Consider the following 52,132-nt stretch of genomic DNA (forward strand, 5'->3'; position numbering starts at 1 on the left):
AAAACTGCATTATCGCAGGAATTTTCCCGTTTTGGTTATTTTATCCCTGAAAAAGTTGCACTTTTGCAGCTTTGTTCTTTTATTGGGTTTCTATCTTCCGGATGCTGGCCGCTGCGGTGCCGGAGTAAAGCAATTTCGAGACAGGTGGCAGTTCACAGCGGGGCGAGGGCGAATTGAGCCCTGGCCGCCATGTCGTCTTTTGTTCATATAAGCATTTATCGCGAAACAGTATCGTCCTCAGACAGAGACGCCGTCAGGCGTTTTTCTTATTTTATAGTGCTTGTATCTTTCAGATTCCAGCAGCCGCGGAGCCGGAGTAAAGCAATTTCGGGATTGGTGGCAATGGCGCGAGCGAATAAGGCCCTCGAGGCTCGCAATCGGACGCACAGCGAGGATAGATCGAGCGAATAAGGCCTTGGAGGTCACAATCAGTCGTACGGAGGGGGTGACGCTGGCGAATAGGGCCCTCGAGGTTCGCAATCGGACGCACAGCGGGAGCCTGATCGCCATCCTGTTGTCTTTGCCGAACATGCGATGGGCGTGAAACAAAAGACAACCACCATTACCGTCCAAAGCGGTGATGGTGGTTGTCTGGTGTTCGATAGTGATTCCGATTTAAAAATCGGTAAACGGGATTCCCGCATAAAAGCGGCGGTCCGGTTATGGATGTCCCGAAACAAGCCGATGAGGGACGGCGGTCCGATTAATGGATGTCCCGGAACAAGCCGATGACTTTCCCGAGAATGGTGACGTTTTTCAGCAATATCGGTTCCATCGTCGAGTTTTCCGGCTGCAGCCGGATATGATCGCGTTCCTTATAGAACGTTTTGACGGTCGCTTCGTCATCTTCGTTCATCGCCACGACGATGTCGCCGTTGTTGGCCGTCGATTGCTGCCTGACGATGACGTAATCGCCGTCGTGAATGCCGGCTTCGATCATGCTGTCACCGACGACATTAAGTATGAATACTTCATGATCCCCTACGAAATGGGCGGGGAGCGGAAAATAGTCCTCAATGTTCTCCGTAGCCGTAATCGGTACGCCCGCCGTTACTTTCCCGACAACGGGGACTTTGGCCACGGCGACCGGAAACGGAATTTCGTTCTCGTCCTGATCGAGAATTTCGATGGCGCGCGGTTTGGTCGGGTCCCGGCGGATGAGCCCTTTCTTCTCCAACCGGTCCAGATGACCGTGTACGGTTGAGCTGGAGGCTAGTCCCACCGCTTCGCCAATTTCACGGACGGAAGGCGGATAGCCTTTCTCCCGTACTTCGTTCTTGATGAACTCAAGAATTGCCTGCTGGCGGTTGGAAATCTTCGACACCGTCATCACTCCATTAGTTGATTTGGTTACTATTCTAACATAGAACCCGAGTTCGTACAAACATAAGTTCGAGAAACACGGGTTCGCATTTTTATAAAAAATCGGGAACAAATGTTCTGAAAACCGATTGACCTCAAACATATGTTCGTGATATATTCTGATTACAGAACAAATGTTTGGGGTGTTGAACGATGACGATTCATACGACAACGTACCGCAGCATATATGACAGAGATCGGAAAAAGAATTGCGTAGCGCTTTCCCGGACAGGTACGGCAACCGTTGGCAAGGGCTTCGTCCGGCTTCTCGCCGCGCTGGCGCTGCTGGCGTTTTTGTCCATTGCTTTTTCATTCTGGGTATCGGACGCTTCCGGCGTATCCCCGAAGCCTGCCGGTGCGGGAGAGAAGACGATTATCGTCGCTCCAGGCGACACGCTTTGGAGCATCGCGCTGGCCCATCCGGACGGGAACGGCGACATTCAAAGGCGCATTTATGAACTGAAGAAGCGCAACGGTTTGGATTCGTCCAACATCGTGCCGGGAATGTCGCTGATCGTGCCCGATCTGCGATGAGCCGCAGGCTTGGGACAGACGGTTCCCTGACCCCGGACCTGCGGAATATTCGGCCGGTGTGAAGACCGGTCGTTTTTATTTGCCCTTGCTTTCCCGCTGCCTTGACAATGGATATAAGAAGATGTCAAAGTAATAGATAGTTCCGGCGAAGCAGGAGAGGAGTGAGTGCAGGTGGAGAAACTGATCGCCCGGATCAACGAGCTGTCCCGCAAACAGAAAAGCGTCGGGTTGAGCGAAGAGGAAATAGTGGAACGGGACAAGCTCAGGCAGCAATATCTTGCGAACTTCAGACGCAATTTCCGCAATCAGCTCGATTCGATCAAGTGGGCGGACGAAGAGGACCGGCCTTCGGTCAAGCATTAGCACGCCGAAACCGCTTCATCCATAACAGGGAGGAAATGATTCGTGTCGCGAACGTGGGAGCGCAAGGTGCGCAAAAATTCCGCGCAATTGAACAAAGCGAGAAAAAACAGGGGCTTAAAGCAATGACGCCCGCAGCCGATCAGGCCGAACGTTTTGTCGGACGCAATTATATCGGGCCGGCGCTGATCGTCATGCTGACCGTGTTCTATGCGATTCTCGGCCAGGCGAATACGGCAATGCAGGAGGACGGGACGTTCTACTGGCTCGTCATCGTTATGTATTTGCTGCTTGCGGTGCTGTTCTTTTTCCGGCGGCCGTACCTGGCGGTGGGCAAAGATTATGTCCAAACGCGCAAATGGACCGGCGACAAACGACTGCAAGCGTCCGATATCCGAAGCATCCGGGTGCAGCCGGGCTATGTCGTGATCGAACACAAAAAAGGAAACTGGGTGTTCTCGCGGGTAATGAACCGTTATCCGACCGATGAGATGGCAGCCAGGCTGACTACGTTTGCGCAGCAGCATAAGATCGAAATGAAACAACTGTAGGTGACGATTTGGGGGAGTAAGGGAAATGGCGAAACAAGCGGTTTTATTTGACCTTGACGATACGCTGCTGTGGGACGAGCGGAGCGTGGCGGAAGCGTTTCAGGCGACATGCCGTGTAGCGGCGGAGAAGCGCGGTGTCGATCCGGATGCGCTGGAGGAGGCGGTCAGGCGCGAGGCGCGAGCGCTGTACGAATCGTATGAGACGTTCCCGTTTACGAAAATGATCGGCATTAACCCGTTCGAAGGGTTGTGGGCCCGTTTCAGTGAAGGAGAACAGGACGAATTTCGCAAGCTGGAACGGATCGCTCCGACATATCGAAAGCAGGCGTGGACGCGCGGGCTGAAAGCGCTCGGCGTGGACGACGAGCAGCTCGGCGCCGAACTGGCGGAACGGTTCCCGGCTGAGCGGCGTGCTCGTCCGCTCGTATACGATGAAACGTTCCGGGTACTGGACATGTTGAAAGGCTCCTATAGACTGCTGCTGCTGACGAACGGTTCGCCGGATTTGCAGAAAGAGAAGCTGGCTGGCGTACCGGAGTTGGCACCGTATTTCGACCACATTGTCATTTCTGGCGAATTCGGGGAAGGCAAACCCGCCGTCAGCATCTTTCGCCATGCGTTGGCGCTTCTTGGCCACGAGCCTGAAGATTGCGTCATGGTAGGGGACAAGCTGACGACCGATATTAAAGGAGCCAACGCCGCAGGCATTACGAGCGTCTGGATTAACCGCGACAACAAGGCGCGCGCAGACGATATTGTGCCGGATTACGAAATCCGCAATCTGGAAGAGCTGCTGCCGTTGTTAAAGGCGTAAACGGTTGGCCAGAATAGAGAAGCGCACCCGCTCCGGTTTGCCGGAAGCGGGTGCGCCTGCCTGTTGCGTCATTGCGGGACGCTTTTTAAGCTTCTTTGCTGAACGCGGGATCGTCGTACGGTTCGGCGATCCAGCCGGCCGGTTCGATGAAAAGACGGACGGCGACGATTTGACGATTTTCCATCAGCGTGAAAAAGTGCGGTTTTTTCTCCGGTACGGAAATGACGTCGCCAGCTTCCAGCTCGACATCGAAATATCCGACATCCTCGGTACCCTTAATAACAAAGATGCCTTTGCCGGCCGTAATCGCGCGAACTTCGTCCTCGGTATGCGTGTGAACCTGTTCGAACTTCTTGAGCAGCTCGTCCAGATTCGGCGTAGCATCTGACAATGCGACGATGTCCCACGTTTTATAGCCGCGGCGCTCGGCCAAATCGCGAATTTCTTCGTCGTATGCCGACAAAATCTGATTTTTTTCCTCATCGGTCAAAACGAACTTTTCTTTCAGCTCGTCCGGCAGCTTTTCCGTATTCCAATGCTCGTACAATACTTCCTGCTTTTCCAGAAAGGCGCGCACGTTCTCTTCGCCCGAAATGCGTTCGCCCGTGTTGCGGATTCGAATCTCTGCCATGTTCATTCCCTCTTTTCCTATATGAAATTAACCTTATACTTCATCATTATAGTTCAAAAAGGCGCGGTTGTCGACAGAATGACCTTTTCACCTTATCATTAATCTGGTACACTAATGGTTAACGATTTTCGGGAAGGATGTTATGCAATTTTGTCGAAACTGACTTTACAACAATTGATGTGGCAGCGCATTCTCATCCTTGATGGCGCGATGGGGACGATGATCCAGCAGGCGAATCTGACTGCTGACGATTTTGGCGGAGAAGCGCTTGACGGCTGCAACGAAATGCTCGTACTGACGCGGCCGGATGTCATCCGCTCGATACATGAGCAATATTTGGAAGCCGGTGCCGACATTGTGGAGACGAATACGTTCGGGGCTACGGCTATCGTTCTCAGCGAATACGATATTCCCGAGAAAGCGCGGGAAATCAATCTGGCGGCGGCAGCGATTGCGCGCGAAGCCGCGGACAAATATTCGACGCCCGACAAGCCGCGTTTTGTGGCCGGCGCGATGGGGCCGACGACGAAGACGCTGTCCGTTACCGGAGGCGTCACGTTCGACGAATTGGTGGATAGTTATTACGAGCAGGCGCTGGCTCTCATCGACGGCGGAGTCGATGCGCTGCTGCTCGAGACGAGCCAGGACACGCTGAACGTGAAAGCGGGAAGCATCGGCATCCGCAAGGCGTTCGCCGCGGCCGGGCGCGAGCTGCCGGTGATGATTTCGGGGACGATCGAGCCGATGGGAACGACGCTGGCGGGACAAAATATCGAGTCGTTCTATATTTCGCTCGAGCATCTGAATCCGATATCGATTGGGCTGAATTGCGCGACCGGCCCCGAATTTATGCGCGACCATATCCGGACGCTCAGCGAAATCGCCAAATCGGCGGTCAGCTGCTATCCGAATGCCGGTTTGCCGGACGAGAACGGCCATTATCACGAATCGCCGGCTTCGCTTGCGACCAAGATGGCCGCATTCGCGGAACAAGGCTGGCTGAATATCGCCGGCGGCTGCTGCGGCACGACACCGGCGCATATCCGGGCGCTGGCCGAAACGCTCGCAAAGTACGAGCCGCGCAAGCGCCGCGGCGAGCATCCGCCGGCTGTCTCGGGCATTGAGACGGTATATATTGAAAAGGACAACCGACCCTATATGGTCGGCGAACGCACCAACGTGCTCGGCTCCCGCAAATTCAAGCGGCTGATCGCGGAAGGGAAATATGAAGAAGCGGCCGAAATCGCACGGGCGCAGGTGAAGAACGGAGCGCATGTTATCGACGTCTGCCTGCAGGACCCGGATCGCGACGAAATGACCGATATGAAGCGGTTTTTGGAACTGGTTGTCAAAAAAGTGAAAGTGCCGCTCGTTATCGATACGACAGATCCCAAAGTGATCGATGTGGCGCTTACCTATTCGCAAGGCAAAGCGATCATCAATTCGATCAATCTGGAAGACGGCGAAGAAAAATTCGAGAAAGTGGTGCCGCTGATTCACAAATACGGCGCTGCCGCCGTCGTCGGCACGATCGATGAGCGCGGACAGGCGATTACCCGCGAAGACAAGCTGGCGGTTGCGAAGCGCTCTTACGAGCTGCTGACCGGAAAATACGGTATGAAGCCGGAAGATATTATTTTCGATCCGCTTGTCTTTCCGGTCGGCACGGGGGACGAGCAATATATCGGTTCGGCCAAGGAGACGATCGAAGGCATTCGTCTTATCAAGGAGGCGATGCCGGAGTGCCAGACGATTCTCGGCATCAGCAACGTTTCGTTCGGCCTGCCGGAGGCGGGCAGAGAGGTGCTGAATTCCGTCTTTCTGTACGAATGTACGAAGGCGGGACTCGATTACGCTATCGTCAACACGGAGAAGCTGGAGCGTTACGCCTCTATTCCCGAGGAGGAGCGTCGGCTGGCGGAGGCGCTCATCTACGATACGAACGACGAAACGCTGGCAGCGTTCGTCGCCGCGTTCCGCGACAAAAAAGTGGCGAAGAAAGAAAAGGCGGCCAACCTGCCGCTGGAGGAGCGGCTCGCTTCGTACGTGGTCGAAGGAACGAAGGAAGGGCTGATTCCGGATCTGGACGAAGCGCTGACCAAATATAGTCCGCTAGAAATTATTAACGGCCCGCTGATGAAAGGGATGGAAGAAGTCGGCCGACTGTTCAACAATAACGAATTGATCGTCGCCGAGGTGCTGCAGAGCGCGGAAGTAATGAAAGCGTCCGTCGCCTATCTGGAGCCATTCATGGAGAAAAACGAAACGTCCGTCAAAGGGAAAATCATTCTTGCGACGGTAAAAGGCGACGTCCATGACATCGGCAAAAACCTGGTTGAAATTATTTTATCCAACAACGGCTATCAGATTATCAACCTGGGCATCAAGGTTCCGCCGGAGCAACTGATCGAGGCGTATCGTGCCGAGAAGGCCGACGCGATCGGGCTCTCGGGACTGCTCGTCAAATCCGCGCAGCAGATGGTCGTTACCGCGCAGGATTTGCGCAATGCGGGAATCGACGTACCGATTCTTGTCGGCGGCGCGGCCTTGACGCGGAAGTTTACGAAAACGAGAATCGCGCCCGAATACGACGGGCTCGTCTTGTACGCGAAGGATGCGATGGACGGACTCGATATCGCCAACAAGCTGATGGATCGCGAGCAGCGAAGCTTGCTGGAGCGGGAACATGCCGAAGCCATGGCGGCGATTGCAAGCGGAGCGGAGGAGAAAACGGCGCTGCCGAAGCAGACGCGGGCCGTCCGCTCCAACATTTCGCAGGACGCTCCGGTGTTCGTGCCGCCGGATTTCGAACGCCATGTGCTGCGCGACGTGCCGATTTCGCACATCGTACCGTATGTCAATATGCAGATGCTGCTCGGTCACCATCTCGGCGTGCGCGGGAAGGTCGAGCAGCTGCTGCAGGAAGGCGATCCGAAAACGGTGGAATTGAAGGAAACGGTTGACGAAATTCTCCGGGAAGCGAACGCGAACGGCATTATCCGCGCCCACGCCATGTACCGGTTTTCCCGGCGCAATCGTCGGGCAACGACATTCTCGTGTATGATCCGGCCGATCATTCGAAGGTGTTGAAGCGATTCGCGTTCCCGCGCCAGCAGACGGAGCCTTATCTCTGTCTGGCCGATTTTCTGAAATCGACGGACAGCGGCGTGATGGACTATGTCGGCTTCCTCGTCGTTACCGCCGGACAAGGGATTCGCGAGCTGTCTTCGGAATGGAAAGATAAAGGCGAATATTTGCGTTCCCATGCGCTGCAGGCTGTGGCGCTGGAAGTGGCCGAAGGGTTGGCCGAACGCGTTCATCACATGATGCGGGACGTATGGGGATTCCCCGATCCGCCGGACATGACGATGAAGCAGCGGTTCGGCGCCCGGTATCAGGGCATCCGCGTCTCATTCGGATACCCTGCATGTCCGAATCTGGAAGATCAGGCGCTGTTGTTCGATTTGATGAAGCCGGAAGATATCGGCGTCCGTCTGACCGACGGCTTCATGATGGAGCCGGAGGCGTCGGTATCGGCCATGGTATTCGCCCATCCGGAAGCGCAATATTTCAACGTAGAGAAAGTGTAACGGGATGAAGACCGTCCGGCCGGCGAAGCTGCGGGCCGGCGGCGAGAGCGGCGGAAAGCGGGAAGAAGGATCGGGCTCCTCTTCCCGCTTTCGTTTTATTGTCCGGGCAGAGATGGTAAAATAACAAAAGTCCATTTGGCAAAAGCTAGAGCGAGGGGGTAACGGCTGATGGAACTGCTGTTTTGGGTACGGGGGCAGGGCGCCCCTCGAAAGACCGCAACGTCAGCGCCGCAGCTCTCGTGTTCCCCGAACGGGGCGGCGCGTTCTGGCTGTTCGACGCCGGCGAAGGCACGCAGCATCAGCTGATGCGCACGCCGCTCAAGCTGAACAAGCTGGAGGCGGTCTTCATCACGCATCTGCATGGCGACCATCTGTTCGGCTTGCCCGGCTTGCTCAGCAGCCGGTCGTACCATGAAGGAGCCGGCGATCTCCCGCTGTTCGGCCCGCCCGGCATCAAGTCGTTTCTGGACGCGGTATTCGCCATTACAGGCACGCATCTCGAATACCGCCTGGACATACGCGAGGCCGTTGCGGGGCCTATATGGGACGACGGCACATGGTCGGTGCGATGCGCGCCGCTGGATCATCGTATTCCGTGTCTCGGCTATCGGATCGAAGAAAGGGATCGGCCCGGACGGCTCGACTCGGAGCGGGCGAGACAACTGGGCGTGCCCTTCGGGCCGTTGTTCGGCGCTCTGAAGCGGGGCGAAGACGTCGAACTGCCTGACGGCACGATCGTCCGGTCGCGCGATGTCGTCGGCCCGCCTATCAAAGGCCGGGTCGTGACGCTGCTTGGCGATACGAAGCCGTGTCCGGAAGCGGTTCTTCTAGCAGAAGGGGCGGACTTGCTCGTTCACGAAGCGACCTTTGCCGCCGGCATGGAGGAGAAAGCGGCGAAGTACGGTCATTCCACGACAGGGCAAGCGGCGGAGACGGCAAAGAAGGCGGGGGCGAAGCGGCTTGTCATGACCCATTTCAGTCACCGGTACCGGATGGAGGATCTGGCGTCTCTCGAAAACGAGGCGCGAAAGGTGTTTCCCGAAACGGTAGCTGCCTGCGATCTGAAGGCGATCGATATTCCGTTCCGATCCGAATGATTCGAAATGGACGCTAGCAACAACAATCGAGCCTGAAGCTTCCGGTAATCCGGCCTTCAGGCTCGATTGTCGTTGCTGAACTTGGCGTTCGGCTTGAGAAATCAATCGTTCGCTTCGTCGCGAATTTCGTTTTTCATGCTCTGCATGCTGTTTTTGCGTCGTTCGTTTTTCGCTTGTATCGCGTCGCGCTCTCCGGAAGATATTTCGTCCGCAAACTCGTTCAAGTAGTCTTCCGCTTCGTGCAAATTTTCCTCGGTATTTTGGACCGCCTGCTGCAAGCGCTCGACGTTGTCCTCCCGATTGTCAGGTTTCGGCGTCATTTTCAGCATCCTCCTGTCCGTCGCGTTTTCGGGCCGCCGCCCGGCGGCAGCCGGACGGCAGTTCCCCGCATTAGGATGCTGCCGTGATAACCCGATTATACGGAAGGCGTCAAGGAGCCGCAGACCAGATCAGTTCGTCCACAGTGAGGCGCGAAGTCGGCTTCTCGCGTTCCTGCAGTTGTTCGGGAAGGTCGGCCGGATTGCCTTTGTGGCCGAGCGCGACCACGATCCGCGGCTCCAGATCGTCCGGCAAGCCGAGCGTTTCGCGCGCTTTGGCGGCATCGAAGCCGCCCATTGCACGGGTAATAAGCCCTCTGCGCGCCGCCTCCAGCGCGAGGTAACCCCAGGCTGCGCCCGTGTCGAAGACGTGGGCGCGGTTCGGCTGGCCATCCGCTCTTGTCGTCTTGGACATAACGAGCAACAGCACCGGCGCCTTCGTGCACCAGGTCAGGTTGCCCGGCGCGATAAACGAGTAGAATTTCTCCAGCTGCTCTTTCGTCTCCGCGATTAAAAATCTCCACGGCTGATCGTTCAAGCTGGAAGGAGCCCAGCGGGCCGCCTCGAGCACGGCCAGCAGGTCTTCGCGGTCGACCGGACGGCTGTCGAACGCGCGGGACGACCAGCGATTGACGAAAAGCGGGCTGATGGGCTGTTCCGGATGACGATATTGGGCTACAATCGGAGCGATGGATTGTTCAGCGGTCTGGCTCATGGATGTCCACCTTTCATTCAAAATCTTGATTGTTTTGCGGTTTTGCCGCTTTTCCCGGGAAAGCGCACGATGCGACAGATTGCGCGCCGATATGACGGGTGTGCCGGAAAAAGGGAATTGCAACGCGAACATGCATTCTGTAAAATGGAAAGAAACATAGGTTGCAACTTACAATTATAGCATGTACGGACAGTACTTGAAACCAGCGCTTACTTTCTAGGTATAAGGGAGAGGACGGTTATGAACCGTTGGACGGGGAAAGCGGCCAGCCTTGAAGAGTGGCTGAACGAATTGCGCCAAGACCCCGAGATTATGAGCAATGTGACGCATTGGCAGACGATACCGGCCCGCGAGGCCCGAACAGTGCCGCTGCCGGAAGGTCTCGACGCCAGACTGGCCGGGGCGCTAAGATCGAAAGGCATCGAGTCGCTGTTCACCCATCAGGGGGAAGCGTTCGATGCGGTTCGCAGGGGCGAGCACGTCGTGACGGTGACGCCGACCGCTTCGGGCAAAACGCTATGCTACAATTTGCCTGTCCTGCAGTCGCTTCTGGAACGGCCGGACGGAAGAGCGCTGTATATGTTTCCGACGAAGGCGCTCGCGCAGGACCAGGTATCGGAGCTGCAGCAGCTCGCGGATTTGATGGGCGCCGATATCAAGACGCATACGTACGACGGCGATACGCCGCCGACAGTCAGGCAGGCGATCCGCAACGCCGGGCATATCGTCGTAACCAATCCGGACATGCTGCATTCCGCCATTCTGCCGCATCATACGAAATGGGTCAAGCTGTTTGAAAATATCCGTTACGTCATTATCGACGAGCTGCACGCTTACAGAGGCATTTTCGGCAGCCATGTAGCCAACGTAATCCGCAGGTTGAAGCGGATTTGCCGGTTTTACGGTTCAAATCCGCAATTTATTTGCGCATCGGCCACGATCGACAACCCGCGGGAACATGCGGAGCGGCTGATCGGCGAACCGGTGACGCTGATCGACAATAACGGCGCGCGATGGGAGAGAAGCATTTTATTTTCTACAATCCGCCCGTTGTGAACCGTCAGCTCGGCATCCGCCGCAGCAGTGTGCTCGAAACGCGCAAGCTGGCGGCGCGGCTGCTGAAACAGGGGGTACAGACGATCGTCTTTGCCCGAAGCCGGGTACGCGTCGAGCTGCTGCTCACCTACTTGCAGGAGCTGGTGAAGGACAAGCTGGGCGACAAAACGATTCGCGGCTATCGCGGCGGCTACTTGCCGAAGCTCCGCCGGGAAATCGAACGCGGGCTGCGTAGCGGGGAAATTCGCGGCGTCGTCAGTACGAATGCGCTCGAGCTCGGCATCGATATCGGCCAGCTTCAAGCCTGCGTGCTCAACGGCTACCCCGGCACGGTGGCGAGCACCTGGCAGCAGTCCGGCCGGGCGGGGAGGCGGCGCGGCTGCTCGGTTACGTTTCTTGTCGCCAGCAGCAATCCGCTCGATCAGTACGTCATTCAGAATCCGGACTTTTTCTTCAACCGTCCGCCCGAACGGGCGCTGATCCATCCGGACAATTTGCTCGTGCTGATCGACCATGTCAAGTGCGCGGCTTACGAGCTGCCGTTTGCGAAAGGGGAACAGTTCGGCGGGGAACCGCTTGAAGATATGCTCGAATTTTTGGCGGAGGAGAAAGTGCTGCACCGGGTGAACGACCGCTGGTTCTGGATGGAGCAGTCGTTTCCCGCTCACAACATATCGCTGCGCTCGGCGGCCCAGGAAAATTTTATCATTATCGATACGACGCATGGCAGCCGCGTGCTCGGCGAAGTGGACCGGTTCAGCGCGCCGACGCTTATCCACGAGGAAGCGATCTACATTCACGAAGGCGTCCAGTACCAGGTCGAAAAACTCGATTACCCGGAGAAGAAAGCCTACGTTCGCGAAGTGAGCGTCGATTATTTCACGGACGCGAATTTGGCGGTTGAGCTCAAGGTGCTGCATGTGGACAAGGAGCGCTCGTCTGGAGGGCTGTTCCGCCAATATGGCGAAGTGACCGTCAACGCCAAACCGACGATTTTCAAAAAAATCCGCTTGCGAACGCACGAAAATATCGGCTCCGGGCCGATCCATCTGCCGGAAGAGGAGCTGCATACGAGCGGCTACTGGTTCTGGTTCGGCGAAGAGGCGGCCGCGGGACGGAGCGCGAACGATATGCAGTGCGCGCTGCTCGGCATCGCGAACGTGCTCGTGCATATCGCGCCGCTCTATCTGATGTGCGATCCGCAGGATATCCGCGTCGTGCCGCAGGTGAAATCGGTACATACGCAGCGGCCGACGATTTATTTTTACGACCGTTATCCGGGCGGCATCGGGCTGAGCGAGCGGCTGTTCGAAGTACATGACGAGCTGCTGGAGAAGGCGAAATCGCTCATTCGAAACTGTACTTGCCTGAGCGGCTGCCCGGCATGCGTCGGGCCGATCGAAGAGGTCGGGCTGCTCGGCAAGTCGCATGCGCTCGAGCTGCTGCAGGCGGTGGAGGCTGCCGTATGAGCGGGCTCAGAGAGCGGATGAACCGGTTGCGGGGACTCGCGCCGCGGCCAGGGAAGCGGGAGCGGACGATACCGATGCGGATCGGAAAGCAGCGACGGCCCCGGACGGAACCGGTATGCGGGTTGCGGACATTTCCGAGGCCGGAAGGAACGAAGCCGGCGGGGGACCCGGCAGGCCCGGAACCGGCGCCGCAGCGGCGGCCGATGCCGTCCCACCGGTTTCGGATGCGGCCGGTGACGCTGACGGTCCGGATGCCGAAGACGAGCCGCTGCATCCCGCCTGGACGGAGCTCGGCGTCAAGCTGGTGACGAATGAGTGGGGCGGCTTTCTGCTGCGCGAAACCCGCTATCCGCAAACGCATTATCACGGAACGCACCGGCTGGGCGAATGGGAGACGTCCGTACGCGGGCTTGCCGCCTTTCATCCGGGCGTATCGGATGAAGGCATCGGGGCGGAGGAAGTGCTGTTTCTCGATCTGGAGACGACGGGACTCGGGGCTGGTGCGGGCAATGTGCCGTTCATGATCGGTCTCGGCTATTGGGACAACGGAAGCTATGTCGTCGAGCAATCGCTCATCCGCCATCCGGCGGAAGAGCGGGCGATGCTGGCCCGGTTGATCGGGCTATTGCCAAGATTCCGCTTTTTGGCCACCTACAACGGACGGACGTTCGATTGGCCGGTGCTGGAAAGCCGCTTTATTCTGAACGGCTTCGGGCGAACGGTGTGGACGCCGCTTCATCTCGATTTTCTTCACCCGTCCCGCAGCGTCTGGCGAAATACGCTGGCCTCGTGCAGATTGAGCCACGTGGAAGAGGAGCGGCTCGGCATCGTCCGCCGGGATGACGTTCCGGGCTCGCTAGCGCCGTCGATTTATTTTCAGTTTTTGGCGGACGGCGACCCGCGCCCGCTTGCGGGCGTGTTTCACCATAACGAAACGGATATGCTTTCCCTTGCCTGTCTGGCGATCCGTTTTGGACATTTGCTGAGCGGCGGACTGGGGACGGCCGTTCCGTTTCCTGACGAACCGGAGGAGATGGTGCGGACGGGACTGTGGCTGGAACGGATGGGCCATGCCGCGGCGGCGGCAGCGCTGTTCGAGAGGGCGAGCGGAAACGAGGACATCGGATATTCGACGCTGATCGCGCTGGCGGCAAGGGATAAGAAGGCTGGAAATTGGCGGCGGGCTGTGTTATTGTGGCAGAGGGCCGCACTAGCAGCCGCGAGCGGCGCGACGTTCTCATGCGAGGCGCATATCGAGCTTGCGATGTTTTACGAGCATAAGATGAAAGACTATGAATCGGCGCTCGCCTACGCGGAGGGCGCCTTTGAACTGATACAGCGCCATCCGCTGCTGCACCGCGGCGGCCGGCAGCGGGCCGAGCTGGAGGCGCTGCGCAAACGCAGAGACCGGCTGCGGCGCAAACTGGAGGCCGCAAAGCCGACGGCGCAGTGACAAGAAAGTTAGCGAATGGTTGCGGTGCGGCTGGTACGGCAGGTGCGGCATTTGATCGAAAGTTTTGCCTTATACTTACAAAAGCGACTTTTCTGCGAAAAGTTTTAGGAGGAATCCGTTTGAAATCCATTCATTTTGCTGTGTTAGGCTTCGGAAACATCGCGAAGACGCATATTACGGCGCTGCGCGCTCTTCCTGTCGTCAAACGTTTGCCGGCGCTTCCGGTACTGGATACGCTTGTTACCCGGAACCCCGACCGGCACCGGCTGCAGGCGGAGGCGATAGGCTTCCGCCGTACGGTATCGTCCGCCGCGGAAGCGGCCGGCGACGAGCGGGTAGACGTATTCGATATTTGCACGCCGAACGCCGTCCATTACGACGATGTGATGTCCGCCCTTGGCGGGGGAAAAAGCATCTATTGCGAAAAGCCGGTGACCGATCGCTACGACCGTTCCCGCCGGCTGCTGGAGGAAATCGAGAAGGCGAATCCGACCGAACAGCTTGCCTTTACGTTTCGTTACCATCCGGCGGTCATGCGCATCCGGGAATGGGTGCGGGCCGGCGTGATCGGCGAGCCGCTGCAGTGCAACATATCGTATCGCCGTTCGGGCTACCTCGATCCCGAGCGTCCCGTCAGTTGGCGGCTGCAAAGCGGTTTGTCCGGGGGCGGCGCGATCAGCGATCTCGGCGTTCATGTGCTTGATCTCATCCGTCACTGGTTCGGCGAGCTGTCGGACGTTTCCGGCATCGCCCGAACGTATGTCAAGGAGCGGGCGGCAGAGGCCGGCTCCGACCGGCGCGTCGCCGTCGATGTGGATGACTGGGCGATGATGCATTACGAAACGGCATCGGGAGTGAGCGGCGCGCTTGAAGTGTCGCGCATTGCTCTCGGCTCCGACGCTTATGAAATCCGGGTTGTCGGGACGAGGGGAAGCCTGACATGCGATCTGGAGCGGCAGACGGTTCCGGACATCCATCTGTTGAAGGGCGGAAGCGCCGCGCCGCCGCAGCCCGATGCGCTCGAGCTGCTGCCCGGCGAGAAGGCGACGATGGGCATTGCGGTCGACGCCCATTTTGCCGCCCTGCATCACTTCCTGCTGCGGCTTGCCGGAGAGGACCGCTGGCCTGATCTGGCGCCGCATATTCGCGACGGGGTGACGGTCGAATACTGGATCGAGCGAATATTGGCCGCCTCGAAGCGGAGCGACGTGGCGGAAACCGGAGGAGACCGGACGTGAAGAAGCCGGACGCAGCGCCGAAAGGGCTGCTGATCGATCTGGACGGCACGCTTTACCACGGAGCACGGCGGATCGACGGCGCGGATGCGTTCATCGCCGATCTGCGGAAGGCGGAACTGCCGTTCCGTTTCGTGACGAACAATTCGTCAGCATCGCCCGACGTCGTCGCCCACCGGCTCGAGGCGATGGGAATTGCGGCGCAGGCGCGGGACGTATGCACGTCCGCTCAGGCCGCCGCCCGGTATATTGCGGAAGAGCGCCCCGGCGCGCGGGTGTTCGTCATCGGCGAGGACGGGTTGCGGGAAGCGGCCGAAGAAGCGGGTCTGGTCCTGACGGAACGGGACCCCGACTATGTGCTGCAGGGCATCGACCGCAAGCTGACATACGATCGAATCGCCGCTGCCGTTCGCCATATTTTGCGGGAGCGCGGTATATATTGACCAACCCCGATTTGCTGCTGCCTTCCGATGACGGCTTGCTGCCGGGAGCCGGCTCGATCGGCGCGATGCTGCGCGCGGCAAGCGGGCAGGAGCCGGTGCTGATCGGCAAGCCGTCGGCGATCCTGATGGATTACGCGCTGCGTGACCTCGGACTGGCGGCTGAAGACGCATGGGTCATCGGCGACAACCTGGCGACGGATATCGCCGCAGGCAAGGCTGCCGGCTGCGGAACCGTGCTCGTGTTGACGGGGCTGACGACGGCAGACAACTTCGAAGCGTACGCCGAGCAGGCAGGCTGCAGGCCCGACGCCGTCTGCGGCGATTTGCACGAGCTTCGCTCGTATATTTCAGCTTTTATTCGGAGATAAGAGAAGCAAGCGGATATGACAGGAAGGAAGAGGAAGCAATGCCGGAACTGCCCGAAATGGAAACTTACCGAAAGCTGCTAGGAGAAAAATCGCCGGAAAGCGGATTGCCGGTGCGGAAGTCACGAGAGAAAAGTCCATCAACGTTCCGGCCCACCTGTTCGACCGGGAACTGACCGGACGGACGATCTGGTATATCGAACGAAGGGGCAAACATTTGCTGTTTCATCTTGACAACGGCAAAAGGCTTTTGCTCCATTTGATGCTCGGCGGATGGATGCATTACGGTACGGAAGCGGACCGTCCGGATCGGACGGTTCAGGTCACGCTCCGTTTCGCGGACGGCAGCGAGCTGTATTTCATCGGTTTGCGGCTCGGTTATTTGCATTTGCTGACGGCCAAAGAAGCGGATGAGCGGCTGGCGAATCTCGGACCCGATCCGTTCGACAAGCGGCTTGCCGAGGAGCGGTTCCGCGAACGGTTCAAAGGCAGACGCGGAACGCTCAAGGCGGCGCTGGTCGATCAAACCGTACTGTCGGGAATCGGCAACTGCTATGCCGATGAAATTGCCTTTGCCGCTTCCGTAAGACCCGACGCGCGCATCCCGGAGCTTGCGCCCGACTCCTGGAACCGGCTGTACGCCGCGATGCGCAGCGTGCTGCGCGAGGCGGTGGAAGCCGGCGGCTATATGGAGCAGCCGTTGTTTGCCGGCGACAGTCTGACGGGCGGATTCAACGACCGCTGCAAGGTTTACGACCGTCCCGGCGAGCCTTGCTTCCGCTGCGGCGGAACGATCGTGCAGGAGCAGCTGTCGTCGCGAAAAGTATTTTACTGCCCGTCCTGCCAGAAGGACAGGTAAGCGGCCATGCGATTCGGCTGTCATCTGAGCATTCGCGGCGGCTATGCGGCCGCGCGCGCGCCGCTGCCGCTCTGGGGACGAAAGCGTTTCAGTATTTCCCGAAAAATCCCCGCAGCCTGGCGATCAAGACGTTCGATCGGCAGGACGCCCGCCGCTGCGCGGAGTTATGCATGGAGAGCGGTACCGTATCCGTCGCCCATACGCCGTATCCGACCAATTTGGCGGCTGATGACGAGAGACAGCGCGAACGCACCGTACTGTCGCTGCTGAACGATCTGGATATTGCGGACAGCTGCGGCTCCGTCGGCATTGTCGTCCATTTCGGCATTTACAAAGGAGCCGATCCGCTGCAAGGGTACCGGAACATTATCGAATGCATCGATCGCGTCACATCCCGGTGGACGGGGCGGGCGAAGCTGCTGCTGGAAAATCAGGCGGGGGACCACGCGTTTATGGGCACGACGTTCGAGGAACTGGCGCGCATCCGCGAGCTGTGCCGGAACCCGGAGCAAATCGGCTATTGCCTTGACAGCTGCCATCTGTTCGCCAGCGGCATGTGGAACGGGGAGCCGGACGGCGAATGGGCGGAAAAGGCGGACAAGCTCGGGATATGGCGTCTGATCGAGGCGGTTCACATGAACGACTCGGCTTATCCGGGCGGTTCCCGCCGGGACCGGCATGCGCCGCTTGGGAAAGGCCATATCGGCGAAGCCGGACTACGCTGGCTGTTCACGTTGCCGGTACTCCGCGGCGTCCCGTTTATTTTGGAGACGCCGCCGGATGCGGACGGCACACACCGCAGCCAGCTCGCCCTGCTCGCCCAATGGGGAGGAGAACGATGATTCACGTTTTTCTGGACGATTATCGAAGCTGTCCGAAAGGGTTCGTATTGGCGAGAAGCGCCGAAGAATGCATCATGCTGATCGACGACGGACCGATCGGCATTTTGTCGCTCGATTACGATCTCGGCTGGGGGCGTCCCACCGGGCTCGACGTCGCGCGCCATATGGTGGAAACCGGGCGTTATCCCCGGGAAATTTACCTGCATACGTCGAGCGAATCGGGACGCCGGCAAATGTATCATCTGCTCGCCGGGCACGTTCCCGACACGACCCGGCTTCATTACGGTCCGATGCCGCCGTCTCTTGCGGCCGGCCTACACGGACGAGATGGCAATATGACAATGGAATCGAGGGATGAATGAATGATCAGGATGAGCGGTCTGACGCTCCGGCGCGAAAACCGCGTCATATTGAACGGCGTCGATCTGCATATCGGAAAGGACGAGCACTGGGTCATTCTCGGACGCAACGGATCGGGAAAGACGACGCTGCTCGAAATGATGACCGGATATATGTTTCCGACTTCCGGCACGGTCGAGGTGCTCGGATACCGGTACGGCCAATGCGACGTCCGGGAAGTGCGCAAGCGGATCGGTTATATCAGCCAATCGCTTATCGAGAAGTTGACGCTGGCCGACCCGGTATGGGAAGTGGTCGCGACCGGCGAATACGCGTTTCTCCGGTTTTATCAGGACATTCCGTCCGAATTGAAGGACAAGGCCTGCTCCCTGCTCGGGGAGGTCGGATTGGGAGAGATGGCGGAACAGCCGTTCGGAACGCTGTCGCAGGGCGAGCGCAAAAAAGCGCTTCTGGCGCGCGCGCTGATGGCCGACCCGGCTTTGCTCATTATGGACGAACCGTGCGCCGGTCTCGACCTGTTCGAGCGCGAGAAGCTGCTCGCGCAGCTGGACCGTCTCGGCAGCCGGAACATGACGCTCGTATACGTCACGCATCATATGGAAGAGATCGTGCCGGTATTCACCCATGTCGCACTTATTCATAACGGATCATTGATCGCTGCCGGCCCGAAGCAAGACGTATTGACTCCCGAGCGGCTTGCCGCCGCATACGAGCTGCCGGTCGAGGTGGAATGGGCGTATGGCCGGCCGTGGCTGAAAGTGCCGTCCGGGGAGGAAGTGCGGAGGTGACGCGCTGGATCGGTACGGCCAACCAGGGCTACTCGCCTTACGCGATGGAAGAGCTGCGGCGTATGTTTCCCGGCGCTTCGTTCGAGCCGCTGGCGCCGGGCGAGACGTTTCTGGCCGAGCTGCCCCGGAAGCGGGAAGAGGTGACGCGGGAGCTTGAAGAACAGCCGCCCATTTTCCTCCGCCATATGCAGCCTGTCGAATTCACGCTTCCGGTTCGCGGGAATGCCGAAGATCTGACCGCGCTCGGGGAGCTCGTCAGAGCCGAAGCCCCGAGGCTTGCCGGCCGCACTGTCGCGGCGCATATCCGCAAAATGCCGGGGACGCCGTACCCGTACGCCGCGATCGATTCCAAAGAAGCGATCGACGCGGCGCTCGAAGAGGCCGGCGCCATCCCGCAGGTGCGGAATGCGGATTTGCTGTTCGCGGTCTACGCCGGCACGGCGGGGCTGTACGCCGGCATCGGCACCGCGCGCGAAATGCTTTCCGACTGGCCGGGCGGCGCCATCCGCTTTCAGCGCGAAGAGGGACAAATCTCCCGCGCGAAGTTCAAGCTGCTCGAAGCGGAACGCGTCTTCGGACTCGACTATGCTTCGTTCCGGCGGGCGCTCGACATCGGCGCCGCTCCGGGCGGATGGACGTCGCTGCTGCTGGAGCGCGGCCTTTCGGTGACGGCCGTCGATCCGGCCGAACTTCATCCGTCGCTCTTGAAGCACGAACGTCTCGTCTACGAACGCAAAACGCTTCAGAGGTCCGTTACGCGCCGGGCACCTTCGATTTGCTTGTCTGCGACATGAGCTGGAGTCCCGCGCTCATGAGCAAGCTGGTGCTCAATCTCGCCGATGCGCTGGCGGAAGGGGCGACGGCGATCGTGACGGTGAAGCTGATGCACCGCAAGCCGTTCCAGACGATTCGCGAAACGACGGCTAGACTGTCGCAGGCCTATCGGGTGCTGCGGGCCAAGCAGTTGTTTCACAACCGCGACGAAGTGACGCTGCATCTGGCCAGAAAGCTCTGACAAGCATGAGCGGGGAGGAGAGCGCGTTTGCCCGTCTTCAAATCGGTTTTGCCGAACATGCGGATCAAGCACAAAATGTTTTTGCTCGTGTCGTCCGTCGTCACGGCCGTCGGCATGCTTTCGCTGCTGCTTTTGCAGTACGCCCTTCGGGTGTACGAGGATGAAATCTATCAGCAGTCCGCAAAGGCGCTCAGCCTGACGTCGTTCGGCATCGAGAACGAGCTGAAGCGGATCGAGGAAATGTCGTACAACGTCGTCGTCGATCCGCTCATCCAGAAAAATCTGTCCGCGATCCGGGACGGCGCGGCCGAATACGAGCGATACGTCATCACGACGATGACGACGGAGCGGCTCGTGACGCTCGGCGCCCTGGAGAAGTATGTGCTGTCGCTCCATCTGTACGATGTGAACGGTCAGGAATATGCCGTCGGCTCCAAACGGGAAGCTTTGACGGATGCAAGAATGCGCGAAATTCGCGAAAAAGCGGTGATGCAGCAGGGCGGGGTGGCCTGGGTTCCGCCCGATCCGTCCGATTTCGCCCTGGCGGCCGGACGCGAAGTGCGCTCTGCCGTCAATTTGAGCCTGGATTTGCTCGGTTACCTCGCGGTTCGCGTTGATATGAAAGCGCTTTTTCGAAATTATGCCCAAGGAATGGATACCCGCCAATCGCAGTTTATGATATGGGGCGACGACGGCCGTCTCGTTTATCCCGAAGAGCCGCTGCACGATCCGTCCGAACTCGGCCCCGCTCCCGGCAACGGTCGGGGCTACCGGATAACCGACGTCGACGGCCGGCGTTATTTTGTAACCTATGTCAAATCGGCGCATATGGACTGGCATTATATGACGCTCATTCCGTACGACCATATATTTAAGCGCATTATGGACTTGCGCAAGCTGGTCGTCTTTGTGTTCGTTCTCGTCTTCATCGTGACGGCGTTCATCGCCATGCGGTTCGTCCGGTCGATTACCGGGCCGATCGAACGGCTGAACGCAAAGATGAAGCGGGTTCAGCTCGCCGGCTTCGAGGCGCAGGATATGGACGATGGCGACGAGATGATCGCGATGGACGAGGCGGGACAGATGCACCGGAATTTCCGGATGATGGTGGAGCGGATTCGTGAGCTGGTGAACGAAAACTACGTCAAGCAGCTGATGATCCGGGAGACGCAATTCAAGGCGCTGCAGGCGCAGATCAATCCGCATTTTCTGTACAACACGCTCGATTCGATCAACTGGTCGGCCAAAATGAACGGCCAGCGCCAAATTTCGCAAATGGTGGAATCGCTCGGCTTTTTGCTGCGCAGCTCGATCAGCCTGAAGGAGCCGCTCATTTCGCTGCGGCATGAGCTGGACATCGTCTCCCATTACGTTACGATCCAGCAAATCCGGTTCGAGGAACGGCTGGATTTTCGGCTGGACGTGCCGGAAGCGCTGACCGACGCGCAAATTCCGAAGCTGTCGATCCAGCCGCTCGTCGAAAACGCGGTGCATTACGGCGTCGAGCAAATGATCGGCACTTGCGTCATTCGGGTCTCCGCCCGGCTGGACGGAAGCGATTTGCTTGTATCGGTGGAAGATGACGGTCCCGGCATGGACGGCTCGTACCTTGCCCGGCTGAAGGCCGGCGAAGTGAAACCGAAAGGATCGGGACTCGGCATTGCGAATATCGACGAGCGGATCAGGCTGCTCTTTGGCGAACGGTACGGATTAACGGTGGAGAGCGAGCGGGGAAGCGGCACGCGGGTCCATCTCCGTTTCCCGTACAAGAAGGAGGGATCGTGACATGTACAACGTTTTGCTCGTCGACGACGAACGCATCATTTTGGACGGCATTTCCCATATCGTCGATTGGCGGTTGCACGGGACGGCGCTTGCGGGCACGGCGCGCAACGGCGTGGAAGCGCTGCTCATGATCGAGGCGGACAAACCCGACATCGTCATTACGGATATCCGCATGCCCGGGATGGACGGCCTGCAGCTGGTGGAGAAAGCGGCGGAGCAATATCCCGATATCGCTTTCATCATGCTGTCGGGCTTCGATGAGTTCGATTACGCGAGACGCGCGATGAGCTATGGGGTGAAGCATTATTTGCTGAAGCCGTGCAACGAGGCGGTGATCGGGCAGGCGCTCGACGAAGTGAGGGAAGAGCTGGACAGACGCCGGAGCCGCGAACAATTTTTGCGCAATATGGAGACGGAATTGATGAAAGTGCTGCCGCACGCGAAGGAGCAGTTTCTGAAGGAGCTCGTCACGAACAAAACGTACCGGCGAAGCGATTGGGACGATTACGGTCAGCTGTTCGGCATGCCGATCGAAATCCAGCAGGTGCGTCTTCTGCTCATTCAACTGGAAGGGATGTACGACTACGAGCATCTCTTCGCTTTCAAAAACATTGCGGAATATGAGCTCGGGCACGACGTGCTGCTGCTTAGCACGACGATCGGCAAGCATGTCCTGCTGCTGGTGAAGGAACCGCCCGTACCGGAAAAGCTGTTTGCGCAAATCGTTTCGGTGAAGCGCAAATTTGTCGAGCTGTACAAAATCGACGCGACGATCGCGATCAGCGAGGCGGGCGACATTACCGGCGTCCGCCATATGTACCGGGAAACGCAGGAATGCCTGAACTACCGCTTCTATCTCGGCGAAGGCAGCATTATCACGAAGCGGGATATCGCCCGCGACGACGCGGGAACCCGGGCGAACTTCACGATCGACGAGGAACGGCTGTGCATGATGATACGCTCCGGCGACTGGGCCGACGTCGAGGCCGAGCTCGATGCCGTGTTTGATTCGCTGGCGGATATGCGGATGGATATGGCGATGGCCAAGTCTTATCTGATTCCGCTGTTCGTCGCCATTGCGCGGCAGAGCGGCGACGCCGGCGAGATGAACCGTTACCTGCAATCGATCGCCAGGATGGACTCGCTCCAGACGCTGCAGTCGCTCCGCTCGTTCATAACGGAGACGGCGCGGAATATTACGTCGGACAACTACAAGGCGCTGCGCAACAGGCATTCCACCATTATCGGCAAAATGATCGGCGTTATCGAAGAAAATCTCGGAAATCCGGAACTGTCGCTCAACTGGGTAGCCAACGAAATTTTGTACATGAATGCGGATTACCTGGGGAAGTTGTTTAAAAAAAGAAACGGGAGAAAAGTTTTCCCATTATGTGATGAAAGCGCGAATCCGCAAAGCGACCGACATATTGGAACGAACGGACGATGTGAAAGTGTTCGAGCTCGCCGAAATGCTCGGATTCGGGGACAACCCCCAATACTTCAGTCAAGTGTTCAAAAAATATACCGGCTGCACGCCTTCCGAATACAAGAGATCGCCATGACGCGATCTCTGTTTTTTAAACAAAGAAAGCGGTTATTTGGATTCCGGTCACAATTGGGCTCCTTCTATAATCGACTTGTAAGCGGTTATCTTTTTATAGCAGAAAGGGGACTGGAAATTGTGAGACGTACGACAAAAGCGCTTGCGGCGCTCGCCGCGTCCGCGCTTCTCCTTAGCGCCTGCGGACAGCCGTCCGAACAGGAAGGCGTGACCGGAGACGGCGGGGGCGCGGGAGGGCCGAAGGATGTGACGCTTCGCGTCCCTGGTGGGGCGGGCAGCCGCGTCACGATTACACGCTCAAAGTCATTGAAAAGTATGAGGAGCTGAATCCGCATGTGACGATCGAGCCGGAATACGCGGCGTTCGACGATTACTGGAAGAAGCTGTCGCCGCAAGCGGCCGCCAACCGGCTGCCCGACGTATTTCAGATGGATATTTCGTATATCAGCCAATATGGCAGCAAGGGCCAGCTGGAAGATTTGACCCCTTACCTGGACGTGCAAATCAAGGTCGACGATATCGACGAAAATGTGCTGAATTCGGGTAAAATCGGCGACAGCCTGTACGGCATCACAGCCGGCGTCAATGCGCTCGGCTTCCATTACGATCCCGCGCTGCTGAAGAAAGCCGGCATCGACTCGTTCCCCGAGCAATATGACTGGGACGACTATGTCGAGATGGCGATGAAGGCGAAGGACGCCGGGCTGTATTTCGACACCGGCATGCGGGCGGAAATTTTCTTCGGCTACTTCCTGCGTCAGCACGGCGAAACGCTTTACAATGCGGAGGGCAATGCGCTCGGCTACGAGGACGACGCACTCTTTGTCGAATATTTCGGACGTTTGGCCGAGCTTGTAAAAGCGAAAGCGGTTCCGACTCCCGACATGCTGGCGCAAGTGAAAGGTCCGGAAGACGATCCGGTCGTGAAAGAGCAGGCGGTCGGCATCTGGCAATGGTCGAACCAATTCGTCGCCCTGCAGCAAATTGCGAACCGGCCGCTTGAAATCGGCCGCATGATGGGGCCGGACATGGAGAAAGGGCTGTACCTCCAGCCGAGCATGTTCTGGTCGATCAGCAAAAACTCGAAAGTAAAGGAAGAAGCGGCAAAGTTTATCGACTTTTTGACGAACAGCCTCGACGCGCACAAGCTGATTCTCGGAGAGCGCGGCGTTCCGATTTCGGCCGCTGTCAAGGAAGGCATCAAAGCCGATCTGACGCCCGCCCAACAGCAAGTATTCGAGTATGTCGCCTGGGCCGAGAAGAACAGCTCGCCGATCGATCCGCCGGCGCCGTCGGGGCGGCCGAAGTGATGGCCGCATTGAAAAATTACAACGAGCAGCTCCAGTTCGGCCAAATTACGGCCGAAGAGGCAGCCAAGAGATTCAGAGAGGAAGCGAGCGCCGTACTTGGGAAGAACAAGTAGCGATTCGGGATGGCGGCGGGGCCGGCCACCGGCCGCCGTCCGCCTCCCGGCGCGCCCGGCCCTTTCCGACAGGAGTGGATGGATAGATGAAATCCGGCGTATGGAAACAAACGTTGACCGGTTATACGTTTATCGGACCGTTTATTATCGGCTTTCTTGCCTTTACTTTGATCCCGGTATTCACGTCGCTTTATTTGTCTTTTACGGACTATGATCTTTTTCCGCTCCTTCGTGGATCGGATTCGACAATTACCGGCATATGTTTCTGGAAGATCCGAAGTTCTGGACTTCGCTCCGGGTCACTTTTCTGTACGTATTCATCGGCGTCCCGCTGCGGCTTGCGTTCGCCTTGTTCGTCGCGATGATTCTCAACACCGCGTCGAAGGCGGTCGGGGTTTACCGTACCGTCTATTATTTGCCTTCCATCATCGGCGGAAGCGTGGCCGTATCGATTATGTGGCGCAACATTTTCGGTGACGAGGGCATCATCAACCGGCTGTTGAACGCGCTCGGCTTCGACAGCATCCGCTGGTTCGGCGATCCCGACGCGGCGCTCGCCATGCTGATCTCGCTTTCGGTCTGGCAGTTCGGTTCTTCGATGCTCATTTTTCTGGCCGGTCTCAAGAACATCCCCGGCGAAATGTACGAGGCGAGCAGCGTCGACGGTGCGGGCCCGGTTATCCGCTTCTTCAAGATTACGCTGCCGCTGCTCAGTCCGATCATTTTGTTCAATACGATTATGCAGACGATCGGGGCTTTCATGACGTTCGTGCCGGCTTATATTATTTCCAAAGGCGAAGGCGGTCCGCTTGACGGCACGCTGATGTACTCGCTGTATCTGTTCAGGCAGGCGTTCATCTACAACAACATGGGATACGCTTCGGCGATGGCGTGGATTATGCTGATTATCGTCGCCGTGCTGACGGCCCTCGTCTTCAAAACGTCGAAATTCTGGGTCCATTATGAATCGGGAGGGCGCTGACGGATGAAGGGGAAATCGCTGAAATGGCCTGTCTATCACCTCGTTGTCGGCGGTTTGGCGCTGCTGCTGCTGTACCCGGTCATTTGGCTCTTGATGAGCTCGTTCAAAGTGAGCAATACGATTTTTACGACGGCGCACCGGCTGCTGCCGGACCCGTGGACATGGGAAAACTACAAAATCGGCTGGCAAGGCATCGGAGGTCAAACGTTCGCCGACTTCATGATGAACTCGCTGGAAATCGTCGTGCTGTCGACGATCGGCGCCGTGTTCTCGTCGGCGTTCATCGCCTTCGGCTTCGCCCGGCTGAAATTCGCGGGCCGCTCGTTCTGGTTCGGCGTGATGCTGGTGACGCTTATGCTGCCGCATGACGTCGTGCTCGTGCCGCAATACGTCATTTTCTCGAAGCTCGATTGGCTGAATTCGATCAAACCGATCGTCGTGCCGCAATATTTCGGCATCCCGTTCTTTATTTTGCTCGTCCAGTTTATCCGCACGATTCCGTCGGAGCTGGACGAGGCGGCGACGATCGACGGCTGCGGGAAGTTCCGCCTCTTCTTCCGGATCATTCTCCCGCTCGTTGCGCCCGCGCTCGCTACGGCGTCGATCTTCTCCTTCTATTGGCGATGGGAGGATTTGCTCGGACCGGTGCTCTATCTGAACAGTCCGAGCCTGTATCCGGTGTCGATGGGGCTGAAAATGTTCCTCGACAGCGAAACGATCTCGAACTGGGGCGCGATGTTCGCGATGTCGATCGTGACGCTGCTGCCGGTATTGGCCGTATTCTTCATGTTTCAGAAATATATTGTAGAAGGGATCAGCACAAGCGGATTGAAGTGATCCGCCGATGAACAGGAGGAGGGACAGGAGATGCCGCAACTTGTCTATGACGAAAATGAAATTCGCGAAACGATCGACCGGATCGTGGACCGCACGTTCCGGATGGATTTCGGTTGGGACTGGCCGGGAGGTGTCGCCTTTTACGGCGTTTGCGAAGCGTTCGAGGCGACCGGCAACGGCCAATATATGGAGCTGCTGCAGCAGTGGGTGGACGAGAAGCTGGAAGACGGGCTGCCGAAGCTGTCCGTCAACGGCGTGTCGATCGGCCATTCCTTGATTACGCTGTACAAATCGACCGGGGACAGCAAGTATCTGGACATCGCCGTCCGGATGGCCGACTATTTGCTCCATGACGCCGAGCGGTTCGGCGATGATGTGCTGCAGCATACGGTCAACTCGGAGAAAGATGTGTTTCCGGAGCAGGCGTGGGTCGATACGATGATGATGGCCGGCTATTTTCTGCTTCGGATGGGCCGTCTGCTCGACCGGTCCGATTATCGGGATTTCGGCCTCAAGCAATATCACGGCCACGAAGAGCTGCTGCAGGACCCGGTGACGAATCTGTACTATCACGGCTGGGACAACGTCGCGAAAAATCATATGTCGGCCGTCTATTGGGCGAGAGGCAATGCGTGGGCGGCGCTCACGATGGCCAGGGCGCTGCGGGAAATCGAAGTGCAGCATCCGTCCTATATGATCATCGAAGGGTCGCTGCGCGACCAGCTGAGCGCGCTCGTCCGTCTGCAGTCGGACGAAGGGCTGTGGCATACGGTGCTGAACGATAAGGAGTCGTATTTGGAGACGTCGGCGTCGGCCGGCATCGCGGCAAGTCTGTTCGCGTTCGGCACGCTGTACAACAAGTACATTCAGAAATCGATCGGCGGGCTGCTGAAGCAAGTGACCGCTGACGGCGCGGTGCTGAACGTATCGGCCGGCACCGCCGTCATGCACGATACGGAAGGCTACAAGAACGTATCCCGCAAGCGGATTCAGGGATGGGGGCAAGGGTTGGCGCTCGCCTTCTTCGCGGAATTGCTGAAATCGAAAAACCGCGTATATCATTGAACGAGAACATCTAAACGCAGGCTCCATGCCTGTCGCCGGTCCGGCGGCAGGCATGGAGCTTTTTTGTACAGGCGTAACGCCCATAATCATGATCTCACAACGCGGGCGGGCGCCGCTGCGATCCGGTCTGCCAAGGACGGGTGATGAGCTGCGGATTATATACGTAACGGCACGGGGCGGCTTACGATGGGAGAGAAAACCATTCCCAAGCGATAAGGAGGTCCCATGAAACGATGAGAAAGATGTGGAAAAAAACGGCCGTATGGCTTTGTACCGTGTTCGTTCTCGGCGCTCTGCTCGCCGCATGCGGTTCGGATGACGGGAGAACGCCTTCGAACGGAGACACGGCAAGCCGGGGCGAAGCGGGAGAAAGCGGTGAAGGGACGGCAAAGCCAGAACCGTTCCAGCTCAAGATTATGACCAACCTGCATACGCCGGAGGTGCCGCACGACGAAATCGAGAAATTGCTGGAAGAGAAGACGAACACGCAGCTCGACATTCAATGGGTGCCGGACGGAAGCTACGAAGAGAAGCTGAATGCTTCGTTTGCCACCGGATCGCTGCCCCAGGCCGTTTACATGAAAAACCAGGCGACCTATATCATATTCCGCGACGCGATACGCAACGGGCAGTTTTGGGAAATCGGCCCCTATCTGAACGAATATCCGAATCTGTCCCGGCTCGATGAGAACGTGCTGAAGAACACGGCCGTCGACGGGAAAATTTACGGTCTGTATCAGGAGCGGCCGCTTTCCCGGCAGGGTGTCATCTACCGCAAGGACTGGGCGGACAAGCTCGGCATACCGGAGCCTGAGACGATCGACGATCTGTACAACATGATGAAGAAATTTACCGAAGAAGATCCGGACGGAAACAACAAGCGCGACACGATCGGCTTGACCGACCGGAGCGATCTCATATACGGCGCCTTCAAGACGGTCGCGTCCTATTTCGGCACCCCGAACAACTGGAGCTTGAACGGCGATCGATTGGAACCGGAATTTATGCATCCCGGTTATATGGAAACGATGAAATTTTTCAAACGGCTGTACGACGAAGGGCTGATCAACAAAGATTTTCCGGTTACAAGCAAGGACGATCAGCAGAACCTGATCATTACGGGCAGGGCGGGGGTCTATATCGGTTCCATGCCGGATGTGCAGAGCCTGCATGCGAAGACGGCGGAGATCGATCCGGACGCGGAATACGACGTCGTAAACCGGATTGCGGGACCGGACGGCGCCGCCGGGGTCTGGTCGATTCCCGGCTACGGCAATATCGTGCTGTTCCCGAAGTCCGCCGTCAAAAGCGAAGAGGAGCTGAAGCAGATTCTGTCCTTCTTCGATCAGCTGATGTCTCCCGAGCTGGCCAATCTGGTGAAATGGGGCATCGAAGGCAAGCATTATACGCTGGAGAACGGGCTGGTCGTCAAAAACAGCGACACGAAAATGACCGACCGCGAGCAGAAGCCTTACGAAATTTTGCAAATTGGCGGTGAAAGCACCATCGACATGCTGAAGGCGTACCATCCGCTGCCTGTAAAGGCGAAGGCCGAGGAGCTGGTGCTCGACAATAACGAAATCTTGATCCACGATCCCGCCGCCGCTCTCGATTCCGCGACGATGGGCGAGAAAGGCATAGAGCTGCAGCAAATGATAACCGACGCCACCTATAATTTCATTCTCGGCCAGCTGGATGAAGCGGGCTTTGCCAAGGAGATCGAACGGTGGAAAAAGCAGGGCGGCGAGCAGATGATGACGGAGCTGGCGGAATCGTATCAGCAGTCCCAAAAGTAGCCGGTTATAGCCCCGCGAAAGGAAGTTGCACGCTATGAATGACGAGTTGATTCGCCGCATCGTTCGCAACAGGGCCGTCTATTTGATGATATTGCCGGGATTTCTGTATTTTATCATCTTCAAATATGTACCGATGTGGGGACTGGTTATTTCCTTTCAGGACTACCGGCCCTATGAAGGCATATTCGGCAGCGAATGGGTCGGCTTCAAGCATTACGAGCGGCTGTTCACCGATCCTCTGTTCTGGCGCATATTCCGCAATACGATCATGCTGTTCGGATTGAATCTGCTATTTTACTTTCCGCTGCCGATTATCCTTGCCGTCATGCTGAACGAAGTCCGCCTGGCGGCCTTCAAGCGGTTCGTTCAGACGGCGGTATACATCCCCCATTTTATGTCATGGGTGATCATCGTCTCGATCTCCTTCGTCATGCTGACGATGGACGGCGGCATCGTGAACGAAGGACTCGCCTCGCTCGGCCTGGAGAAGCAAAATTTCCTGCTGAACAAAAATTGGCTGCGTCCGATGTATATTTTGCAGGTCATATGGCGGGAGGCCGGCTGGGGCACGATCGTTTATCTGGCCGCGATTGCGGCGATCGACCCGCAGCTGTATGAGGCGGCGCGGATGGACGGCGCCGGACGGTTCCGGCAAATCTGGCATATTACGCTTCCGTCGATCCGCAGCGTCATCGTCGTTCTGCTTATTCTGAAGATCGGCGATGTGCTGGAGCTCGGCTTCGAGCATGTGTACCTGCTGCTCAATTCGATGAACCGCGAGGTGGGCGAAATCTTCGACACCTTCGTCTACACGGCCGGCCTGAGACAGGGCCAGTTCAGCTTCAGCACGGCGGTCGGCTTTTTCAAGTCGTTCGTCGGCCTGCTTCTCGTCATCATAGCCAACTGGCTCGCGAAGAAATTCGGCGAAGAAGGCGTATATTAGGGGAAACGGAGGGAACGGACTTGGTGCAAGACCGAACATTCGGCAGCCGGCTGTTCGATACAGTCAATTACGCTTTGCTGCTCCTGATCGCGCTGATGGCGGTGCTACCGTTCGTTCACGTCATCGCCGGATCGTTCACCACGGTCGGCGAGCTGGCCCGGAAGCGGTTTGTCCTGTTTCCGACCGAGTTTTCGCTCGACGCTTACCGGTACATTTTTCGACGAACGTCATTTTCCGCAGTCTCGGCGTTTCGGTCGGCGTGACGGCGTTCGGAACGCTGTTCAGCATGCTGCTGTCCTGTCTGATGGCATACGGGCTGTCGCGCAAGGACGTGCCCGGCCGGCGGATCATCATGTTCATGGTCGTCTTCACGATGCTGTTCAGCGGCGGCATGATCCCGACATTTATCGTCGTGAAGGCGCTCGGATTGATCGATTCCTATCTGGCGCTTGTCGTGCCGTCGGCCATTAACGCATTCAATCTCATCATTTTGCGCAGCTTCTTCCTTAATCTCCCGGACGGTCTGGAGGAATCGGCGAAGATCGACGGATGCAGCGATTGGGGCATTCTGTTTCGCATCGTCATCCCCTTGTCGATGCCGGCCATCGCGACGGTCTCGCTGTTCTACGCGGTCACCTGCTGGAATACGTATTTGCCGGCCATTCTATATCTGGACAGCGCGGAGAAGTGGCCGGTTCAGGTGCTGCTCCGGCAGATCGTCATCCTGGCCAGCGGGATATCGGCGGATACCTCCGGCTTCGCAGACGACTTCATCACGCCGCCCGATCAGACGATCAAGATGGCTGTCATAGTCGTGGCGACCGTTCCGGTGCTGCTGGTATATCCGTTTTTGCAAAATATTTTGACAAAGGCGCGCTTCTCGGGTCGATCAAAGGATAGCGGCATCCGTTATGACGAAGCGGGCAAGCAAGCTCTGGGAGAGGAGACGAAGCAAGACATGAAAAAACAGTCTGCCGATACGAAGCATGTGAACGCGGCGGCGGAATCCGTATGCCCGCCTCTCAAATGGGCTGCGGCCGCATGCGATTCCTTGATGAACCGGTATCAGCCGCTGGAGCTGCCGCCAGCGAACCGGTGGCATTATCACCAGGGGGTATTTCTTGCAGGCATGCTCGAGGTGTGGAAGGAGACCGGCGACGACCGGTATGTGGAATATGTCCGGGAATATGCGGACGGCCTGATCGATCCGCACGGCAATCTGTACATGCGGCGGGACGAGCTGGACGCCATCCAGGCGGGACTGCTGCTGCTGGAGATGGACGAGCGGTACGGCGCCGAAGACGGGCGCTACCGCATCGCGGCCGCCAAGCTGCGGGGGCTGTTCGATACGCTGAACCGGACGAGCGAGGGCGGCTTCTGGCACAAGGATAAATATCCATACCAGATGTGGTTGGACGGCCTGTACATGGGCGGCGTATTTGCGGTCCGCTACGGTATGCGGTACGGCGAACCCGGCCTGGCGGATATGGCGGTTCGCCAGGAGCGCCTTATGCGCTCCCATATGAAGGACGAACGGACCGGACTGTATTTTCATGCCTGGGACGAGAAACGGCAGATGCCGTGGGCGGATCCGGCAACCGGCTGTTCGCCCGAGCTGTGGGGCCGCTCGCTAGGCTGGTACGGGCTGGCGCTGACTGACTTCCTGGAAGCGCTGCCGGACGATCATCCGTCACGGGAAGAGCTCTCCCGGGTGCTGGGCGAATTCGTTCACGCGCTCGTCCGCTTCCAGCACCGGGAAAGCGGTCTGTGGTTTCAGGTGGTCGACAGGGGCGACCGGCCCGACAATTGGCTGGAGACATCCTGTTCGAGTCTGTTCGTCTGCGCGATGGCCCGGGCGGTACGGTTCGGCTGCGCCGGCGCGCCCGTATGGGAAGCGGCGCAGGCCGGCTACGAAGGCTTGCTGCGCATCCTGAAGGCCGACGAGCATGGACTGGTCGTGCCGGCGATCTGCATCGGCACGTCGGCCGGCGACTATGGCCACTACGTATCGCGGCCGGCCGTCGATAATGATCTGCACGGCGTCGGCGCCTTTGTGCTGGCGTGCAAGGCGGTGCATGATGCGATGAAGCCGTAGCCGCCGCGCAGCCGGAAACGGGAGAAAGGGCGCTTTCAGGCGCCGTACGTCTCCCGGTACTTTCCGGGCGTAACGCCTTCCATCTTGCGGAAGGAACGGATAAAGTTCTGGGCATTGTTGTACCGCAGCTTCTCCGAAATTTCCTTGACCGACATTTCCGTTTCGGTGAGCCACCTGACGGCGATGCGGTGCCGGTGCCTGGCCAAATATTCGCTGAAGGAGATGCCGGTTTCCTTCCGGAAGACGCCGCTGATGTAATTCGGATTGTAATGCAGCCTTGCGGCAATCCCTTCGAGCGTAATGTCCCGGTCGAATTCCTCGTGAATGATGCGGATAATCCGTTCGGATATGTTCCGGTATTGGGAGGCGGTCCTTTCCTCGATCGCGCAGATCAGCGGTTCGATGATCGCCTCCCTGAACCAGCTCCGGATCTCCTTCGGCGACCGCAGGCGGAACAGGTGATCGAACAACGAAGGATTGTCGGCGAACTCCACATAATGGATGCCCAAAGAATGCGACAGATGAATCAGGTCGATCAGCATGCGCGCCGTCCACAGCTCGAAGTCATGCGGTCCGAGACGTTGACGGAACAGATGCCCGAACAGTTCGTTCAGCACTTCGTCGGTCTTGCGCCTGTCCGCCAGCTTGATCGCGTCGTTCAGCTCGCTCTGCAGATGAGCGGGAAAGTAAGTGGCAAGCGCATATTTTTGCGGCAGATCGCGATAGAAGACGATCGCGCTGTCGCCAAGCCGGATTCGGTGCTTCAAGGCTTCCAACGCCTCCAGCAGCGCATTGTTCGCATTGGCGGGCTCCGTATGCACGCCGCTGATGCCGAAGCTGACCGACAGCTGGAGCACCTGGCGGATGGCTGCCTGCACGGTCGCGGCCTTCTTGTTCAGCGCTTCGAGAAACGTATCGCGGTCCGTCTCCTGCCGGTTGACGACGAGCGTAACCTGAGACTGATCGAGAATAACAGGGGTGAAGCGTTCATCCGCCGGTATGATCTCCTCCACAATATTGTTCACGGCGAACAGCAGCAGATCGACGTCTTTTGGTTCATAAGGGGTGCCGTCCAGCGTATCGATGCGCAAGGCGGCGACGGCATAACCGCCTGACGGGACCGGGTAGCCGAGCGAGACGATCCGTTCGCGGAGCGCGTGCCGGCCAAGCGCATGACCGCCCTGAACGAGCTTCATCGTGAACAGCGCCTTCACCTGCTCCGCCTGAGCTTCTATCCGCTCCTTCAGCTCGGTCTTCTCTTGCACGACACGCCGGATCTGTTCGGCCAGATAGGTGAAGTCGTCCGTTTCCCTCTTCTCCCGGGAAGGGAAAACTGGGACGCCAGCTGAAGCAGCCGGCCGACCGGACGATACAGCCGGTGCGAGCCGATCCAGGTAGCGAGCAGCGCGAGCAGCAGCAACGCCAGGCAGATCAGGCCGGTGAACCAGCCGATGGAACGGGAATCTTTCGTCAACTCCTTCACGGATATGATGGATACGTAGGTCCATCCGTTGTAATCGGACTTGCGGAAGGTAACCGAATATTCGCCTTCTTTCAATACCGTTCTGAACTGGTCATGAACGGATGCCGAGCGGCCGATCTCCCGGTACAGAATGGGGTAGGCCGTCTCCGGGAGCAGGCCGGCATTCTCGTGAAGGACGGTCCTGCCCCGATCGTCGAGAATGAGCACCGTCTCGCTGCTCTTGTCGTACGAGATGAGCTCGGTTATGGTGCACGAAGGGATGCTTGCCATAGCCAGCCCGTGCTTGCCGGCCGATGTGAGCGGCAGCTTCTTGACCAAATTGAACTGGACGCCGCACCGCTTTGCGGAAGGGACCGGTACGGCCGCCTCCTCCGGCGTCTCGGCAAGCCAAAGCGAGTCGGCGGTGTTCGCGAAATAATCGAGCAGCTTGTCCCGATCGGCAATCTCATGCAATCGGTAGAGGCCGGAGTTGTCGATATACCAGTCTTTCGCCGTACTGAGCAATATGAAGTTTTCGATCCCGGTGTCAAAAGTCTGCAGATGATTGACTTCTTTCCGGATTTGATTAAATAATTGAAATTGATCGACCGTAAGCGGTTCCAACATGGTTGACTTCAATAAAGCGGAGTTGACAAAGTACGTCATGGAATGATCGACAGTCTTCATCAACTGCTCGACATTCGTCTGAATCTGCCGCAGCTGCTGCAGCTTGCTGTCATGGGCTTGCCGCTGGATCGTATCGGACGTCTTCATATAAGAGAATAAGCCGACGATGACGACCGGCAGCGCGCTGATCAGCAGACCGAACAGCAGCATGCGTATGAAGTACGAATTCGACTTTTTGCTCATGCGAACCTCCCGCATCTTCTGCATCGCGACATCGACCGGCGGCCGGAAGGGCCAGCCGGATTCGAAAACGCTTTCTTTATATGCAGTATACCAAAAGTTCCCCGATGCAGGGGAGAAGGACGGTGATCTGAAATGACGAATTGGGGGAAAATGCTGATCTGGTCAACCGCTATTCTGGCTGCTGCCGCCGTTGTCGCGGCGATGGCCGCTATCTACCCGGGCAGGTTGCCGGATTCCGCCGCGAATGATGCCGCCGGCGTCGGATCGGAGCCGGTCTTGTCATGGACCGCCATTCTGTACACGGACGCTCCGCCTGATGACACCGTCCTCCGCGAGATCGAACGCAGGACGAACACCCGCCTTGCCATTACATGGGTGCCGGATAATGTGAAGGAGGAAAAAATCGACATCGCGCTTGCCACCAACCGCCTGACGGACATTTTTACCGTTCAAAATTTGCGCAGCACGGCCTTTCTTAAAGCGGTCAGAGCGGGAAGCTTCTGGGAGATCGGCCCCTATCTGCAGGACTATCCCAATCTGTCGCGGATGTCGCCCGACATTCTCCGCAATATCGCGATCGACGGCAAAATATACGGCATATACAGGGAGCGCGACTTATCGCGTCAAGGGGTCATCTACCGCGAGGACTGGCTGGCAGCGCTGGGGCTGGCCGCTCCGTCAACGACCGGGGAGCTGTACGAGGTGATGAGAGCTTTCACCGAGGACGATCCGGACGGCAACGGCAAGCGGGACACCTACGGGCTGGCCGACCGCAACGACCTGAAATACGGAGCGTTCAAGACGCTGTCCTCCTATTTCAATACGCCCAATGAATGGGGGGAGCGGAACGGGAAGCTGCTGCCCGAATTTATGTTCGACGGCTATCTCGAAACGATGCGCTTTATGCGCAGCCTGTACGAGAACGGACTGATGAACGCGGAGTTCGCCATTACGAGCAAGCAGCGGCAATGGGCGGAATTTACGGAAGGCCGGGCAGGCATCTATATCGGCAATCTCGACGACGCCCGCAATCTGTATGCAGCCGCGGCGAAGCTCAATCCCGGCGTAAAGGTGAATATGACAAACCGGATCGCCGGACCCGACGGACGCCATCATGTCTGGTCGCATGCCGGCCATAACGGCATGTTCGTGTTTCCCAAATCGGCCGTGCGGACGGAAACGGAGCTCAAGGAGATTCTCGCTTTCTTCGACCGGCTGTCCGAGCCGGACATGTACAATTTGCTCAATTACGGCATCGAAGGCGTTCATTACCGGGTCGTTGACGGCCAATACGTCGAATTTCTGAAAGGCGCTTCGGAGCTGAAAGAGCGGGAGGTGAGGCCGCTTGTATCGCTGATGGGAATGGGGAAGCCTTCCCTGAAGCCCTATGGGGATCCGCTCAAGGCGCGAAGCGATGCGCTGAACGAGGACAACCTGTCGATTGCCGTTCGTAACCCCGCTGCGGCGCTTGAATCCGAAACGCTGAGCAATCAGGGCGAGGAACTGCGAAGCTTGATCGAGGAGGCAACGTATCTGTTTATTCTTGGCAAGCTTGATGAAGACGGCTTTCGGGAAGCGGTCGACCGCTGGCGCTCTGCCGGAGGGGATCGGGCGATCCGCGAAATCAACGAGGCGCATGCCGCTGCCCGAGGTTACGAAACGAACGGGTTCGGGCTTTTCCATTAGGAGAATCTGTTATATAATACATAAATAAGAACCGGGCAAGCACGCATTTTACGCGAGCGTAGCCCCGATATCGGTTAACGGGAAAGCATCCCGCCTGCATCAGCGCCATTCGGCGCAGCCGGCGGGGTGCTTGTTTTTTGCGTAAATCCGGATTAACGGAAAAGGAGCGGATGATCGTGACGGTATGGCGGAAGGACAACCCGGAAACAGCGTATCTGACGGAAGGGGCGTGGAGCGAAGAAGCGAAGGCGTGGACCGTCGGTTCGGTCATTGGCGGCCGTTACCGGATCGTCGCCCCGATCGGCAAGGGCGGGATGGGGACGGTCTACGCGGCGGAGGACTTGCGCCTGAACGGCAAGCTCCGCGCGCTCAAGGTAACGGTTGCGCCCCCGGAGGAGCGCGACAGATTCGCCGAGGAAGCTTGGATGCTGATGCGGCTCAGCCATCCGAATTTGCCGGCGATTACCGATTATTATCCGCCTGACGAGCAGGGGCGGGAAGCGATCGTCATGGATTTCATAGAAGGCGAGACGCTGGCGGAACGCCACCGGGCGAACGGAAACCGGATGCCGTTCGCGGAATCGGTCGCCATCGCGCTCCAGCTGTGCAGCGCGCTCTCCTATATGCACGGGCAGTCGCCGCCCATCATCCATCGCGATCTGAAGCCGTCCAACGTCATGATCGACCGCTCCGGCCATGTCCGGCTGATCGACTTCGGCATCGCCCGGCTGTTCAAGCAAGGCAGCCGTCAGGATACGTTCCTGCTTGGGACGCCGGGCTTCGCGGCGCCGGAACAGGAGGGCGACGGGCAGAGCGATGCGCGTACGGATATTTACGGTCTGGGCGCACTGCTTCATTATTTGCTGTACGGTACCGCCGTTCGCCGCCAGGACCGTTCGTCCGCGGCATTGCCGCCGCTTCAGCCGGATGCGCCCGATCAATTCCGGGACGTGCTCCGGAAGCTGCTCGAGCCCCGACCGGAGCGCCGGTATCCGACGATGGCCGCCGCCGGCGAGGCGATCCGGGCGGCAGCGGGTGCGGCTGTGCCGCCCGCCTGGGGCAAGGCGGAGCCGTATTCGCCGGCACGCACACGGGGACCGCTGGTCGCGATCGCTTCGCTCACACCGGGCGCAGGCGCTTCCTTCCTTGCCGTTACGCTTGTCCGTCTCCTTGCCGCGGCGGGAATCGTTTGCGATGCAGTGGAATCGCCGGACGCCGTACCGGAATGGGATGCGCTGCTTGGCAGCGATGCGGCGTCAGGAGACGATCTGCCGGTGCCTGACCCGCGCTACCGGCTGCGCCGCCGCTGGGGAATCCGCTGGTTCACGCGGCTGCCGCAGCCTCCTGCCGAGATCGCCAATGCCGAGCTGCGTTTCCGGATTATGCTGGAGCGGCACCGCGGCGCGGCGGTCGTACTCGATCTGTCGAGCCGCTGGACGGAGCCCGCCGTGCGCGAATGGATGCGCCGCGCCGACCTCGTCCTGTTCGTGGCCGACCCGTACGTTTCCCGCTGGACGGACGCGGCGCTGCGCGATGCGCGTACGCTGGCCGCGGAGCGGAAGGAAGGAAGGCTTCCGACCGCCTGGATCGCGAACAAGGATGCCGACTTTCGCTGTCGGGCCGACTGGCTGCGGATGTTTCCGGACAAGCCGGCTGCGGTCGTTCCCCGTTTCGGCGAGCGCGATATGCTGAATGCGCTGTGGGCGGGAGAATGGGTGACGGATCGGAAGGCCGCCGCGAAAACCGCCGCGAAGTCGCTCGCGCCGATTACGGAGAAAATCCGCGCCCTGGCCGAACAGTCCGCTGACGCAAAACCGCATCAGGTATGGTACAATAGATCGAACGAAAGACGCGACCTGATTTTTGAAGAATGGAGCTATTCGAATCATTATGAGTTTATTGACTGTAGAACAATTATCCCACAGTTTCGGAGACCGTATATTGTTCAAGGAAGTTTCGTTCCGCCTGCTCGCGGGCGAGCATGTCGGGCTGGTCGGAGCGAACGGAGCCGGCAAATCGACATTGATGAATATTTTGACCGGCCATGTGCTGAAGGACAGCGGAAAAGTCGAATGGACCCCGAAAGTTCGCTACGGCTATCTGGACCAGCATACGAAACTGGAGCCGGGCAAGACGATACGCGACGTGCTGCGGGACGCCTTCTCCCATCTGCTGACGCTGGAGCGGGAGCTTGAGGAAGTGACGGCCCGGATGGCCGACGCCGATCCGGATCAGCTGGAGCTGCTGCTCGAGCGGATGGGCGAAATCCAGGAAGAGCTGGAGATCGGCGATTTCTACCTGCTGGATGTGAAAGTGGAGGAGATGGCCAACGGGCTGGGGCTCAGCGCCATCGGGCTCGATCGGGACGTCGCTACGCTCAGCGGCGGACAGCGGACGAAAGTGCTGCTCGCCAAGCTGCTGCTGGAGAAGCCGACGGTCTTATTGCTGGACGAACCGACGAACTATTTGGACGAGGAGCATATTGCATGGCTGACGGGCTACCTGAAATCGTATCCCCATGCCTTTATCCTCATCTCTCACGATACCGGGTTTATGAACGAGGTCGTCAATGTCATTTATCATCTCGAGTTTGCGAAGCTGACCCGTTATTCCGCCAACTACGAGAAGTTTCTGGAGATGGCGGAGATCAATAAAGCCCAGCATATCGAAGCGTATGAAAAGCAGCAGGAATATATCCGGAAGCAGGAAGATTTCATCCAGCGGAACAAAGCCCGGGCATCGACGTCGGGCCGCGCCAAGAGCCGGGAGAAGCAGTTGGAGAGGCTGGAGCGCATTGATCGGCCGGAGGAAGCGCCGAAGCCGACATTTCATTTCCGCGAATCCCGCGCGAGCGGCAAGACGGTGTTTCAGGCCGAGGGCCTGTCGATCGGTTATGACCGGCCGCTCTTGCCGAGCATGAATGTGCTGATCGAGCGGGGCGACAAAATCGCGGTTGTCGGCTGCAACGGCGTCGGCAAGTCGACGCTGCTCAAGACGATACTCGGCGTCATCCCGCCGCTCGGCGGGGAAATCTATCGCGGAGACTATCTGTACCCGGCTTATTACCAGCAGGAAATGAAACCTCCGTCTGCCACGCCTCTCGAGGACGTGTGGAACGAGTTTCCGGGGATGAACCAGCATGAGGTGCGGGCGGCGCTCGCCCGGTGCGGGCTCAAAAACGAGCATATTACACGCAGCTTGAGTCAGCTGAGCGGCGGCGAGCAGGCCAAGGTGCGGCTGTGCAAGCTGATGCTGCGGGAAAGCAACTGGATTCTGTTCGACGAACCGACCAACCACCTCGATATTGTGGCGAAGGCGGAGCTGAAGCGGGCGCTGCAAGCCTATCGGGGGACGGTCGTTCTCGTCTCCCACGAGCCGGAATTTTACGAGGACTGGGTGACGAAAATTTGGGACGTTGAAGCGTGGTCGGCCTCCGGCATGCCGTCCGTTCATTAGAATCGCCTAACTTGTTTTTCTAAAACGCGTAATTTATGATGAAAATGGACATACGATCAATGAAACATTTTTCATGAATCCGGACTCCGATACGATAGGCGCAAGACGTCTTTGCCGCCGTTTCCGGACAGGCAAAGCGTCTTGCCGCGCGATTCAATAACGGCATAAAAAACGACCAAAAGAACCGGTCATGGAAGTAGGTGGACAACAAGATGAAAGAGCGCATACTCGTCATCGAGGACGAAGAGAGCATATCTCGCATATTGCAGCTGGAGCTGGAGCACGACGGCTACACGGTCGGTTGCGCTCTTGACGGCAAAACCGGTCTCGAGATGGCTTCGTCGGGCGAATGGGATCTGGTGCTGCTTGATGTCATGCTGCCGGAGATGAACGGCATCGAGGTGCTTCGCAGGCTGCGTCAGGCGGGCAACCCGATTCCGGTTATTTTGCTGACGGCCCGCGATACCGTGCCGGACAAGGTCAGCGGGTTCGAGCATGGCGCCAACGATTATATAACGAAGCCTTTCGCCGTGGAAGAGCTGCTGGCGCGAGTGCGCAATTTGCTGCGCATTTTCCAGCAAAATCCGCGGGAGTCGGAAGGTTCCGACGTAATCCGAATCGGCGATTTGTCGATCGAGTTGCGCACGCGCAAAGTGTACCGCAAAGAACTCGCGATCGATTTGACGCCCCGCGAATTCGAGCTGCTCGTGTACCTGGCCGAACATAAAAACCAGGAGAAGTCGCGGGAAGAAATTTTGTCCGAAGTGTGGGGCTACGATTTTGTCGGGGAGACCAACCTGGTGGACGTGTATATCCGCTATTTGCGCCAAAAGCTCGACAAGGGCTTCCGGCATAAGCTCATTCATACGATTCGCGGCGTCGGTTATATGATGAAGGAGCCGGATGCATGACGCTCCGCAAGCGGTTTACCCTTTTACGATATTTTGGCTTATTTTCATTTTGCTTTTGTTTAACATTTTCGTCTATTTGTTCGTCATCAACATTACGACGCGCAGCGAAGAGCAGTTATTGTCCAACAAAGTCAATCTGTTGCTGGAAAATGCGCATATGAGGATGGAAAGCCAGCTCGACAATCCGGATCTGCTTCGCGAATATTACAACGTGAACGAGCTGATCCGGATTGTGACGCCGGACGGGCGCGTCGTCAACGTGCAAGGCTCCGATCCCGAGCTGCTCGCGCTGCCGTCGTCGTTTCACCGGACGCATCAATCGGGCATGACCTCGGTCGGCGGCATGCGCGTGCTGTATATGCGCGTGCCTTTGTTTGATAACGGCGAAATTATCGGCATGCTGGAAGTGAACCGGAAGCTCAATTCGCTCGACAGCTATTTGCAAATATTGGTTGCCGCGCTGAGCGTGACGAGTGCCGGAGCGATATTGTTTGCGATTTTCGGCACATATTGGTTCACGTCCCGGCTGACCGCGCCGATCCAGCATATGGTGCAGACGATGCGGGAAATCGACCGGAGCGGCAAGCTGCAGAAGATCGAGCTGAAGAACAAGGACGAGTCGGCCGAACTGCAGCAGCTTGTCCGGGCGTTCAACCAGATGATCGACCGGCTGGACAGGACGTTCGCGCGGCAGAAGCAGTTCGTCGCGGACGCTTCGCACGAACTGAAGACGCCGCTGACCGTCATCAGCAGCTATGCCGGCATGCTGAAACGATGGGGCCGAGACGATGCGAAGGTGCGGGATGAGGCGATCGAGGCGATTCACAAGGAATCGCAGCGGCTGCAAAATTTGACCAAGTCGATGCTGACGCTGGCCGAGGCGGAGCAGGAGGATTGGCTCAATCTGGAGACGTTCGATGTCGTGCAGCTGGCCGACGAAACGGCAAGCATGCTCCATACGACGTTTCAAAGGGAAATTCGCGTCAATGCCGTCTCGGGTCAGGTCCGCTTGAACGGGGACAAGGACAAAATACGGCAGTTGCTCGTCATCCTGCTTGACAATGCGATCAAGTACAGCAAGGACCCGATCGACGTAACCGTTTCGCAGGTGAAGCAAACGGTCCGCATTCATGTCACCGATAAGGGGATCGGCATTCCGGAGAACGAAATTCCGCATCTGTTCGAACGTTTTTATCGCGTGGACGGCGCGCGCAGCCGGGCGACCGGCGGCGTCGGACTCGGGTTGTCGATCGCGAAGCGGATTGTCGACATGCATGGCGGCCAAATCGACGTCTTCAGCAAACCCGGAAAAGGCACGACGATTACGCTGCAGTTTCCGCAACATAGATAAGCCGGAAAGCTTGGCGCTTTCCGGCTGGACGGGCGGATTTTACGCCGCCCTTTCGTTTGTCGCGATTCCATTTTTCGTTTTCCGTTCGGACGTCAATTCAGCACCCGGCGCGCCGTCACGTACTTGCTTTTCCAGTAGGTGGAGTTAATGCTGGTGATTGTGATCCCTTTGCTGGAAGAACTGTGCAGCATTTGATTGTTCCCCGCATATATGCCGACATGGCTGATCCGGCTTCCCGACGTCCGGAAAAAGACGAGGTCGCCCATGCTCAAATAGCCTTTATCCACCTTGACTCCTTTGGAAGCTTGCGCGACCGCGGTGCGAGGCAGCGAAACCTCATACTTTTTAAAGACGAACTGGGTAAAAGAAGAGCAATCGAATGCATATGTAACGCCGCTTGGCGCGCCGAAACGGTAAGGTACGCCCAAATATTTTTTACCGTAGTTTATAAGCTCTATCGATTTGGGGGTTGCCGCGTCTGCTTTTGAATTCGAAGTCGCCGCAACCGCCGTAAATCCGATGGCGGCGCAAAGGCTTGCGCTCACAATCCGCCTAATCCACTTTTTGCGCATGACGTGTTGTTTTTCCCTCCATCACGATGTAGTATATTTGTGATCTAACTATAACACATCGCCGATCGACCATAAGTTTCCATGAAGAAGCGCAATGTCGATCGCCGTTGAGGTTGAATACCTTTATGAGAATGACGTGAAAATTTTCTCATTATTGGTTTGCAATATGGAAGGGTGGGTATAAAATGAAATTTCGTGTCGCCGCAGTTCAATACAAGCTGGAAGATATCGCTTCGTTCGGACAGTTCGCCGATCAGGCGGAGCATTACGTTCGCAACGCATCCGAATACGGCGTAAACGTCGTGCTGTTTCCCGAATTTATGACGACGCAGCTCTTGTCCATCGGTGACGGGACAGGGAAAGCGCTGCCGATCGAGCGGCTGCCCGAATTTACGGACGAATACGTCCGATTGTTCGGCCGCCTGGCCGCTGCATATGACATGCATATCGTCGGCGGGACGCATGTTATCGATGCCGGCGGCGGCAAGCGAAGAAATGCGGCGCATCTGTTCCATCCGGACGGCCGGGTCGACGTCCAGCCCAAGCTCCATTTGACGCCGACCGAGGTGGCGGAATGGAATATGTCGCCGGGGGAAGGGCTGGAAGTGTTCGAAACGCCTTACGGCACAGTCGCCATGCTGACCTGCTACGATATCGAGTTTCCGGAAATCGTCCGCATGGCCCGCGCCAAAGGGGCGGATGTCATCTTTTGCCCGTCCTGCACGGACGACCGTCACGGTTTCTTCCGCGTTCGGTACTGCTGCCATGCCCGCGCGGTGGAAAACCAGGTTTATATCGTCACGACAGGGACGGTCGGTTCTCTTCGTACCGTCGATTTCATGCGCGCCAATTACGGGCAGGCGGCGGTCATTGCGCCGAATGACATTCCGTTCCGCCGGCGGGGATTATCGCGGAAGGCGAAATTAACGACGATATGCTCGTCGTGGCCGATCTCGATTTGAAGCTGCTTGAAGAGGTGCGCGCGGCCGGCTCCGTGACGACGTGGCGGGATCGCCGGACCGATCTGTATCCGGATTGGTCGTAAGCGGGCCATCGCGGAGCCGATGATACGGGAGGATCGCAAATGCGAAAAGAAATGTACGTGTATCGGGACGGCGTTCCGGAGCGAATCGTCATCCGGTCATATGGGGAACGGGATTTTTCCGCGCTGATTGACATTCAGAGGGTCAGCTTCCCGCCGCCGTTTCCCGAAGAATTGTGGTGGAACGAGGAGCAGTTGTCCGAGCATGTCGAACGCTTCCCGGAGGGAGCGCTTTGCGCCGAGGCCGAGGACGGGCGTCTGATCGGCTCGATGACAGGTCTAATCGTGCGGCTGGACGACTATGGGCATGCTCATGACTGGCAGACGATAACGGACGGCGGGTATATCCGCAATCACCGCCCGGACGGCGATACGTTATATGTCGTCGATATTTGCGTCATTCCCGAATACCGGAAGGCGGGAATCGGGAAGTGGCTGATGCAGTCGATGTACGAGACGGTCGTTCATCTCGGATTGAAGCGGCTGCTGGGCGGCGGGCGGATGCCGGGCTACCATAAATATGCGGATGTGGCGACACCCGCGGAATATGTGGACAATGTCGTAAAAGGCGTATGGAAAGACCCGGTCATCTCTTTTTTGCTGCGCTGCGGACGGATTCCGGTCGGCATAGCCGAACATTATTTAGATGACGAGGAATCGCTGCATCACGCCGTATTGATGGAATGGAAAAATCCGTTTCAATCATAAACAAAGGAGTGAGTCTGTTTGGAATACCGTCGCATAACGTCACTGCAAGATCCGCTGTTCGCACAGCTCCACCGGCTTCTTCAGGAAGTGTTCCCGCCCGAAGAAGTGCTTGCCTACGATTTGTGGAAGGAGCCGCTGGAAGATCCGGGCATCCACGTATACGTAGCCGTACATAACGGGGAAGTCGTCGGCGCTACCGAATACCGCTATTACCCGGATTTGAAGGTGGCGATGACCGATTTTACCGTTATCGGCAAGCCTTCGATGGGGATCGGCCGGTTTCTGCTATGCCGCCGGGAGAGCGATCTGCGGCGGCTCGCAGAACAGTCGGGCACGACATCGATCGGAATGTTCGCGGAAGTGTACGATCCTTATCAATTTCATTATGAATTCGGCGGCCTGACCCCGATGAACCCGTACGTCCGCCGGGAAGTGCTGTCCCATATCGGCTACAAAAAGCTGCAAATTCCGTATGTTCATCCTTCCTGGGATCACGAGGGAAGCGCGGTGACCGGACTTGATCTTTGTTTCCTGCCCGCCGACGACGAGCTCGATTCGCTTCCGGCTTCGCTCATCGTCAATTTCCTTGAACGCTATTATTCGGCTTTGCCGAACAAGCCGGATGAATGGTACAAGATGATCGAAGATCTGCGGAAGCAGGACAAGATCGAGCTGCTGCCGCTGTAACGGCCCGCTCATTCCCATGCCCGTCCGAAATGCCGGTCCGAACCGGTCCGGTTGCCGGTTCGAAATGCAAGGGACTGGCCGGAAGAAGGCGGGGTTTTAGCTTATGCTTTTGAAGTAACTTTGCTGAGCAAAGTTGAGCCTATGCTTACGAAGTAACTTTGCTGCGCAAAGTTTTGGGAGAACTGAAGATGACGACCATAACGTTTCGGGGAACCGGCGATTCGATGGGTGTGCCCCGGGTTTACTGCGATTGCGCGGTTTGCGAGGAAGCGCGTGCGACCGGGCGCAACCGGCGGCTTCGCTCGCTCGTCCAGATCGACGATCCGTCGCTCGGCACGGTTCTCATCGACTGCGGACCCGATTGGAGGCGCCAGATGGAGGCGGCCGGACTGCGGCGGGTCGACGTAATATTGCTGACGCATGCCCATTTCGATCATATCGGCGGTCTTGCGGAATGGGCCGATGCCTGCCGCTGGACGAAGGAACGCGGTCTGGCTTACGCCCCCGCCGAAGTGATCGAGGAGGTGCTGGCGCGGTTTCCGTGGCTCGGCCGGCATATTGACTTTCGGCCGCTCAGCCGAGAGGAGACGCTCGGCCGGTGGACCGTTGCGGCATGGAAGGTCAATCACGGCAAGAACGGTTACTCGTACGCGTATCGTTTCGATCGCCCGAACGGCGGTCCCGCTTGGGTCTATTGCCCGGATGCGATCGGTTTGACGGAAGAAATGCTCCGGCCAATGCGCGGTTTGGACCTGTTGGTGCTCGGGACGAGCTTCTATCATGAACCGTACCCGTACGAAACCCGATCCGTCTATGATGTGACGGAGGCGCTTGAGCTCGCAGCTGAGCTCCGTCCCCGCCGGATGGTGCTCACCCATCAGTCGCATGACATTGACTTAAGACGGGACTACGGGCTGCCGGCGCATGTGGCATTTGCCGAAACCGGCATGACCGTTACGCTATGAAGAGCGGGCGGGACAAGCTGCGGAGCCGGGCATATTCGGACCGGACCTCGATTGTTTCCGCGCAGGCAAGTCCCGCTCGGGCCGTCCCGCCCGCGGTTGACATCGGGGCTGGATGGAAGTAAAATATTTACAGGGATGTCGATTCCCGTTTTGTCAGATGCAGTCGGATATGAATGGTAAAGGGGAAATTTTGATGACCGTCGGTGTTCTTAACTCGTAATCGGATATTCGCGAAAGTACGTTCGAATCGGGAAGCTGATGCTTCGATAGGCTGGAAGCGTCAGTGTGTTTCGTTATTCCCGTTTTCGTTCTGCGTCATTTCGCGGCCAGAGTTAAGAACATGGAGTTTTCCGCCCGAACGGTCGTCGTTTACGGAAGCGGTACAATCGCCGTGCTCTTGCAGCACGGCTTTTTTAGGCTTACGGCATATGGAACGTTGCGCGGCTTGCCAGCCGCCTTCTGTCCGTACGGCCTCGCCGCTTCCGGAACAAGTACGCTCGCAGGAGGGGACGCGCCGCGTTCCGCTCCTGTTTTTTTGTTCCATACGGGCACGGACATCCCGCGGGAGGCGATTCCGTTCATTCTTGGCTCCGGTTCGCGAAAAACAGATAAAACAGGTGAAAGGTGGAGCAAAAGAATGAATGCGTCAACGTTGGAACGACTGGAGTATAACCGTATCCGCGCCATGCTGGCCGATTATACCGTCAGTCCGGAAGGGAGGCAACTCGCGGAACGGCACGAGCCGGAAACGAACCCGAAGCGCGTTCGCGCCTGGCTGAACGAGACGAGCGAAGCCGCGGCGCTGCTGGCGACGGGGGCAAGCGTGCCGCTGTCGGCCATGGAAGGGGTCGGACCGCTGCTGAGTCTGCTCGGCAAAAGCAAAATTTATAACGAGCAGGAGCTCGGTTATTTATCGGCATGGCTTCAAGCCATTGCGCAAATGAAGCGTTACATGAACGGCAAGCGCATAAAACAAGGGTTACTATCTCGGGAAATAATGTCACAGTGGATGTTTCCAGTAATTTATAGTAGTTTATATAATAGGCTTAATTTAGAAAAATGTGAGGGAGGTGACTTAAAGTTGAAAAAAAATAATTTATGGTTGTCATCACTAGCTCTGATCATATGTTTATCGTTTTCGTCATTTTCTTCTGTGCATGCAGAAGCCAAGTCGACAGTGAAAATTCGATATGAATCCAGATTCGTTTCTGAATTTCCGGAAATTACACAAGAAATGGCTATCGAAAAGGGACGAATCTTCTTACCGCTCAGAGATCTTGCTTCGATTTTACAGTTGATGGTGCAATGGAACCAAAAACAGAAAACAGCAACCTTCATTCAGCCTGGCAAGGAATTGGTACTTTCCACACAAACGAACAAAATTATGTCAAATGGCCAAACCTATTTACTGGATGTCCCTCTTAAAATATACAAGCAACGTATCTATGTACCAGTTCGCTTCGTTGCAGAGTGGTTTGACGGTGAGGCAAAGTGGGATGCACAAACAAGGACAGTCCTTATTAAGGACAATTCCCCTTTCATATCGACATCGCTTGATCATGAAATGTATTGGTTCGACCATTTGAAGGGTACGCTTTACCGCAGTACTGGAGGACAGTCGTCGATTAAGCTGGGTAGCTATAAGCTTCCTGCCGGAAGTGGATCGGGGCCGACATTCAGTTCGATTAAAGCAGAAAAACTAAGCGCTTCGAACCGCTGGTTGTCTATGAATCTGGCAGTGCATGGTATCGGCGTAAACTATGTACGGCACGGGCTGTTTCTGAAGGATGGACAGGTGCTGAATCATTCCGAACTGGAGTACAGCGGGGAATATCCACTCAAACATATGGACCGATACGATGAGAAGGCAGTTTTGTCCGATGGCATTCAGGTTCAAATCATGAATGCCGAAGGAGAGATCATTAAAATATATGATCTTCAGGCGTTGACCGGTATCGAAGATCGGATGATGATTGAAAAAGTAACGGATAAATATATGCTGGTGAGGCCATTCAATACCCCGTATCTTGTCCTGATTGACTTGGTTAAGAAAGAAAGCGTAAAACTGTACCAGCGATTTTATTCGGAAGAAGATCAGGCCGCTAGCGAAAATGTTGGATACAATAGCACGGAGTTCCACCAGTTCTTCGACTTAAAGCTGGTAAAAGAAGTAGGCGACACGCTATATTTCACGCGCACATCTATAGAGAGCGGTGAAACACTGACTTATACGTACACCATTGGCAAGTAACAAAATAGTTACGAGGAACACCTCTGGTTATCTCTTATAGATAACTGAAGCGACCGTGAGGAGCGTGTCCAGGCCCGTTGAATCTTCCGTTCATCAACGTAGTTCTAGTATCTACCATTTTCGCGGCAATGAAGGAATGTATACTCAATCCGGAAAAAGACGTCTGAAGGCGTCTTTTTCTCGTTACCAGTACAAGTTTTGTCAAGCAAACGGGGATATGAATCGATGCCGAAGGCATAGCTCCCCCTCGATTTCAGATGGCCCCCCGATGGAAAAAAGGCAGCATGAGCGGCAGCATATCGCCCCCGATTCTCGTAAGGCGCTCAGCGGCGTCCTGGCTGATTATCAATCCATTTTGAAACCATGCTATACATTCAAACAATTTCGTTTGTCGGCAACAGGCATTTTGCGTCTCTACCGGGTTTAAACAAATTGACAAGCAAGCAGTCTCAATTATGTATTGTCACCATTGAGACTACTTTTTGTGTCGTTGGACACGAGACGACGAGCAAATACAAAAAGGCGCTTCATGAGCCGGTCGTCAGCAAACGGAATAGGCATTACGTTATTCACGTCAGACGGGAGCACCGGAAGCGGGTGCCCGGTACGGAATGGGACGAAGCGGATGCGGCCTTCCGCCGAATCCGGCGGCAAAGAGAATCACGACAAAGAGACGCGCAAGCTGATGAGCCGCAAATATACGGGCGACTTGACGATCGTAACCCCGCCCGATCACGACCGCGGGTAGCGGTTTTATCCGTCGCGGCTTTCGATCACGAGCAGCAGCCCTTCGCGGAAAACGATGACGCCTGACGGTTCGGCCCATTGATTGCTGATGCCGAGCGATTGTCCCATGCGAAGCTCGGCATCGCGAAGCGGATAGCGAAAGCCGGACAACGTAATGCCTTTGACGGTCATCGTGAGCGGCAGCAGCGAGATTTGGGAGAACCGTCCTTTCGTCAACGTGAGCGGCCTTCCCGGCTGCGCCAGCCTTACCGCGTTGAATTCGTCCTCGATGACCGCGTCGACACCGCGTTCGAGCGCCGCGACCAGCAAGTGGATGTTGGCGATCGAATGGTCGAAGCGCGTGCCGAGACCGCCGGCAATGACAATTTCGTCAGGCTGGCGGGCGAGCGCTTCGCGGAACGCGAGCTCGGTATCGGTATAATCTTTGTCGACCGGATCGCAGTCGCGGAACGTTCGGCTGGCGGAGCGGATCAGCTCGAGCTCGTCCGGCGTAACGGAATCAAAATCGCCGATCGCGATGTCCGGCGTTACGCCGTGCCGTACAAGGAACAGCGCTCCGCGGTCCGCGCCGATCAGAAGATCGTGCGGACGGATGAGCGAAAGCGCCCAATCGCCCAGCCTGCCGCCGGAAAAATGATGATGCGCGCACCGTTCATAAACAACAACCTGCCTTTATAAACAAATTGCAACCTCTGTCAGTATACTGCCGACAACAGACATTTCCAAGTCCCGGCTTTCATCTTGCGCCGGCGGGTTTGCAAGGCTACAATGGGAAGGACGGATTTCGTTCGGAAACGGCTCGGACATCATTTACGCATAAGCGGGGGCAGACGAAATTGGCGGTTGATATGGATATTTTTACGGCATTCAGTATTATCGGGACGATCGCCTTTGCTGTGAGCGGAGCGGTCGTTGCGATGGAGGAGGAATACGACATCCTCGGCGTATTCGTTCTCGGTCTGGTGACGGCGTTCGGCGGCGGCGTCGTGCGCAATTTGCTGATCGGCATACCGGTGACGACGCTGTGGAGTCAGGGCACGCTGCTGAAAATCGCCGTCGCGGCCATGACGATCGCCTTTCTTCTGCCGGCGAACTGGATTCAACGATGGCGGAAAAGCGAAGCGTTCTTCGATGCGATCGGTTTGGCCGCATTTGCCATTCAGGGCGCACTGTACGCGACATCCATGAACCATCCGCTCAGCGCCGTCATGGTTGCGGCGATGCTGACGGGCATCGGCGGCGGCATGATTCGCGACGTTCTGGCCGGCCGCAAGCCGCTCGTGCTGCGGGACGAAATTTATGCCGTATGGGCGCTGCTGGCGGGCGTTGCCGTCGGACTCGGATGGGCCGAATCGCCGGTGGAGCTGCTCGTTCTGTTCGCGCTCGTCATTGTGTTTCGGATGCTGTCCGTCTATTACAGGTGGAAGCTGCCGCGGCGTTCGCTGCGGCAGCCGAACCGGCTGCCCAAAGACGCTGCGGCCGCCGCCTGCGATCAAACGGACCGCGAGAAAGGAAGGTTGTACTGAAATAATGAAGAAAAAGGTATTGTTCGTCTGTCTCGGCAACATTTGCCGTTCGCCGATGGCGGAAGCGGTATTCCGCCATCGGGTCAAGGAAGCGGGCTTGGACCATGCCATCGAAGCGGATTCCGCCGGGACAGGCGACTGGCATATCGGGCATCCGCCGCACGAAGGGACGCGGGCGATTCTCGATCGGCATGCGATCAGCTATGAAGGAATGCGCGCGCGGCTCGTAGCGGAAGACGATTTTGAAACATTCGATTATATTGTCTGCATGGACGACTCGAATTTGCGGAACGTCCGGAAGCTGCAGCCGAAAGCGGGACAACTTCGGGCGAAATTATACAAGTTTATGGATTTTGTGCCGGAATCCGCCGTCACCGACGTTCCGGATCCGTACTTTACCGGCAATTTCGATGAGGTTTACGAACTGGTCAGCGTCGGCTGCGACAAGCTGCTCGAACGCATTAAGGCCGATCTGGCGGTTGCCGGACGTTGAGCGGTCGCACGGGAGCGTCCCGCACGCGTCTGCCGTCATGCCGAAACAATAAAGCCCCATCGCCGGCGCCGTCCGTTGCGGCAACCCGGCGATGGGGCTTTCCCGTACAGGGCATCCGTCAGCCGGCCATGAAATACCGAAGCGCGTCCGGGATTTCCTGCTGCCAGAAGCCCCATTGATGCTTGCCGTCCTTTTCTTCATAGAAGACGTCGGCGCCGCGTTCCTTCAATAACCGGCTGGTCGTCCGGTTCAGCTCGACGAAATCGTACACGCCTGTATCGGTCTGGAACGATGTTTCCTGCAGCCCGACAATCATGTACAATTGCAGGGCGGACAAGTCCGCGTATTGCGCAACGATTCGCTGCGATTCAGGATAATAGGCGCCGGAAAGCGACATGATGCGCCGAAACAGCTCCGGATACGAGATCGCCGTGTGCAGCGACGCGGTGGCGCCCAGCGAATCGCCGGCCAGCAGCCGATATTCCGGTGAGCGCCGGACCGGATAGCGGCTCTCGACGTACGGCACCATCTCTTCGGCAAAAATGTGACATAGTCGGCATGGCGCGCCCCGTCCGGCGCGTATTCCGCCGTCCGGTGCCGCTTGTCGACATCGACGCCCGCGATAATGAACGGTTCGATATCCTCGTCGAGAATGAGCCGGTTCGCGGTCGTGGCGATTCGTCCGAAATTAAAAAATCTTCGCCGTCCTGGCAATACACGATCGGGTAGCTCAGCGTTTCATTGTAGCCCGGCGGCAAATAGATCCGCACGGAGCGGCTGCCCTCCGGCAGACGACGGCTTTCGACAATTTCTTTTACGATCGTACGTTTCGTATACCTTACATCGGTCATGGCGAATTCTCCTTTACCGGTTGCATGGTTTGGCGGATGTATGGGTAACAATAGAGAGGAAAGCTGGAAGAATAAAGGCTCTTTCTCAAAATTGTACTACTCTGTATTAGTGTTAAAAACTATCTGTTACATATACAATTTCTTAAGAAAAACATGTAAAACAGAGAAAAACAGCGGATTTTCGTTTTTTGTTTTGTACCTATTTTGTTGA

General features: G+C 57.4%; 40 protein-coding genes and 9 pseudogenes. 40 read left to right on the top strand and 9 right to left on the bottom strand.

The features are described from left to right. Window positions 1–703: 703 nt before the first annotated feature. Window positions 704–1,324: a transcriptional repressor LexA gene (gene lexA, locus PACILC2_RS07920; protein WP_062496813.1), complete on the bottom strand. Its 621-nt coding sequence runs from the start codon at window positions 1,322–1,324 to the stop codon at window positions 704–706. A 191-nt stretch (window positions 1,325–1,515) separates the two neighbouring features. On the opposite strand from lexA, the gene PACILC2_RS07925 reads away from it, so the two are divergent. The 4 genes from PACILC2_RS07925 (at window position 1,516) to PACILC2_RS07940 (ending at window position 3,621) form a co-directional block, all read left to right on the top strand. Further along, entirely contained in the window at window positions 1,516–1,896 is a 381-nt protein-coding gene (locus PACILC2_RS07925) for a LysM peptidoglycan-binding domain-containing protein (RefSeq protein ID WP_062492902.1), read from the top strand. A gap of 165 nt (window positions 1,897–2,061) precedes the next feature. After that, window positions 2,062–2,259 (top strand): DUF896 domain-containing protein, encoded by a 198-nt coding sequence (locus PACILC2_RS07930; RefSeq protein WP_062492903.1) that lies wholly within the window; start codon window positions 2,062–2,064, stop codon window positions 2,257–2,259. Window positions 2,260–2,381: 122 nt separating this feature from the next. Then, window positions 2,382–2,807: a hypothetical protein gene (locus PACILC2_RS07935; RefSeq protein WP_244863351.1), complete on the top strand. Its 426-nt coding sequence runs from the start codon at window positions 2,382–2,384 to the stop codon at window positions 2,805–2,807. A 25-nt stretch (window positions 2,808–2,832) separates the two neighbouring features. After that, entirely contained in the window at window positions 2,833–3,621 is a 789-nt protein-coding gene (locus PACILC2_RS07940) for an HAD family hydrolase (protein ID WP_213528473.1), read from the top strand. Window positions 3,622–3,706: 85 nt separating this feature from the next. Here PACILC2_RS07940 and mtnD read toward each other — a convergent pair whose 3' ends face one another. Continuing rightward, on the bottom strand, window positions 3,707–4,252 hold the full coding sequence (gene mtnD / locus PACILC2_RS07945) for an acireductone dioxygenase (protein ID WP_213528474.1): 546 nt from the start codon (window positions 4,250–4,252) through the stop codon (window positions 3,707–3,709). Between the two features lie 177 nt (window positions 4,253–4,429). On the opposite strand from mtnD, the gene metH reads away from it, so the two are divergent. The 3 genes from metH to rnz all read left to right on the top strand — a co-directional run bounded on the left by metH (window position 4,430) and on the right by rnz (window position 8,939). Then, window positions 4,430–7,342: a methionine synthase gene (gene metH, locus PACILC2_RS07950; RefSeq protein WP_372447080.1), complete on the top strand. Its 2,913-nt coding sequence runs from the start codon at window positions 4,430–4,432 to the stop codon at window positions 7,340–7,342. Continuing rightward, window positions 7,309–7,842, top strand: a complete 534-nt coding sequence (locus PACILC2_RS29265) for a vitamin B12 dependent-methionine synthase activation domain-containing protein (RefSeq protein ID WP_372447079.1) — start codon at window positions 7,309–7,311, stop codon at window positions 7,840–7,842. The genes metH and PACILC2_RS29265 overlap by 34 nt, the downstream gene beginning before the upstream one ends. A 182-nt stretch (window positions 7,843–8,024) precedes the next feature. After that, window positions 8,025–8,939, top strand: coding sequence for a ribonuclease Z (gene rnz / locus PACILC2_RS07955; protein WP_213528475.1), 915 nt, complete (start codon window positions 8,025–8,027; stop codon window positions 8,937–8,939). 101 nt (window positions 8,940–9,040) lie between these two features. Here rnz and tlp read toward each other — a convergent pair whose 3' ends face one another. Together tlp and PACILC2_RS07965 are read right to left on the bottom strand one after the other, a co-directional pair. Further along, entirely contained in the window at window positions 9,041–9,259 is a 219-nt protein-coding gene (gene tlp / locus PACILC2_RS07960) for a small acid-soluble spore protein Tlp (RefSeq protein ID WP_213528476.1), read from the bottom strand. A gap of 109 nt (window positions 9,260–9,368) precedes the next feature. Further along, complete coding sequence (locus PACILC2_RS07965) at window positions 9,369–9,971, bottom strand: nitroreductase family protein (protein ID WP_213528477.1); 603 nt, start codon at window positions 9,969–9,971, stop codon at window positions 9,369–9,371. A gap of 240 nt (window positions 9,972–10,211) precedes the next feature. On the opposite strand from PACILC2_RS07965, the pseudogene PACILC2_RS07970 reads away from it, so the two are divergent. The 20 genes and pseudogenes from PACILC2_RS07970 (at window position 10,212) to PACILC2_RS08060 (ending at window position 32,343) form a co-directional block, all read left to right on the top strand. Continuing rightward, window positions 10,212–12,496: pseudogene (locus PACILC2_RS07970) on the top strand (DEAD/DEAH box helicase). A 115-nt stretch (window positions 12,497–12,611) separates the two neighbouring features. After that, window positions 12,612–13,949: a ribonuclease H-like domain-containing protein gene (locus PACILC2_RS07975; protein WP_213528478.1), complete on the top strand. Its 1,338-nt coding sequence runs from the start codon at window positions 12,612–12,614 to the stop codon at window positions 13,947–13,949. A 119-nt stretch (window positions 13,950–14,068) separates the two neighbouring features. Then, window positions 14,069–15,187, top strand: a complete 1,119-nt coding sequence (locus PACILC2_RS07980; RefSeq protein ID WP_213528479.1) for a Gfo/Idh/MocA family protein — start codon at window positions 14,069–14,071, stop codon at window positions 15,185–15,187. Beyond that, a pseudogene (nucF, locus tag PACILC2_RS07985) lies at window positions 15,184–15,995 on the top strand (5' nucleotidase NucF). The gene PACILC2_RS07980 and the pseudogene nucF overlap by 4 nt, the downstream one beginning before the upstream one ends. 136 nt (window positions 15,996–16,131) lie before the next feature. After that, window positions 16,132–16,851, top strand: a complete 720-nt coding sequence (locus PACILC2_RS07990; protein WP_307860448.1) for an Fpg/Nei family DNA glycosylase — start codon at window positions 16,132–16,134, stop codon at window positions 16,849–16,851. Next, window positions 16,764–17,693 (top strand): deoxyribonuclease IV, encoded by a 930-nt coding sequence (locus PACILC2_RS07995; RefSeq protein WP_307860442.1) that lies wholly within the window; start codon window positions 16,764–16,766, stop codon window positions 17,691–17,693. Before PACILC2_RS07990 ends, PACILC2_RS07995 begins: the two co-directional genes overlap by 88 nt. After that, window positions 17,690–18,055, top strand: coding sequence for a cyclic-phosphate processing receiver domain-containing protein (locus tag PACILC2_RS08000; protein WP_213528480.1), 366 nt, complete (start codon window positions 17,690–17,692; stop codon window positions 18,053–18,055). The genes PACILC2_RS07995 and PACILC2_RS08000 overlap by 4 nt, the downstream gene beginning before the upstream one ends. Beyond that, entirely contained in the window at window positions 18,056–18,841 is a 786-nt protein-coding gene (locus PACILC2_RS08005) for an ABC transporter ATP-binding protein (RefSeq protein ID WP_062492917.1), read from the top strand. Continuing rightward, window positions 18,838–19,635, top strand: a complete 798-nt coding sequence (locus tag PACILC2_RS08010) for an SAM-dependent methyltransferase (protein WP_307860444.1) — start codon at window positions 18,838–18,840, stop codon at window positions 19,633–19,635. Before PACILC2_RS08005 ends, PACILC2_RS08010 begins: the two co-directional genes overlap by 4 nt. A gap of 17 nt (window positions 19,636–19,652) precedes the next feature. After that, window positions 19,653–19,856, top strand: coding sequence for a hypothetical protein (locus tag PACILC2_RS28515; protein WP_307860445.1), 204 nt, complete (start codon window positions 19,653–19,655; stop codon window positions 19,854–19,856). A 27-nt stretch (window positions 19,857–19,883) separates the two neighbouring features. Beyond that, window positions 19,884–21,641 carry a cache domain-containing sensor histidine kinase gene (locus tag PACILC2_RS08015; RefSeq protein ID WP_213528481.1) on the top strand — a complete coding sequence of 586 codons (1,758 nt, stop codon included), beginning with the start codon at window positions 19,884–19,886 and terminating at the stop codon, window positions 21,639–21,641. 1 nt (window position 21,642) lies between these two features. After that, window positions 21,643–21,930 (top strand): annotated as a pseudogene (locus PACILC2_RS28520) (response regulator); the annotation flags it as partial. 1,389 nt (window positions 21,931–23,319) lie between these two features. Continuing rightward, a pseudogene (locus PACILC2_RS08025) lies at window positions 23,320–24,625 on the top strand (ABC transporter substrate-binding protein). 86 nt (window positions 24,626–24,711) lie between these two features. Beyond that, window positions 24,712–25,607 (top strand): annotated as a pseudogene (locus PACILC2_RS08030) (carbohydrate ABC transporter permease). Between the two features lie 3 nt (window positions 25,608–25,610). Next, window positions 25,611–26,444 carry a carbohydrate ABC transporter permease gene (locus tag PACILC2_RS08035; protein ID WP_213528482.1) on the top strand — a complete coding sequence of 278 codons (834 nt, stop codon included), beginning with the start codon at window positions 25,611–25,613 and terminating at the stop codon, window positions 26,442–26,444. Between the two features lie 30 nt (window positions 26,445–26,474). Further along, window positions 26,475–27,509 carry a glycoside hydrolase family 88/105 protein gene (locus PACILC2_RS08040; protein ID WP_062492921.1) on the top strand — a complete coding sequence of 345 codons (1,035 nt, stop codon included), beginning with the start codon at window positions 26,475–26,477 and terminating at the stop codon, window positions 27,507–27,509. Window positions 27,510–27,751: 242 nt separating this feature from the next. Continuing rightward, window positions 27,752–29,305, top strand: a complete 1,554-nt coding sequence (locus PACILC2_RS08045) for an extracellular solute-binding protein (RefSeq protein WP_213528491.1) — start codon at window positions 27,752–27,754, stop codon at window positions 29,303–29,305. Between the two features lie 34 nt (window positions 29,306–29,339). Continuing rightward, the gene (locus tag PACILC2_RS08050) at window positions 29,340–30,248 is read left to right on the top strand and encodes an ABC transporter permease (RefSeq protein WP_062492922.1); all 909 of its coding nucleotides are present in this window, start codon (window positions 29,340–29,342) and stop codon (window positions 30,246–30,248) included. A gap of 20 nt (window positions 30,249–30,268) precedes the next feature. Continuing rightward, a pseudogene (locus PACILC2_RS08055) lies at window positions 30,269–31,148 on the top strand (carbohydrate ABC transporter permease). Window positions 31,149–31,206: 58 nt separating this feature from the next. Beyond that, a complete protein-coding gene (locus PACILC2_RS08060) occupies window positions 31,207–32,343 on the top strand; it encodes a glycoside hydrolase family 88/105 protein (RefSeq protein ID WP_213528483.1) in 1,137 nt (378 codons plus the stop codon). Between the two features lie 35 nt (window positions 32,344–32,378). On the opposite strand, the gene PACILC2_RS08065 is transcribed toward PACILC2_RS08060, so the two are convergent. Then, complete coding sequence (locus tag PACILC2_RS08065) at window positions 32,379–33,608, bottom strand: helix-turn-helix domain-containing protein (RefSeq protein ID WP_213528484.1); 1,230 nt, start codon at window positions 33,606–33,608, stop codon at window positions 32,379–32,381. Further along, entirely contained in the window at window positions 33,587–34,675 is a 1,089-nt protein-coding gene (locus PACILC2_RS08070) for a cache domain-containing protein (RefSeq protein ID WP_213528485.1), read from the bottom strand. Before PACILC2_RS08070 ends, PACILC2_RS08065 begins: the two co-directional genes overlap by 22 nt. 132 nt (window positions 34,676–34,807) lie before the next feature. Here PACILC2_RS08070 and PACILC2_RS08075 point away from each other — a divergent pair, with 132 nt between their 5' ends. The 5 genes and pseudogenes from PACILC2_RS08075 to PACILC2_RS08090 all read left to right on the top strand — a co-directional run bounded on the left by PACILC2_RS08075 (window position 34,808) and on the right by PACILC2_RS08090 (window position 42,079). Then, a complete protein-coding gene (locus PACILC2_RS08075; RefSeq protein WP_244863352.1) occupies window positions 34,808–36,361 on the top strand; it encodes an extracellular solute-binding protein in 1,554 nt (517 codons plus the stop codon). Window positions 36,362–36,531: 170 nt separating this feature from the next. After that, window positions 36,532–37,344 (top strand): annotated as a pseudogene (locus PACILC2_RS26580) (serine/threonine-protein kinase); the annotation flags it as partial. 907 nt (window positions 37,345–38,251) lie between these two features. Beyond that, window positions 38,252–39,817, top strand: a complete 1,566-nt coding sequence (locus tag PACILC2_RS08080) for an ABC-F family ATP-binding cassette domain-containing protein (RefSeq protein WP_213528486.1) — start codon at window positions 38,252–38,254, stop codon at window positions 39,815–39,817. Between the two features lie 212 nt (window positions 39,818–40,029). Next, window positions 40,030–40,728 (top strand): response regulator transcription factor, encoded by a 699-nt coding sequence (locus PACILC2_RS08085; RefSeq protein ID WP_062492928.1) that lies wholly within the window; start codon window positions 40,030–40,032, stop codon window positions 40,726–40,728. Next, window positions 40,721–42,079, top strand: coding sequence for a HAMP domain-containing sensor histidine kinase (locus PACILC2_RS08090; RefSeq protein ID WP_244863353.1), 1,359 nt, complete (start codon window positions 40,721–40,723; stop codon window positions 42,077–42,079). Before PACILC2_RS08085 ends, PACILC2_RS08090 begins: the two co-directional genes overlap by 8 nt. A gap of 92 nt (window positions 42,080–42,171) precedes the next feature. Here the strand turns inward: PACILC2_RS08090 and PACILC2_RS08095 are convergent, their stop codons facing one another. Further along, window positions 42,172–42,651, bottom strand: a complete 480-nt coding sequence (locus PACILC2_RS08095) for a C40 family peptidase (RefSeq protein ID WP_213528487.1) — start codon at window positions 42,649–42,651, stop codon at window positions 42,172–42,174. 185 nt (window positions 42,652–42,836) lie between these two features. Between PACILC2_RS08095 and PACILC2_RS08100 the strand changes: the two are divergent. The 6 genes and pseudogenes from PACILC2_RS08100 to PACILC2_RS27945 all read left to right on the top strand — a co-directional run bounded on the left by PACILC2_RS08100 (window position 42,837) and on the right by PACILC2_RS27945 (window position 49,052). Further along, window positions 42,837–43,696, top strand: a pseudogene (locus tag PACILC2_RS08100) (carbon-nitrogen hydrolase family protein). A 39-nt stretch (window positions 43,697–43,735) separates the two neighbouring features. Next, window positions 43,736–44,401, top strand: a complete 666-nt coding sequence (locus PACILC2_RS08105; RefSeq protein WP_062492932.1) for a GNAT family N-acetyltransferase — start codon at window positions 43,736–43,738, stop codon at window positions 44,399–44,401. 18 nt (window positions 44,402–44,419) lie between these two features. Further along, a complete protein-coding gene (locus PACILC2_RS08110) occupies window positions 44,420–45,088 on the top strand; it encodes a GNAT family N-acetyltransferase (RefSeq protein ID WP_213528488.1) in 669 nt (222 codons plus the stop codon). A 188-nt stretch (window positions 45,089–45,276) separates the two neighbouring features. Continuing rightward, window positions 45,277–46,053, top strand: a complete 777-nt coding sequence (locus PACILC2_RS08115) for an MBL fold metallo-hydrolase (protein WP_062492934.1) — start codon at window positions 45,277–45,279, stop codon at window positions 46,051–46,053. 340 nt (window positions 46,054–46,393) lie between these two features. Beyond that, window positions 46,394–48,304, top strand: coding sequence for a copper amine oxidase N-terminal domain-containing protein (locus tag PACILC2_RS08120; RefSeq protein ID WP_213528489.1), 1,911 nt, complete (start codon window positions 46,394–46,396; stop codon window positions 48,302–48,304). 625 nt (window positions 48,305–48,929) lie between these two features. After that, window positions 48,930–49,052: a hypothetical protein gene (locus PACILC2_RS27945; RefSeq protein ID WP_280515292.1), complete on the top strand. Its 123-nt coding sequence runs from the start codon at window positions 48,930–48,932 to the stop codon at window positions 49,050–49,052. A 5-nt stretch (window positions 49,053–49,057) separates the two neighbouring features. On the opposite strand, the gene PACILC2_RS08125 is transcribed toward PACILC2_RS27945, so the two are convergent. Next, entirely contained in the window at window positions 49,058–49,669 is a 612-nt protein-coding gene (locus tag PACILC2_RS08125) for a thiamine diphosphokinase (RefSeq protein WP_213528493.1), read from the bottom strand. 230 nt (window positions 49,670–49,899) lie between these two features. Between PACILC2_RS08125 and PACILC2_RS08130 the strand changes: the two genes are divergently transcribed. Both PACILC2_RS08130 and PACILC2_RS08135 read left to right on the top strand, forming a co-directional pair. Continuing rightward, window positions 49,900–50,577 (top strand): trimeric intracellular cation channel family protein, encoded by a 678-nt coding sequence (locus PACILC2_RS08130; RefSeq protein WP_213528494.1) that lies wholly within the window; start codon window positions 49,900–49,902, stop codon window positions 50,575–50,577. A gap of 4 nt (window positions 50,578–50,581) precedes the next feature. Continuing rightward, window positions 50,582–51,070, top strand: a complete 489-nt coding sequence (locus PACILC2_RS08135) for a low molecular weight protein-tyrosine-phosphatase (protein WP_213528490.1) — start codon at window positions 50,582–50,584, stop codon at window positions 51,068–51,070. Window positions 51,071–51,188: 118 nt separating this feature from the next. Here the strand turns inward: PACILC2_RS08135 and PACILC2_RS08140 are convergent. Beyond that, window positions 51,189–51,921, bottom strand: a pseudogene (locus PACILC2_RS08140) (alpha/beta hydrolase). Window positions 51,922–52,132 lie beyond the last annotated feature (211 nt).

The organism is Paenibacillus cisolokensis (genome assembly GCF_018403665.1).
In the GTDB taxonomy this organism is placed as follows: domain Bacteria; phylum Bacillota; class Bacilli; order Paenibacillales; family Paenibacillaceae; genus Paenibacillus_AH; species Paenibacillus_AH cisolokensis.

Bases quoted from the DNA above. Each gene is read 5' to 3' on its own strand.
- PACILC2_RS08075 (WP_244863352.1), top strand. From the start codon at position 34,808: ATGACGAATTGGGGGAAAATGCTGATCTGGTCAACCGCTATTCTGGCT.
- PACILC2_RS07925 (WP_062492902.1), top strand. From the start codon at position 1,516: ATGACGATTCATACGACAACGTACCGCAGCATATATGACAGAGATCGG.
- PACILC2_RS08115 (WP_062492934.1), top strand. From the start codon at position 45,277: ATGACGACCATAACGTTTCGGGGAACCGGCGATTCGATGGGTGTGCCC.
- PACILC2_RS08035 (WP_213528482.1), top strand. From the start codon at position 25,611: ATGAAGGGGAAATCGCTGAAATGGCCTGTCTATCACCTCGTTGTCGGC.
- PACILC2_RS07975 (WP_213528478.1), top strand. From the start codon at position 12,612: ATGCGGGTTGCGGACATTTCCGAGGCCGGAAGGAACGAAGCCGGCGGG.
- PACILC2_RS08000 (WP_213528480.1), top strand. From the start codon at position 17,690: ATGATTCACGTTTTTCTGGACGATTATCGAAGCTGTCCGAAAGGGTTC.
- PACILC2_RS08070 (WP_213528485.1), bottom strand. From the start codon at position 34,675: ATGAGCAAAAAGTCGAATTCGTACTTCATACGCATGCTGCTGTTCGGT.
- PACILC2_RS08135 (WP_213528490.1), top strand. From the start codon at position 50,582: ATGAAGAAAAAGGTATTGTTCGTCTGTCTCGGCAACATTTGCCGTTCG.
- metH (WP_372447080.1), top strand. From the start codon at position 4,430: ATGTGGCAGCGCATTCTCATCCTTGATGGCGCGATGGGGACGATGATC.
- PACILC2_RS08040 (WP_062492921.1), top strand. From the start codon at position 26,475: ATGCCGCAACTTGTCTATGACGAAAATGAAATTCGCGAAACGATCGAC.
- PACILC2_RS08005 (WP_062492917.1), top strand. From the start codon at position 18,056: ATGATCAGGATGAGCGGTCTGACGCTCCGGCGCGAAAACCGCGTCATA.
- PACILC2_RS08060 (WP_213528483.1), top strand. From the start codon at position 31,207: ATGAAAAAACAGTCTGCCGATACGAAGCATGTGAACGCGGCGGCGGAA.
- mtnD (WP_213528474.1), bottom strand. From the start codon at position 4,252: ATGGCAGAGATTCGAATCCGCAACACGGGCGAACGCATTTCGGGCGAA.
- PACILC2_RS08045 (WP_213528491.1), top strand. From the start codon at position 27,752: ATGTGGAAAAAAACGGCCGTATGGCTTTGTACCGTGTTCGTTCTCGGC.
- PACILC2_RS07935 (WP_244863351.1), top strand. From the start codon at position 2,382: ATGACGCCCGCAGCCGATCAGGCCGAACGTTTTGTCGGACGCAATTAT.
- tlp (WP_213528476.1), bottom strand. From the start codon at position 9,259: ATGACGCCGAAACCTGACAATCGGGAGGACAACGTCGAGCGCTTGCAG.
- PACILC2_RS08130 (WP_213528494.1), top strand. From the start codon at position 49,900: ATGGATATTTTTACGGCATTCAGTATTATCGGGACGATCGCCTTTGCT.
- PACILC2_RS28515 (WP_307860445.1), top strand. From the start codon at position 19,653: ATGAGCAAGCTGGTGCTCAATCTCGCCGATGCGCTGGCGGAAGGGGCG.
- PACILC2_RS08120 (WP_213528489.1), top strand. From the start codon at position 46,394: ATGGAGTTTTCCGCCCGAACGGTCGTCGTTTACGGAAGCGGTACAATC.
- PACILC2_RS07940 (WP_213528473.1), top strand. From the start codon at position 2,833: ATGGCGAAACAAGCGGTTTTATTTGACCTTGACGATACGCTGCTGTGG.
- PACILC2_RS27945 (WP_280515292.1), top strand. From the start codon at position 48,930: ATGCGGCCTTCCGCCGAATCCGGCGGCAAAGAGAATCACGACAAAGAG.
- PACILC2_RS08085 (WP_062492928.1), top strand. From the start codon at position 40,030: ATGAAAGAGCGCATACTCGTCATCGAGGACGAAGAGAGCATATCTCGC.
- PACILC2_RS07965 (WP_213528477.1), bottom strand. From the start codon at position 9,971: ATGAGCCAGACCGCTGAACAATCCATCGCTCCGATTGTAGCCCAATAT.
- PACILC2_RS08095 (WP_213528487.1), bottom strand. From the start codon at position 42,651: ATGCGCAAAAAGTGGATTAGGCGGATTGTGAGCGCAAGCCTTTGCGCC.
- PACILC2_RS08090 (WP_244863353.1), top strand. From the start codon at position 40,721: ATGCATGACGCTCCGCAAGCGGTTTACCCTTTTACGATATTTTGGCTT.
- PACILC2_RS08105 (WP_062492932.1), top strand. From the start codon at position 43,736: ATGCGAAAAGAAATGTACGTGTATCGGGACGGCGTTCCGGAGCGAATC.
- PACILC2_RS08080 (WP_213528486.1), top strand. From the start codon at position 38,252: ATGAGTTTATTGACTGTAGAACAATTATCCCACAGTTTCGGAGACCGT.
- PACILC2_RS08050 (WP_062492922.1), top strand. From the start codon at position 29,340: ATGAATGACGAGTTGATTCGCCGCATCGTTCGCAACAGGGCCGTCTAT.